Consider the following 57,671-nt stretch of genomic DNA (forward strand, 5'->3'; position numbering starts at 1 on the left):
TGTCATAGTTTAATAACCGGTGCCTTTGCGTGAATGCTAAAAATGTTAAACAATTTATCTTCATGTAAAATATAAAAAGTATTAATGACAAAATACATCACAAATCGTCCATTTTGCGATCTGAGGCAACAGAATAAGTAAAAAAACTTGTCATAGCATGACAAATGACCAGTTTTAGTCATTGAGGGAATGGATGAAAAACGGCGAAATATTCGTAAGGTAAGATAACGGGGTCATAAAAAAAGGTGTGTCCGCCGGACACACCTCTTTTAACATTCACAGTAACAATTACTGACCTTTGATCTCTTTGCGGCCGTGGAACGGAGCACGTTCGCCCAGCGCTTCTTCGATACGGATCAGCTGGTTGTACTTGGCAACACGGTCAGAACGGCTCATGGAACCGGTTTTGATCTGGCCTGCTGCGGTACCGACTGCCAGATCGGCAATCGTGGCATCTTCGGTTTCACCGGAACGGTGAGAAATAACGGCAGTGTAACCGGCGTCTTTTGCCATTTTGATCGCGGCCAGTGTTTCAGTCAGTGAACCGATCTGGTTGAATTTAATCAGAATGGAGTTAACGATACCTTTTTCGATACCTTCTTTCAGGATCTTGGTATTGGTCACGAACAGGTCATCACCGACCAGCTGGATTTTGTCGCCCATGACTTTCGTCTGATACGCGAAACCATCCCAGTCAGATTCGTCCAGACCATCTTCGATAGAGACGATCGGATACTCTTTGGTCAGCTCTTCCAGGTAGTGCGTGAATTCCTGAGAGGTAAAGGTACGGCCTTCGCCTTTCAGTTCATACATACCGGTTTCTTTGTTGTAGAACTCAGATGCTGCACAGTCCATCGCCAGGGTAACATCTTTGCCTAACTCGTAGCCTGCTGCTTTAACAGCTTCTTTGATGTCAGCCAGCGCTTCTGCGTTAGAACCCAGGTTCGGTGCATAACCACCTTCGTCACCCACCGCAGTGTTCATGCCTTTCGCTTTCAGCACTTTTGCCAGGTGATGGAAAATTTCAGAACCCATACGGACAGCTTCTTTCAGAGAAGGCGCGCCGACAGGCTGGATCATGAATTCCTGGATATCCACGTTGTTATCAGCGTGCTCACCACCGTTCAGGATGTTCATCATCGGCAGCGGCATAGAGTATTTGCCCGGTGTGCCGTTCAGTTCTGCGATGTGTGCGTACAGAGGTAAACCTTTTGATGCCGCAGCGGCTTTGGCGTTTGCCAGAGATACCGCCAGAATCGCGTTCGCACCGAAGTTGGATTTATTTTCAGTACCATCGAGGTCGATCATGATCTGGTCAACTTTCGCCTGATCTTTGGCATCCTGACCCAGCAGCGCCTGTGCGATCGGACCATTTACCGCGCCGACAGCCTTCAGAACACCTTTACCCAGGAAACGTGATTTATCACCGTCACGCAGTTCCAGCGCTTCACGGGAACCGGTGGATGCGCCTGACGGAGCCGCCGCCATCCCCACAAAACCGCCTTCCAGGTGTACTTCAGCTTCTACAGTCGGGTTACCGCGGGAGTCGATGATTTCACGGCCGATCACTTTAACGATTTTGGACATTAGGTTTTCCTCAGTACAAGTTAAATTTTCAGATAAGTAACCGGTACTTACGACCGGTCACTCACCTCACATCTTATTTTAGCAGACCTTTCTGGTTATCAGAGGCTGCTTTGACAAAACCTGCAAACAGCGGATGACCATCACGCGGGGTAGAGGTGAACTCCGGATGGAACTGACAGGCCACAAACCACGGATGGTTAGGGTTCTCAATGATTTCCACCAGTTTGTTGTCCACTGAACGGCCCGCAACCAGCAGACCCGCATCTTCAAGACGCTTCAGTAACATGTTGTTCACTTCATAACGATGACGGTGACGTTCAGTAATCGCATCTTTGCCGTACAACCGGCGAACCAGAGAATTGTTCGTCAGGTGGCATAACTGACCGCCGACACGCATTGTACCGCCGAGATCGCTGTCTTCGCTGCGGACTTCAATATTGCCGTCTTCATCGCGCCATTCAGTGATCAGCGCAACGACCGGGTACTTACAATCAGCATCAAATTCCGTGGAGTTCGCATCTGCCATACCGGCCAGGTTACGGGCAAAGTCAATCAGTGCCACCTGCATCCCCAGGCAAATGCCCAGATACGGAATGTTGTTCTCGCGGGCATAGCGGGCGGTCATAATCTTACCTTCCACACCACGGGAACCGAAGCCGCCCGGCACCAGAATCGCATCCAGACCCTGTAACAGCTCTGTACCGCGTGTTTCCACATCCTGAGAATCAATCAGTTTGATGTTCACAGTGACGCGGTTTTTCAGGCCGCCGTGTTTCAGTGCTTCGATAACGGATTTATAGGCATCCGGCAGTTCAACATATTTGCCGACCATCCCGATGGTGACTTCACCTGACGGATTGGCTTCCTCATAAATCACCTGCTCCCATTCGGAGAGATCTGCCTCCGGAGCATTAATGCTGAATCGTTTACAGATATAATCATCTAATCCCTGGGATTTCAAGAGGCCGGGGATTTTATAAATGGAATCGACATCTTTCAGGCTGATAACCGCTTTCTCAGGAACATTACAGAAAAGCGCGATTTTGGCGCGTTCGTTAGCAGGAATAACTCTGTCTGAACGGCAAATCAGCACATCCGGCTGAATACCGATGGATAATAATTCTTTCACTGAGTGCTGAGTCGGCTTGGTTTTTACTTCACCGGCAGCGGCCAGATACGGAACTAAAGTCAAATGCAGATATAAGGTGTGTTCACGGCCGACTTCTGCCGCCATCTGACGGATAGCTTCCAGGAACGGCAGTGATTCGATATCACCGACAGTCCCGCCGACTTCCACCAGCACCACGTCATGACCTTCACCGCCACGGATAATACGGTCTTTGATTTCGTTGGTGATGTGCGGGATAACCTGAATGGTGGCACCGAGATAGTCGCCGCGGCGCTCTTTGCGCAGGACTTCAGAATAAACACGTCCGGTAGTAAAGTTATTACGGCGGGTCATTTTGGTACGGATGAAGCGCTCGTAGTGACCTAAGTCGAGATCAGTTTCAGCGCCGTCGTTGGTGACGAAAACTTCCCCGTGTTGGGTCGGGCTCATGGTTCCCGGATCGACGTTGATGTACGGATCCAGTTTCATCATGGTGACATTGAGTCCACGGGCTTCGAGTATAGCCGCTAAAGAGGCTGCGGCAATGCCTTTACCCAGAGAGGATACGACCCCGCCGGTCACAAAAATATAATTAGTTTTCATGCTGAACCTGAAAGTTTAGGTGTAATAGATGATGGATATAACAGGACGGGAAAATAGTATACCCTAACCTTATTTTGGCGACAAATAATCTCGTCACCTCTTTTCGGTTATCCGTCGCTTCCGGGGCGGTAAAAACCGCCTTTTTACACTAACTAATCAACGTCTTACATTTTATAAAAAACTTTTCATTCTCCGGTAAAATCATTAGCTGAAAGCATTAAGCTTACCCCTCACGGGATTTAACATCCTGCCAACTTTTCTCCATTTCTTCAAGCGTTGCTGATTCCATCGTCAGCCCGCGGGCGGCAATATCGCTCTCCACCTGACGAAAACGGTCCTCAAACTTACGGCAGGCTTTTTGTAACACCATTTCCGGTTTATGTCCCAGATGACGGGAAAAATTAACCACCGCAAACAGTAAATCCCCCAGCTCTTCGGCCACACGCTCATCATTCACCTGCGGCTGATTCACTTCCTCCATCACCTCATCCAGTTCCTCATACACCTTACCGAGCACCGGCGGAAGTGTGTCCCAGTCAAACCCGGCAGACGCACAGCGTTTCTGAATTTTATAGGCACGCATCAGGGCGGGCAGTGTCGCCGGGATATCATCCAGCAGGGAATACTGTGATTTTTCAGCGCGTTCAGCACTTTTTCGCTGCTCCCAGCCGGCAATAGCCGCTTCCGCGCCGATCCCCTGCTCACGGGCAAAAATATGCGGATGACGACGGGTCAGCTTGTCACTGACGGCGGCGGCAATATCCTCAAAGTCAAAACGCCCCTCTTCTTTTGCCATCTGCGCGTAAAACACTACCTGAAATAATAAGTCACCTAACTCACCTTTCAGATCGTCAAAATCTGCCCGCTCAATCGCGTCCAGAACCTCATAGGTCTCTTCCAGGGTATACGGGGCGATAGTGGCATAGGTTTGCGCTTTGTCCCACGGACAGCCGTTTTCCGGGTCGCGTAACTGCGACATGATCGCCAGCAGGCGTTCAACTGATACAGACATGTGATTAATTCCTGAATATGATTTCCGGGAGTGATAAAAAAAGCAGACCGGGGTCTGCTTTTCAGTGTAACCGATTTCCGGCCGTTTTACTGCGTGTGACGTTTGGCCTCAATCACATCCGGCAGCTGGTTCAGTTTTGCCAGCACACGGCTGAGGGTCTGGATATTGTAGATTTCCATATCCATATCGATGGTGGCAATCTGCTGTTTTACATCACTGTGGCTGCGCACCCCGAGAACATTCACTTTCTCATTCGCCAGAATGGTGGTGATATCGCGCAGCAGACCGCTGCGGTCATTTGCCACCACCCGCACCACCAGGGAATAGCCGCTGGAGTAACTCGCACTCCAGACCGCTTCCACCAGACGCTCCGGTGCCTGTTCCTGCAATTCTGCCAGTTGTTCGCAATCCGCGCGGTGGATGGAAATCCCCCGGCCTTTGGTGATAAAGCCGACGATATCATCCCCGGGAATCGGCTGACAGCAGCGGGCAATGTGATGCATCAGGTTACCGACGCCTTCAACCACAATGCGGCCGCTGTTCTGGTGAGCCGGTGCCGGTTTGGCCGGCGGGGCTTTTTCCAGGGTTTTCAGCGCTTCACGATCGGCCTCTTCCGCCGTCGGTTTGTTCAGTTTGCTTTGCAGGAAGTTCGATAACTGGTTGATGCGGATATCACCCACACCAATACCGGCCAGTACTTCATCCAGCGAATGCACGTTATAACGGGCGATCAGCAGTTTTTCCGCCTCTTTCAGGCTGATATCCTGCGCGGCCAGTTCGTTGTCCAGCATCTGCCGTCCGGCAATAATATTTTTATCGCGATCCTGTTTGCGGAACCAGTTATGAATTTTGGCGCGGCCCCGGCTGGTGGTGACATACCCCAGGTTCGGGTTCAGCCAGTCACGGCTCGGGTTCGGCTGCTTCTGGGTGATCACTTCAATCTGATCGCCCATCTGTAACTGGTAACTGAACGGCACAATACGGCCGCCGATTTTTGCGCCGATACAACGGTGACCCACGTCACTGTGGATGTGATAAGCAAAGTCCAGCGGCGTGGAGCCGGCCGGTAAATCCACCACATCCCCTTTCGGGGTAAAGACGTAAACGCGATCATCAAACACCTGACTGCGCACTTCATCCAGCATTTCACCGGAATCAGCCATCTCTTCCTGCCACGCGATCAGTTTACGCAGCCAGGCGATACGGTTCTCGTAACTGCCGGTTTTCCCGCCGCCTGCAGTACCTTCTTTGTATTTCCAGTGTGCGGCAACGCCGAGTTCCGCATCCTCATGCATCTGACGGGTACGGATCTGAATTTCCAGGGTTTTACCCGCCGGCCCCAGCACCACAGTATGAATCGACTGATAGCCGTTCGGTTTCGGATTTGCCACATAGTCATCAAACTCATCCGGCAGATGACGGAAATGGGTGTGAACAATCCCGAGCGCGGCGTAGCAGTCCTGAAGGCGCTCCACCACAATCCGCACGGCGCGGACATCAAACAGCTCATCAAAGGAGAGCGATTTTTTCTGCATCTTGCGCCAGATACTGTAGATATGCTTCGGCCGTCCGTAGATCTCGGCCTGAATGCCCTCTTCTTTCATGTCGTTGCGCAGGGTCGTGACAAAGTTATCAATATACTCTTCGCGGTCAAGACGGCGTTCATGCAGCAGGCTGGCAATACGTTTGTAATCATCCGGGTGCAGATAACGGAAGCAGTAATCCTCCAGCTCCCATTTCAGCTGCCCGATCCCGAGGCGGTTCGCCAGCGGGGCATAAATATTGAAACACTCTTTGGCGGCCAGAACGCGCTCGTCCTCACCGGCATCTTTCACTTCGCGCAGATGGGCTATCCGCTCTGCCAGTTTGATAACCACACAGCGGAAATCTTCCACCATGGAGAGCAGCATGCGGCGGATGTTATCCACCTGCACCGAACTGGTTTCGTCGTTGTGGGTGGCTTTCAGCTGACGGATAGCATCCATATCCATCACACCTTTGACCAGCAGCCAGATAGCGGAACCAAAGGCCCCGCTTATCTCTTCCTCTCCGAGGATCTCCGCTTCGGCCAGCGGAAAAAGCAACGCTGCACGCAGACTGTCGAGATCCATACTGAGGGTGGATAAAATTTCCACCATCTCAATACCGCGCCCGAGCAACAGCGCTGCATCCTGATGTCCATCAACCTTCTGATGACAGTAATGCCAGACCTCTTCCAGTTTTTCACCCGTCACCGGGTTATGCAGCCCGAGGCTGTTAATCCAGTGTGCCGGGTCAAACTCACCGGCCGGTGTTAAATGCGCACTTCTTACCGCAACCATACATTCTCCCTACTGACTGACCGGTGGTGTCTTTGTGAAAAGCACCATCGACTCCAAATGGCCGGTTTGCGGAAACATATCCAGCATGCGGACAGCATTCCGGTGATACCCGGCACCATGCAGAACCTGACTATCCCTTGCGAGTGTTGTGGGATTACAGGAAACATAAACGATGCGCTCAGGGGAAAGCGCAACAATATGCGGCATAATCTCAGCCGCCCCGGCACGTGCCGGATCCAGTAAAACTTTGTTAAACCCGGAAGCCGCCCACGGCTCCCCGGTAATATCCTGCGACAAATCCGCGTGATAAAATGCGGCATTCGCCAGATTATTGAGACGGGCATTCTCCTGTGCCGTGCGGACCAGCGCGTCCACGCCTTCCACCCCGACAACCTCACCGGCGCGTTCCGCCACCGGCAGCGTAAAATTACCCATCCCGCAGAAGAGATCTAACACGCGATCGTGTTTTGTCAGCTCCAACCAGTTCAGTGCCTGTGCCACCATCAGCTCATTCAGGGCACCGTTCACCTGGATAAAATCCTGCGGGCTGAACTGTAATTTTAACCCGGCTGCCGCGTAATGCGGAGGGTACGGCGCACAAACTGCCACAGGCGGTACACCGGCACTGCCCTGCAGATAAAGCGCGGTATTGTGCTCAGCACAAAATGCCGTCAGTGCGGACACATCCGCGTCACTGAGCGGCGCCAGATGACGCAGCACCAGCAGCGGGCCGCTTTCGGTATCCGCCAGTTCCGCATGACCGAGTTCCGGTGCGGCGGCCAGAGACGACAGACAGCGCTGTAAGGGTACCAGCAATGCTTCCAGACGCGGAACCAGCACCGGACACTGTGTGACAGCGACTGTTGATTTGCTCTGCGCCTGACGGAACCCCATGGTCAGCTGTTTTGTTTTCGGGGAATACACCAGCGCCAGCCGTGCTCGGCGGCGGTAGCCGTACTCTTCCCCGCTCAGAACAGGAACCTCTCCGCACGCCTCACCCGTTTCGCGGGTCAGCAGATACGCGAGATACGCCGCTTTGGTTTCCCGCTGCACGGCAACCGGAATATGCTGCTGCTGGCAGCCGCCGCACTGCCCGAAATGACGGCAGGCCGGTTTGCGGCGTGCCGGGTTATCAGACAGGCGTTTCACCACGCTGCCTTTGGCATAATGGCGCTTTTCTTCCGTCAGCCTGACCTGTGCGGACTCACCCGGCATCAGATCCGGGATAAAAACAGTTTTTCCCTGAAGGCGGGCAATGCCCTGCCCGAGAGCATCGAGAGAGTCAGCGGTGACAGTGACAGTCCGGGACTGCCGCGGGGTCTGACGGGGCTGAGAATAAAATTGCGCCATAATGATAAAAAACGTTGTCTGTGAGAGCGGTGATTTTCCCATAAAGCAGCGTATTGACCAACGGATTCTTCGGGTACACTGCAAATAATACGTCATGAACCGGTAAAAAATGCGTGGCGCTGATTATACCATACTGCCGGATAGTGCCTCAGCACTATTTGTTAAAAGGATAAATGATATTTATCGTTACACATCAATGCTGCCGGTTTCATTATTTATAATGTCTGATACTGCACCACCCGCTGAATAATACGCAATATCAGCCGCTGATAAATAATAAATTTACATGAACTTACCGGTGCTGATTTTTTTGGCACAAAAAAAAACCGTTATTTAAAAAATAACGGTTTCAGGCCGGTAACAATAAAAATCTATCCTGATATAACAATGTTATGCATTCAGATCCGGCCACAATCCGCCAAAATGCATTAACTCCCCGCTGACCAGAAAACGGGTGATCATGTCATCCGCCGGCGTGATTCTGTTTGCCAGCCGTTCGCTGAGTAACTGCAGCCGCACCGCCTCATTCAGCAGGCCATGCTGCTCCAGCGCGCGCCGGGCAGCGTTCAGCAGTGTCTCAATTACGGTGGAGACAGTCAGGTCAGCAAACGGTTCACGGGCAATGGCATTAAAGCGGGCGTCCGGCTGCACACCGTAATTAAAGGCGATGGTGTCATCCAGCACCAGCCCGAGGATCCACGCGCAGAATGCGCCCAGCAGCGCCGGGTCCGGAACCGCATCGAATGCTTTGAATTCAATCCGCCCGTGCTCCCCTCCGTTACGTGCCGGATAAATAAAGTCATGCGGATACACCGCCGGGTTGGTCAGGAACCCTTTACAGGCCGGACGGTGACAACTGCGCAGTGCGGTACGGCGGGATAAACCGCCCCATAACTGCCCGTTTTCCAGCGGGCCGTTCAGAGAGAGTGCCACCAGATACGGCGCGAAAAAGGTCAGTTTTTCAACCGCATGCACAACACGGGTATCACTCATTTCCGGCACGGAAATATTGATATCCGGCCCGCAGGTCTGCATCACCAGATCCGCGTGGCGGAAAGCGGCATGCTCCTCACGGAACACTTTTTCCCACGCATTCAGCGGCGGATTAAACTGATAGCGCGGCGAAACCGGATGATAAGCACTGATTGCCAGCCCCAGCCCGCTCGCTTTCAGGCGCTCACTCAGCTGCACTTCAATGGTCTGCAGAGAATCCAGCGCCGCCGTCACCGATTCTGCCGGTGGCGTGCGGATTTCAATCCCTTTGATAACCTGGCCGGTGAGCTGACCTTCCGGCGAAAAACGCTCGTCGCCCTCAACATACCAGTAACCGGCTTTAATACCCGCATCCCCTTTATGCAGCGAGGCGTCATCCATCCCCGGGCGGTTATTCAGTGCAGGTGCCAGCTCTGACAGGGTAATATTATCAAAGGATCGAATACCGGCGGCACTTTTATTCCGGTACTGTGTCAGCCAATATTCAAATTCAATCCCGACCCGATACTCTTTTTGCATACGTGATATAATCCCGGTTAATACTTTTGGTGCAACGGTATAGCTCTGAAATGCATTCAGGCTGCGACAATATAATGTACAGATCCGCTACCGAATACAGTGAATCTATTTCAGCAACACCTGCGGATTAATCGTAGCAACAATTCCGGTAATATTGAACCGGAATTGTCAGGTCATTTGTGCGAAACTGCTGCCATTAATCAGCAGCTTACTGACAAACGGAGAAACGCCGGAATTCTTCGTAAGCGTAATGGTCGGTCATACCGCTGATATAATCCTGAATCAGCCGGGCGCGGTAATAAAATTCCAGGATGCTCTGCTCTTCCGGCGGTTTATCTGCCAGTGCGGCAACGGCTTCCCCGTAGGCCGCCCGCTGCTTGCGTGACAGCTTATGTAACAGCCGCGTTTCGATAAAATAGTGTTTGTGGAAGTTTTCACGGACCAGATCGGCGAAATCCGCCTGCGGCATCATTAACAGTGGCCGGTAAAAATCCAGCAGGCCGTTGATGATCCGGAACCCCTGTAATTCCAGCTCTTCCACTTCGTGATGGGTAAACACATACTTAAACGCGACCCGTTTCAGGGTTTTCAGCAGACGGTGCTCTTCGCTTTTGTCTTCCAGCAGCGCCTGATTGTAAGTGCCCGCAAACACCGCAGGCAGATGATCAATAAAGCGTTGCGCGGTGTACGGCACCAGTTTATTGGTGATATAAACCCGCAGATACATAAAAAACTGATCCTGCGGGCTGCGGTGATGACTGCGGGTAAGCGACTGGTAAGCCAGCTCAACGGTATCACGGAACAGGGCGGAATCCGCTGAGCCTTCCAGAGCCTGCCACTCCTGACGCAGATAGCTCACCAGGGTATCCGGGGTCAGAATACCTTTCTCCACCGCATCATCCAGATCAGCAATGCAATACGAAATATCATCCGCCGCTTCCATAATATAACTGAGCGGGAAACGGCAGAATTCACCGAGCTGTAATTCATCACGCAGCCGCTGAATCAGCGTATTTTCAGACCAGTAATAGCCCGGTTTCTTGGTGAGATAATCAAATTCCGCCGGCACCGGATCCAGCTGCCAGGCGGGACGGGTATATTTCAGCACACTGCCTATCTGGGCAAATGTCAGATTCAGTTTCAGCAGATGGTGTGCCATCCGCATTCCCTGGGCATTGCCTTCAAACTGACACAAATCCCGGCGCAGCTGGCGGCGCAGATGATCTGCCTGCGGCGAACCGGTCAGGCGCAGTGCGGTAATCTGACAATTATCCTCATCTCCGGTCTGCGGCTCACCCAGCAGGTTACTGAACCATTTCTGAATTGCCGCCTCCCCGAAATGCCCGAACGGCGGGTTACCGATGTCATGCATCAGACACGCCATTTCAACCACACTTTCAAACGCATCCATACGCTCATCCAGGCCGTATTCTTCCAGTTTTTGTGATTGTTTCAGCTGACTGAGGATCGTTTTGGCGATATAACGCCCGACCTGCTGCACTTCGAGGGAGTGTGTGAGACGGCTGCGGACGGCGGAATTCTGCTCCAGCGGAAAGACCTGGGTTTTCTGTTGCAGACGACGGACAGCGGCAGAATTGATAATACGGCCGCGATCACTTTCAAATGCCTGATTCACCAGAAACTCTTGTGCGGATCCCTCCGCAGAGGCACCAAACTGGCGGTGAAAATTCAGCTTCTTTTTAAAATCAATAACCGGCACATCGCCTCCGTCTTCTTATCCGCACGGGAAAAGACACCACCCGCCGGGATTCGGTGATAAACTGTTGCTAATCCGTTATTATGCAGTTCAATTTCTATTCAGGGAGTATGACATAATGAAAGTCGGTATCATAGGTGCGATGGAGCAGGAAGTAACCCTGCTGCGTGATCAGATTACCCACATGCAGACCCTCCGCCACGGCGGCTGCGAAATCTATACCGGTCAGATTAACGGTGTTGATGTTGCACTGCTCAAATCCGGTATCGGCAAAGTCGCCGCAGCGATCGGTACCACCCTGCTGCTGGAACTGTGCAGGCCGGATGTGGTGATTAATACCGGTTCTGCCGGTGGCCTCGCGCCGCATCTGAATGTCGGTGATATTGTTGTCTCCTCGGAAGTCCGTTATCACGATGCGGATGTCACTGCCTTCGGTTATGAACCGGGCCAGATGGCACAATGCCCGCCGGCCTTTATTGCCGATGCCGGTCTTATCGCACTGACTGAAAAATGCATTCAGACCCTCGGCCTGAATGCGGTGCGCGGCCTGATTTGCAGCGGTGATGCCTTTATCAACGGCGCAGAGCCGCTGGCGCGTATCCGTGCCACCTTCCCGTCAGTCGTGGCAGTGGAAATGGAATGTGCGGCTGTCGGCCACGTCTGCCATCAGTATCAGGTACCGTTTGTGGTGGTCCGCGCTATCTCTGATGTGGCGGATAAAGCCTCGCATCTCAGTTTTGATGAGTTTCTGCCGCTGGCAGCAAAGCAGTCGTCTCTGATGGTGGCGGAAATCCTCGCCAATATTGATTCGCTGAAATGATAAAACCAACATTGCGCCTCGCCGGACTGCTGCTTCTGCTGGCAGCCTGCGGGGCTCAGGCAGCGGCACAGCGGGTGATCGCCCTCTCCCCGTCACTGGCGGAGATGGCCTATGCCGCCGGTCTGGGGGATAACCTGGTCGGTGTCAGTGCTAACGCGGATTACCCGCCGGAAGCGAAAAACATCGAGCAGGTGTCCAGCTGGCAGGGACTGAACCTTGAGCGCATTATTGCCCTGAAACCGGATCTGATCATGGCCTGGCGCGGCGGCAACCCGCAGCGCCCGCTGAGTCAGCTGGAACATCTCGGGATCAACGTCGAGTATTTTGATCCGCGCAACCTTGATGAGATTGCGGATGATCTGGATCGCCTCGCGCCTTACAGCCCGCAACCGGCACTGGCGGAAAAAGCGGCTGCCGATATGCGCAGCGGGATTGACACCCTGAAAAACCGCTACGGCGATAAACCGGAAAAACGGATTTTTCTCCAGTTCGGTCAGAACCCGATTTTCACCGCGTCCGGCACCACACTGCAAAGTGAAGTGGTGACACTGTGCCGTGGTAAAAACGTGTTTGCCGACAGCCCGGTGCCCTGGCCGCAGGTTAACCGCGAGCAGGTACTGACCCGCAGACCGGACATGATCCTTATCTCCGGGGATAACCGCGAAGTGGAGAATGTAAAGCGCTTCTGGTCTCCGCAGCTTGATGTGCCGGTGATTACAATTAATGCCGACTGGTTCCAGCGCGGTACCCCCCGGCTGTTAAAGGCGGCGGAAGAATTATGTGAGAAAATAAATAACACCTGATATGAATATATTATGTTAGTCATATGCCGCTTATTATGCGGTATATTCTCTTTTTTTATTTTCTTATATTTAATTCAGTTTTCTTTTGTCATTATTACTTATTCTTTCCGCGACTATTCTTATTCCGTAAACCCAAGAAGATTCCGATACCCGTCAGCGCCGGAGCAGGCGACAATGTCACAGACTGAATAAAGAAACGGACTGTAACGATGATTAAATACCTCAAAGGTGATTTACTGAGATCTGACGCTCAGGCGTTAGTAAATGCCGTTAATTGTCAGGGCATTATGGGAAAAGGAATTGCCTATCAGTTCAAACTGGATTATCCGGTAAATGCACGCGCCTATGAAGCCTTATGCAAAGAAAATAAAATAAGTGCCGGTCAGTTATCAGTAACGGATGAACACGGCCGCATAATTATTAACTTCCCGACCCGGAATCAATGGGATTCCCCTTCCGGTTATGAATTTATCGAAAATGGTCTGCGCGAACTGAAAGCCCTGATTAAAAAGCAGGGACTGAAATCCGTGGCTATTCCGGCACTCGGCTGCGGCAGCGGCGGGCTGGAGTGGCGTCAGGTGGATAATCTGATCCAGACACATCTCGGTGAATTAACGGATACCGACATCATAATCTATCCGCCGGTCAAATATATTGATGACAGCATCAGCCCGCATCATGTGCTGGTCTGGTGGATTGATAACTGCCTGCTGATCCCGTCACGCTACAATCTTTATATTGCCCTGTATATTTTGCAGCGCCTGAACGGCATGACACTGTTTACATTCAGCGGCACCATCAGCAGGCTCTATTCCGATGATGTTGATCGCTATGTGAATGATCTGCGTGACCGGATTGCGCATTACGGTCTTGATTTTAATACCGTGATCGATGTGCAGATTAAGCTAAACCGTGAACACCCGGAAAACCCGCTGCCGGTCTTCGATCACTATCTCAACCGGGTCATGGGATCACTTAATCCGCTGACCTACAGCGATCAGTCTCTGCTGCTGGCAATGATGATTGACGGATTATTGCAGGGTAAGGGGATCAAAGAGATCACCACCATTCTGCGTGAGCGCTATCAGGCGCGTGATATTGATTTTGTGTTGTTCCAGGCGAAAAACGGCGGCCTGCTGAAAGACAATATCTTAGGGGATGTCATTCTGACCCGCTGATAAAAAAATCCGGACGTGAAAGCGTCCGGATTTTTGTTTCGTACAACGCATTACGCGCCGAGTGAAAAGAACACCACACGCCCGACCGCTTCACCGGCAAATACACAGATGGCAGCCAGAGCCATCATCAGTGTGCCGTGAGTGACCTGTGCATTTTTCTGACACAGCAGACGACCGGCAAAGAACATCCCCAGCCCGATCAGCACCACACGGATGATATTCAGGTTCAGCAGCCCTTCCGGCATAACACGCGGAGTCATCCCGGCGTAGATTGGCTCACCGATATTGCCGAGCAGTGATAATGCGCCCAGCAGCATCAGCAGCAGTCCGGTCACACCGGCGGCGAGGGAAATCTTCACCACACGCTGAATCAGCACATCCTCACGGGCAAAGCCCAGTGCCGTCACCAGCAGCAGACCTGCGATCATCCCGCCGGTCAGCAGCACCGTACCGAAGAATCCGGCATAGGTAAACAGCCCGCCCCACAGGTTAAACAGGGTATTCGCATACAGTGCGGACATGGCATACATATACACCAGCCCGGCCGCCGCACTTAACAGCAGCAGGAAACCGTTCACCTTCTGTTTTAACAGCAGCAGCGCGACACTGAAGAACAGCAGCGCCATATAAATCGCGGTCGCCCAGACTTCACGGCTCATCCATGAGGTCGAGACGTGCAGCATGGTGTAAAACATATGGAACGGATTCCCCATATGGAACAGGGAGCCGAGTAATCCGACACAGCCCAGCAGGAAAGAAGCAACCAGCGGAACACGCACCCATTTCATCGCAGTGCGGGCATCCGTACAGCCGAACAGACGGAAATAACAAAGTAACGTGATCACCAGACAGCCGACCGAAGCCTGCATAAATAAGGTGAATATAACAAGAGGCAGTTCATGCATGATCATTCTCCTTATCCTTTGGTGCCGACAACCAGGTTCGGCCGGGTAATGGATGAGCTCGGCAGGCCGCCGATATCGGCATTGGTGCCGTATTTTTTGCGCAGTTCGCTGATCAGGCCGAACTCAATGGCGCGCATCGGACAGGAATCCACACACATCGGATTGCCGCCCTGCTCCCGCAGATCCAGACAGGTATCACACTTGGTCATCATGCCGATCGCCGGATCAAACTGCGGTGCTTCATACGGACAGGCCCAGGTACAGTAGCGGCAGCCCACACACTTATCATGATCCACCAGCACCACCCCGTCCTCTTCCCGCTTATGCATCGCGGTTGTCGGGCAATGGCTGACGCACTGCGGATCGTCACAATGGTTGCAGGCAATGGAGAGATGCCAGCGGCGCGGGCGAGGATATTCCCCGGCCTCGATATCATACACCCGGCGGAAATTACGCCCGACCTCGAGATCGTTCTTATCCTTGCACGCCACAACACAGGTTTTGCACCCGATGCAGGCGGCGACATTTATATAAAATCCAACTTGGTTATCCATGTCTGTGCCCCTTATCCGATAATCCGCTGCGGCAGACGCGCATCGTCAGTTAATTGCTCACCGTGCCATTTTTCGATATTACACAGCATCGTGTTCCACCCGGAGGTGCCCAGTCCGGTCGGTACCTGAATGGTCAGGGTGTTATCCGCCCCGGCCATATCAATCCCGGTGGTTTCATCCACATTGGTCCAGCTGCCGTGCGGCAGTGCAACCACCCCCGGTTTCATGGTCTGGGTCACCAGTGCCGGACGCAGAATTTTGCCCTGCGGGCTGGTCACAAGGACGGTTTCGCCCTGTTTAATATCCAGACGTCTGGCATCGGAGGCATTAATGTAGATCGGGCTCGGCCACTGCTCGCGCAGCCACGGCACGTTATCAAGGGTACTGTGTGAACGGCGCAGATAGTGCGGGTTATAAACCTGGAACGGATAATTCCCTTTCTCTTTTTTGCTGAAATCCTTAAAGCTGGCTTCATAACCACTGGCTGACGGGATGTATTCGGCGATCGGCGGTAATTCTGTCCAGCCGCATTCTTTCGCTTTCTCCACCAGGGTTTCGCAGTAGATTTCAAACTTACCGCTCGGCGTCGGGCGCGGATTCGCTGCCGGATCGCGGATAAAGTCCTCATACGCGATATAGCCGTAATTATCATCCGGGGTGCGCTCCACCTGATACTTCCCTTTGGTCAGGAATTCATTCAGGGTGATGCGCCCTTCCTGCGGCGTGCCGGTTACCTGCCACTCATCAATATCCGCCTGAGTGATGGTAAACAGCGGCGATTTGGTGACACCATCCTCAGTAATAATGGTTGCACCGTTGAGTTTATTGAAGAACTGCTGTTTTTCGGAGATCGGGAAGATCTCATCCACATTGACACCCAGGCGTTTACCCAGCTCTTTGGCGATCCACTGGTCGCTTTTCGCTTCATACAGCGGCTGAGTCACATTCACCGCAGCAATGATGACTTCACGGTTACTCGGGTTAAGAATGGTACCCTCGCGCTCCCACTCGGTTGTCACCGGCAGGATCACATCGGAATATTTTGCACAGGTATGCGGGACATACGCTGCGGTTGCGATAAATTCCACGCCGCTGCGGTAAGCCTCGATTCCCTGCATAATGTTGGCGCGGGTTTGTAAGGTGGCGTTAAACGGATGAAAAATCATCTGAATATTGGCATCCACATCCCCGACACCGCGCTGACGGAATTTTTTCTCCAGCAGGGCGCGGTTCAGTTCATTGTGGTTGATTTTCAGACTGACCGGGTTTTTCACTGCCGGTAAGCCGTTCGCCCCGGCCATCACCAGACGGGTACCGTTGTTCCCGGCGGCATAGTGACAGCAGGCACCGGTCATGCGGCCCGGGCGGCCCATATGGCCGGTCATAAACCCGAGTGTTGAGAATGCCTGAACCCATCCCTCACCATTATGAATACGCGCCGGTGCCCAGCCGGTTAACAGCGCCACGCGCTGTGTGCCGCCGATCTGACGCGCCAGTGAGCGGATGTCCGATGCGGAAATACCACAGATATCCGCCGCCCATTCCGGGGTAGTCGGTTTGCCGGTGTAAGTACCAAGCAGATAATCCTTGAAGTTTTTCTTCGGATCCGCCCCTGACGGCATATTGCTCTCATCAAAACCGACGGTGCAGCGGCGCAGGAATTCCCAGTCGATCAGCGGATTTTCCGGGCTGTCCATCTCCAGCAGCGCATGCATGATCCCCAGAGCAAGCGCATGGTCTGTCCCCGGATTGATCGGATACCAGTCCGCATCCATCAGCTCTGCGGTGGCGGTATAGCTCGGGTCGATACTGATAAAACGCGCCCCGGCTTTTTTCGCCTGATAATAGTTATAAGTCGGGCTGCCCGGGCTGGACCACGCCGGGTTCGCACCCCACATCACAATCAGCTGTGAGTTACGCATATCAAAACGATCATTGGTGCCGAAGGTATAGAATCCCTCCAGCAGCCCCAGATGGGCCGGGGTTTCAAACCACGCGCCCCAGGAGGTGGTGCCCCAGTCGCCGGTAAAGCCCCCGGCGGCGGAGAACACACTCTGGAAATCCGTGCCGTTGCCGCCGGTGACCCAGAGAGACTCATTGCCGTATTGTCCGGTGATACGTTTGGTTTCGGAGGCCACAATATCCAGCGCCTCATCCCAGCTGATACGCACCCACTGGTCACGTCCGCGCAGCGTTTTGTCCCCGCCGCCCGGTGCCCAGTTTTTACGTTTCATCGGGTATTTCAGGCGATCGGCCCCGAACACCTGTTTACGCTGGGAACGGCCGCGCAGACACCCGCGCTGCTGCGGGAAATCCGGGGAATCCGCCACCACATCATCGGTTTTTTGTCTGACCACCACACCATCGGCCACCAGTGCTTTGTTAACACAGCGCCCGCCGCAGTTATGCCAGCAGGCGACAGGTTTCCACTGCCCTTTCGCGGCAGAGGCTGCCGCCGGGGTGGTTGGTGCCGGTGCCGGGGTGGCCGCGTGAAGTTGTCTGCTTAACGGCAGTGCCGCCATAGCGGATGCCGCCGACGTCCATTTCAGAAATGAACGGCGGGTTACGCCGGTTTTCTGTCTGTCTGACATTGCTCTTACCTCATCATCAGGTTTTTAAATTATTATTGTAAGTTTATTAATTCATTGATTTTTTTATAATCACTCCGGACAAAGACTTCCAGAAGTGTGCTGAGTTGCCGGTAAAATGCGGTTTCCGCGTGATTATTCAGCTCACGGCAAAACGGCGTGATAAACGCCAGCAGATGTGCCTGCATAAAGTCAGAAGAAACCGCCAGCGGCGCAGTGATGCGCTCACACATCACCTGTTCGTGGTCAAGCGCCTGTGACGCCTGTTCACTCAGCTTCCAGAGAAAATCAAGCTCATAGCCGATGTGATCCGCCGCCTCATACTCCGTTTCCGGCAGATGAAAACCGTTCTGCTGATAAAAGGTTTTCACATTCAGAGTACTTTCCTGAAACAGCAGTTTGTCGCGGGAGACATAAACCGACTCCCACGGCGGTGCAGGCGGCGATTCCGGCCCGATAAACAGGCGCGTGAAATCCCAGTGCAGCGCCTCAAAATCAGATGCCCCCTGTTTAAGCATGCGGGTGTTCAGATCATCCTGCATGGCGTCGAGTGCATTGCGCATGGCGGGCAGTGCGTCATCTGCCGGAAACAGTGACAGCCCCTCATCACGCAGATAAACCAGCAGTTCCTCTGTCGGTTCGTCCGTCAGCAGACGGCGCAGGACGTCATAAGCAAACTGACGCGCATACAGATAATCCGGGTCCCGGTTATCACTGTTCACACATACCTCCGTGGATATCGTCGGGCGAAAATTCAGCGGGCGTGGTGAATTCCACCCGCACTTCTTTAATCAGGGGATTGCCCTGCTCATCGGCTTCCGCAATGTGGGATGTCAGCAGAACAGGCAGTTCAGGGATGTCTGCCAGGCGCATAATCGATTCAGGATTGAATTGTAAAAAACCGTGCAGGAGATCTTCACGGAACGGAATATCCGCCTTACGCAGCGCAGCCGCAACGGCAGCGCAGTCCTCACCGAACACCTTGGCGCTTTTGAAAAAGTAATCACGGGAAGAAAACAGGTAATACGGTTCCGTGCTGAGAAACGCATTGCTCTGATACACCTGGCCGGTGTGTTTGTTTTCCAGCGAGCAGTAATGGACACCAACGGAAAGCTGATTTTCGAGGGCAAACTTCAGCACCCGCAAACAGGCAAGTTCACTGTCTGCCACCGCCAGCCCGCCGGCGTACCAGTAGTTGTAATAGACTTCATAAGGCGGATTTTTCAGGGCAAAGCCCCGTTTCTGATAGGCCGGGCTGTTGGTCAGCGGGAAACAGAATTCCAGCAGATTGATGCCGTCCACGCCGATAGCATCCAGTTTCAGCAGCAAATCATACATCTGCTCCTCACTGCCCGGGATCACCGGCATTTCCACCATCACATCCGGGAAAATCTCCCGCGCCAGCGCTATCCGGCTGAGAACCTTTTCAATTTTCTCAGCCGGATCATCAATTTTGATACTGAAACGTACCTCTTTCAGACCGGCTGCCGCCAGTGCCAGCGCGGTATTGCGATCCAGCGGATCACCGGCGGTATACAGCCGGGTATGAACGCCGGGCAGTTTCGCCTGTACCGCCTCAAAAAAACGGATGCTTTCCTGACGGAACAGCAGCGGCTCACCGCCGGTCAGCGCAATATGGGTAAGCGGATAGCCCTCTTCGGCAATCGCATTCACTTCACCAATAGCATCCCGCATCTCATGCTGAAAACCGTCGTAATTTTCCTGATTCGGATTGAAGCAGAAATAGCAGTCGCGGTGACATTTCAGGGATAAAAACGTGGTGTAACTGCCCTCGCCGGTGCGGCACTGCACACAGGCGGATGACAGCCAGCGGCTGTGGATGCTTTTACCATTATTGGCAAACACCGCGCCCAGTGCTTTCACCTCACGGCGCAGCGCCTCCGTTTCGGCCTGACGCCGGCAGGGTGATTCAAAAGGCAGTCCGTACTGTGCAATGGCCTGCTGTGTCTGTTTTTCAATCGCGGAATAGCGTCTGACATACCGCTGTAATGCCGCATTATGTTGTAAAACCGGGGTCTGTTCTGTCAGCGGGTAAATCATGGCAGATTCCTTAACGTACACGGCCGGAAACGATCCGGCGGGTATCACAGGCTGAGATAAAATAGTCCGGTATATCCCCGCATTTATTTTTCATATTTTCAGACGTGATGAATGTAAACAGGTAATATTTTTATATGTTCAGTGTAAATCAGTGGGATACAGACATATTGCGCGGGATCAAGATGAATTCAATCTTGCGTTATAAATAATAATACATAGCGATGGATATTATCAATCCTGACTGAGCATAATAACCGCCGAAAGACTTAAATATAAAAAGCGTTATAAATCAAATAATAAGTTATCTTTTATTACTGCGTGATCGTGGTGAAAATGAGCATGATATTTAATAAATCATGAATTTAAACCTTATCTGATAATAAGTGTATTCTGACTGAAAAGTGTTAAATCATATTTTTTTGTTTCATTTTATTAATTCATCAATTTATCTGACAAATAATAAGGATATTACCCCGGAATATAGCAACGCTGTCACTGTTTGCGTGTCCGCTTTTTAGCCGGAGATCCCGGTTTTTACTGCAACGCGGAATAAAATCACATTACGTGACCGATTTTCCCTGCACAAGGCCGGATATAAACAATTATCCTCTTTTTCTTTATGGATACAGGCTACAGGTCATCACCCATTTTTCTTCAGCAATACTTATCGGCATAAAAAAACGGGCGCTTTCCGAGCGCCCGTTTTTTTGTTATCTGCGGATACGTCAGATACTGAAAGAAGAACCGCAGCCACAGGTTGTTTTGGCATTCGGGTTGGTCACGATAAACCGTGAGCCTTCCAGCCCTTCGGTATAATCGACACAACCGCCGACCAGGTATTGCAGGCTCATCGGATCAACCACCAGCGCCACGCCTTCTTTCTCGATAGTCATGTCGCCGTCATTGATGGCATCATCAAAGGTGAAGCCATACTGGAAACCGCTGCAACCGCCGCCGGTGATATACACACGCAGACGCAGGTTCGGATTTTCTTCATCCGCGATTAAGATTTTTACTTTTTTAGCTGCCGCATCAGTAAATTGCAGGGGCATTGCTGCATCATCGCTCATTTATTACTCCAGACTGGCCGCGACCAGTAAACACACGCAGAAGCTGACCGCTTCCGGACACTACTGCTGATTATCCACCACCTCCGGCAATCGTTCAAGTTTCGTCACACAGAAAGCACAGTGTCCACACTATTGATAAGGATATAGTTATCATGAGGATAATGCGATAAGTTGGATTCACCGCCGCTCTCCTTTACAATAGCGGCAATTTCCCGCTCACCGACTGACAGGAGTCCTGCATGAGCCGTTCTGAAAATCTCTATACTGAAGCACAACATTTTATCCCGGGTGGCGTGAACTCACCGGTTCGTGCCTTTAACGGTGTCGGCGGTACACCGCTGTTTATCGAGCGCGCCAACGGGGCTTATATTTATGATGTCGATGGCAAAGCCTATATCGATTATGTCGGCTCCTGGGGGCCGATGGTACTGGGGCATAATCACCCGGCCATCCGCACCGCTGTCATCAAAGCGGTGGAAAAAGGGCTGAGCTTCGGCGCACCGACTGCTGACGAAGTGGAAATGGCGAAATTCGTTACCGAACTGGTGCCGTCCATGGATATGGTGCGTATGGTAAACTCCGGTACCGAAGCGACCATGAGTGCGATTCGTCTGGCGCGCGGCTATACCGCCCGCGATAAAATCATCAAATTTGAAGGCTGCTACCACGGGCACGCAGACTGCCTGCTGGTCAAAGCCGGTTCCGGTGCACTGACCATCGGCCAGCCGAACTCACCGGGTGTACCGGCAGACTTTGCCAAACACACACTGACCTGTACCTACAATGATCTGAATTCTGTCCGTGAGGCATTTGAAAAACATCCGCACGATATCGCCTGTATCATTGTCGAACCTGTCGCCGGGAATATGAACTGTATACCGCCGTCAGCGGACTTCCTGCCGGGTCTGCGCGCCCTGTGTGATGAGTTTGGCGCGCTGCTGATTATCGATGAAGTGATGACCGGCTTCCGTGTCGCGCTGGGTGGTGCTCAGGCACATTATGATGTTGAGCCGGATCTGACCTGTCTGGGTAAAATTATCGGCGGCGGAATGCCGGTGGGTGCTTTCGGTGGTCGCGGTGAGATCATGGAAAAACTCGCCCCGACCGGCCCGGTTTATCAGGCAGGAACCCTGTCCGGTAATCCGATCGCGATGGCGGCAGGTCTTGCCTGCTTACATGAAATCGCCCAGCCGGGTGTGCATCAGCGCCTGACCGAACTGACGGATATGCTGGCAGACGGCCTGTGCGAAAAAGCCCGTGAAGCCGGTATTCCGTTTGTGGTTAACCATGTCGGCGGCATGTTCGGCCTGTTCTTTACCGATGCACCGGCGGTCACCTGCTATCAGGATGTGATGAACTGCGATGTTGAGCGCTTTAAGAAGTTCTTCCACCTGATGCTGCAACAGGGCATTTACCTGGCACCATCCGCCTTTGAGGCCGGATTTATGTCTGTTGCGCACAGTGACGAAGATATCCGCAAAACCATTGATGCAGCCGCTTACGCTTTCTCAAAACTGTAATACTGCATAACCCGTCACGCCCGGCATCTGCCCGGGCGTTTTTGTTTATGACTGCCTCAGAATTCCCGCTGCTCTGTCAGCCAGCCGTTAAAGTGCACCGAGCACTCCTCTTTGTCAGCCAGTCCGGAGGCGATAAAGATATTCTTCTTATTCTCTTTATTCACATACGTGATCCGTAAAACCAGGTTATACGCCGGGTTAGCGGAAAACAGTTTCTTATAGGATTCCGGTGAGCTTTTGGATTTGTCTGTCAGGGAATCATAGGTTTCCTGCGCAAGCTGAGAAATCAGCAATTCCCCGGCCGGTTGAGCAGACAGAATTTCTGTTTTGGTTTTGCTTTCATCAATCTGTTTCAGATCAATGTGAAGCGTATGCTCCATCACTATCTGCATTTCCCGGTCAACCGAGCGGCCGGGTTTGCTGCATTCACTGACAACATCCGGTGCGGCAAACAACGGCGTACTGACCAGCGCTAACAGCAACGGTGATAAATATTTCAGTTTCATTCGACAATCAGCTCCGTATCACCACTGTCCACGATTTCTTTTCTGCGGGATTTTATCAGCACAATACAACCGGTGGATGCCGTCCCGGGATTACTGACACTGTCTCCGTGGATCAGGAATCCTGCCCGGCCGCACATATCATTACCGGCATCCGGCGTTAATCTCAGGGTATAGGCACCGGCCGTGCTGTGGGTGAACGGCGCGCCGATGGTGTATGTTCCGCGCGGCAGCGGTCCCTGATTCGCTCTGCACTCATAAGCAGAATCATTTTTGTACCCTTCCGCACCAGCGTATTCCGCATAAAATTTATGTACACCGTCCAGTGAGAATGCCCGTGTTGCAACATCATATTTCCATGCCATTTATGAATATTCCTTATCCGTTAAAAGCAATTATCATGATATAAATTTTACATTTTAAAAATCATAAGAATAATAGCACCAGAAAGATAAATTAACAGTGACATCCGGCTAACCGGGAATCCGGCTTAAAAAGAAATACGTAATACAACAGATAAAAAAAGACGCCTCCGGAGAAAGAGGCGTATAAGATGACGGGCAATGTAATCAAACCTTATAACTGTGAATATTATGCTTTTATAAAAGATTGCACGGTGGTCAGCGCCAGCCGGGTCAGGGCTGAGTAAAACGGGCTGTTTCCGTGTGTATCCAGCCGCTGCGCATAACGCGGCAGCCAGTTCATCAGATGCTGACTGAGCAGTGTGTTCACCGCCGCCCCCCGCATTTCGGAAGCCAGTACCGCCGCCTGGAATAAAATCAGCCCGATATGGTCAGCCGGTTCCGGATACGGGGTATTCAGTTTCAGCCGCTCCTGTTTTAAGAACGCGCTCAGCGCAAGGGTTGAATCCCCCTGCAATAATCCTTCCGCATCCAGATATACCGACCCCCAGGGCGGTGCGGGCAGCGCCCCCGGCCCGGCAAACAGTGACTGCCATGCGGATTTCAGCGTTTCTGTGCCCGATGCCGCCGTACGGCTCAGTTGCAGGCAAAGTGTGTCATCCACCTCACACGGCCACTGCTGTGCAAATCCAGGTAAGGTAAACAGGCGCATGGCAGCCCGGTTACTGTCATCATCCGGCGGGAACAGATAACAAATCCCCAGCACGTTAAATGCAGCCGCATAGTGAGCTGTTCTGCTCATGACATCCCCCGTCAGATGTGAATGTAATAGAACACATAACGCAGCATAAACTCTGCCGCGATGGTCAGCAGGCAGCCGCCGATAAACCCGCCGCAGACCGGTAAACCGCTGTGTGCTTTTTTCCCGGCCCGCACCAGAGAGATACCGCAGAGTGCCACACCAATCACCGCCGCTGCCCAGACACCAATCCGCAGCCCGGCAATACTGTCATACGCCTCAATGGGTGACAGCGGAAAGGTGATTGATTTGTGTGTCAGCTGCGTGCGGGTCAGGTAATGCGCATAAAACGGCTGATACAGCAGACGCCCGATCAGACTTGCCGCCATCACACTCCACAGCAGCCACTGCTGTGATAAGGGCAGTGCGTCAGCAGGCAGTGTAATCCCGGCCCGGTGTCCGGCTTTCCGGATCACCATCACCACCAGCACAAACAGGACGGCACCGAGTGTCAGCGTGGTGCCGTAAAACATCAGATAGGTGTTGATGTCATCCCAGGTCAGAATCGAGGTGTAGCGGTAAATCGATGCCATACAAAAAATATCCGCCAGCCCGGTAGCCATTGCCCCGCCGTATAACAGGAAAGAGAATTTTCCCGTTTTCCACAGCCAGAGAAAACTGACACCGAGCGCACCGACAAACGCAGCCGTGACCACCACTTCACGGCTGAGCCAGGCACTGAACACATTATTAATCGCATTCGGTGCATTGAGCGGCACGCCGAGGTGGGTAATTGATGCAACTGAGCCCGCACCCGCAATGGCGCAGATAATAAAAATCGTCAGCATCATAAAGCGCTTAAAGCTGTCTGCCGGGAGGCGGCGGCTGAGATGCACGGCAAACACCCCGCTCACAACGCACAGCCCCGCCGCCGCATTCATCATGTAAGTGAAAATTAACAGTGACCACTCATTCATTGTTCTTTTCTCTCACTGTTCATGTCATCAAAATTCGCGCCATGGTGCGGATTAATCACCAGATTCGGATGCGTGATGGACGGATCCGGCAGTCCGGTCACATAATCGAGTGAGCCGTATTTCGCCCGCAGTTCCTCAATTGGCCCGAACTGAATCGCCCCGAGCGGACAGGTGCTGACACACACCGGCTGCTCACCGTTCTGCTGAAGATCAATACAGAAATCGCATTTCGACATTTGTTTCGTTTCAGGATCCATCTGCGGTGCGCCATACGGACACGACCACGCACAGGCACCGCAGCCGACACATTTATCGGTATTGACCATGACAATGCCGTCCCCTTCGCGCTTGTGCATTGCGGTTGTCGGGCAATTGCGCACGCAGATTGGATCTTTGCAGTGGTTACAGGAGATGGAAAGTGTATAGGCGAACACGTTATTAATCAGTGCGCCGTTTTTATTGCGGCTGTAGCCGCCGCCGGTCATTTCATACACGCGGCGGAAGCGGCGGCCGACATCAAGATTATTTTTATCCTTGCACGCCACCTGACACGCCTTGCAGCCGGAGCAGCGGGCGGAATCAATATAGAAACCTAACTGTTTGTCACTGACTGCCGGATAAACAATGAATTTGCTCATGCTTTTTCCACCTCAACTAATAGTGTCTGGTGCGCGTTGCCGCGGGCGAGCGCGGTACTGCGTGACGAGGTGAGCACGTTGGCACATCCGCCCTGATCGATGCCGTTGCTGTCCGGCTGCCACCAGGCACCGGCCTGCAATGCCACCACGCCCGGCATAATGCGCTGCGTGATCTTCACCGCGATCATGGTGATCCCGCGGTCGTTATGCACTTTCACTTTTTCGCCGTCACTGATACCGCGATCAGCCGCATCCGCCGGGTTGATCCACAGCTCCTGGCGCTGCACTTCCTGCAGCCACGGATTGGCAAACTGGGTGGAGTTCGCGCGGTTGCGCCCTTTCCAGGTGATCAGCTGTAGCGGGTATTTCGCGGTCAGACTGTCTTCCGGCCCTTCTGTTGCCGGAACATAATGAGACAGCGCCGGGATCTCCGGATTGTGCATGTCATACAGGCGTTTGGAGAAAATCTCGATTTTGCCGGACGGGGTCGGGAACGGGTTGTTTTCCGGATCCTGAATATTCTGCTCAAACGCGACGTTCTGCGTATGCGGACGATGAGTTAATAAATGACGACGTTTGACCAGCAGTTCATCAAAGGTTGGAATGTTATCTTGCGGGCGCTTCTGTGCCGCATCATTGACGAGAAACTCTATCCAGTCGCGATCTGTTTCATGACCTTCGGTGAAAGCATCACGGACACCCAGTTTCTCTGCCACTTCGCACAGCCAGTCATAGTCGGTACGGCGTTCAAATTCCGGCTCAATGGCTTTTTCAGACAGGATCAGATAATCGCCGTAACTCCAGGTGCCGCCGATATTCCAGCGTTCCAGAAAACTGGTTTCCGGCAGCAGCAGATCGGCATATTTCGCACTCGGGGTGAGATAGAGGTCACTGCAGACGATAAATTCGACTTTCGATTCATCCGCCAGCACGCTTGCGGCATGAAGAATATCGGTGTTCTGGTTGGTCATGTAGTTACCCGCCATCGAGAACATCATTTTGATTTCGGTACCGAGTTTGTCTGCATTTTTCAGTCCGTTCTCCGGCGTGACCAGGGTTTTGTCTTCGCACGCCTGCACCCAATTGGTGATGTTGATTTTGGCTTTGACCGGGTTATCAAACAGCGCCGGTCCGGCGATGGTTTTACGCAGTTCCGGATTCAGTGCCATGCCGTAACCCGCTGCCCAGCCGCCGCGCACACCGACATTGCCGGTGATGGTTGCCAGCAGCGTGGCCCCGCGCGCACTGCGCTCACCGCAGATATGGCGCTGCGGCCCCCAGCCCTGCATCAGCACCGCCGGTTTGGTTGTGGCATATTCACGCGCCAGCTGACGGATAGTGTCCGCCGGGACTTTGGTGATTTTCTCCGCCCATTCCGGGGTTTTGGCCATGCCGTCTTTCCGGCCGGTCAGATACGCCACCAGCGATTCATTATCCGCCACACCTTCCGGCATCTGATCTTCACGGAAACCCAGAGTGTATTTATCAATAAACGCCTGATCGTGGAGATTTTCTGTCACGATGACATACATCATCGCATCCATCATGGCGTTGTCGGTGGTCGGCAGCAGCGGGATCCACTGATCCGCCAGCGAAGAGGCGGTATCGGAATAGCGCGGATCAACGACAATAAATTTGGTGCCGTTCTTTTTCATTTTCTGGAAATAGTGGTTACTGTGCCCGAAAATCGTTTCGTTCGGGTTATGTCCCCACAGGATCACCAGCGGCGTATTTTCCAGGGTATCGAGTGTGCTGCCGCTGGCCGCCGTGCCGTAAGTGTAGGGCGTGGCCGCCATGGTGTTGCCGTTACTGACGGAATGATAGTTTTCCAGAAAGCCGCCGGTCAGGTTAAACAGGCGGCGCAGCATATTGGCACCGGAAAAAATCCCGCCGGTCACCCCGGTACTCAGACTGACAAACCGTGATGCCGGGCCGTATTTGTCACTGATGCGCTGCCATTCGGCGGCAATCAGGCTGGTCGCTTCTTCCCAGCTGATGCGTTCAAAACGTCCCTCACCACGCTTACCGACCCGTTTCATCGGGTATTTCAGGCGATCCGGATGATAAATAAATTTCCGGTAGCCGCGGCCGCGCACACAGGCCCGCATGATCGGCATCTCTTCATTGAGTTCCGCATCCGGCCGGGTCGAGATGCGGACAGCTTTTCCGTCTTTGATATGAGCGCGGATATCACATTTCCCGCCGCAGTCAAAGCTGCTGCAGGTCGGTACAATGCGTACGCCGTCACCGGTCTGATGAACCGGAATATGTGCCGGATCGGCCGGTACGGATGCAATACTTTCCGATGCCAGAAACGGAACCGCAGATAATACAGAACTGACCTGTATAAAGCGGCGGCGGCTTATTTCGCCGGGAGCGCCGGATTTTTCATTATCGTGGCCGGATTGATGACTCATAATGGATTTACCCCGGGTGAGAAACAGAGTGCGGTATTTAAAACATCAGGAAATAATAAATATTATTTAATTTTAAATGACCGGAAATAACTTCACGCCACCGGTAATCTCTTAATAACCGGAAATAATGATAATCTGTATAAACAGAATGGCGGCAGCAAAATAGTAATGGATTAATATATTGCCGCCATGCGCAAATCAGACAACGGCATTTGAATTCCAGCCTGTTTCCGGTTACTGTTAACTAAACGTTTTCTATTTGTTACCGTAATAATACAGATGTGGCATCGGCTTCTGTTATTGTCACAAAAACCCTGTTTTGCGGTGGCGGGATCTGATATAACACCCGCCGGTTTTTATTTTCAGTCAGATACGGAGCGCGGCACTCATGAGAAATATTCCGTTAAAAAGCGTGGATAATATCGCGCGGGATGTCATTGCGCTCGGCACTGATTATCTGCCCGATACCCTGCTGGAATACCACGCCCACCGCCGGGCACAGTTTTTGTATCCGGCCACCGGGCTGATTGAAGTCAGTACCGCAGACGGCGAGTGGGTGATCCCGCCCTCCTGCGGGGTGTGGATCCCGGAACAGGTCGCTCATGAAACCCGGATGCTGAATGTCAGTACCCGCAGTCTGTATATCGAACCGGCGGCAAAGCCGCGTCACGCCGTCAGTTGTGAGGTCGTGAGTGTCTCCCCGCTGCTGCGCCAGCTGCTGCTGGAAGCGGTGGATATCCCGGCGGAATATGATATTCAGGGGCGTGACGGTGTGCTGATGCAGCTGATCCTCTGCGAGCTGGCGCGTATGCCCCCGCTGCCGTTTTTCGCCCCGATCCCGCGTGATGAGAAACTCGGCCGTCTGTGCCGTGAATTTATGCGCAAACCGGTTATCACCTCACAGCCGGGAGAGTGGGCGGAACAGCTGCACAAAAGCGAGCGCTCTTTCAGCCGTTTTTTCCGCACCCAGACCGGGATGTCATTTTCAGAATGGCGGCAGCAGGCATGCCTGCTGAACTCGCTGTCTCATATTCTCTCCGGAAAATCGATTACCGAAGTGGCGTATGAGCTGGGTTACAACAGCGCGGGGGCATTCTCGATTATGTTTAAAAAACAGATGGGGCAATCCCCTTCCCATTTTAAAAATGACGATTCGGATATCCGCCATTTTTAACGTGTTTTTTTAACAAATATAATTTGTGTATGATAGCCGGAATATATTTGATTTATTTTCTTGTTTTCTTTTTTTGCGTATTTTGTTTAATTGATCTGAATCAAATTTAAATTTACCTTACTACTACTTTGTGATTATTTACAAAACACGAAAACCCCCAATTAATAATTATTAAACATCAAAGTTCACTTTCATTGATTTCAGGCAATATAAATTCAACCTTTGCTGATATTCTCCTCACGATTTTTTACAAATAAATAAAAAAGAGGATGCGATGAATTTCAGCCGCAGACAGTTCTTTAAGGTTTGTGCCGGCGGTCTCGCCGGAACAACTGCCGCTGCGTTAGGCTTTATGCCGTCAGTAGCAATGTCCAACGTCCGGGAATACAAATTACTCCGTTCAAAAGAGACCCGTAACACCTGTACCTACTGCTCCGTCGGATGCGGATTACTGATTTACAGCATGGGCGATGGTGCCATGAATGCCAAATCAGCGATTTTCCACGTCGAAGGTGACCCGGATCATCCGGTCAACCGCGGGGCGTTATGCCCGAAAGGTGCCGGTCTGCTCGATTATATTCACAGTGAAAGCCGTCTGCGTTATCCGCAGTACCGCGCGCCGGGCTCCGATAAATGGCAGCGCATCAGCTGGGATGACGCGTTTGAGCGTATCGCCCGTCTGATGAAAGCCGACCGTGATGCCAACTTCATTGAGAAAAACAGCGAAGGTACAACGGTAAACCGCTGGCTGACCACCGGGATGCTCTGCGCCTCTGCCGCCAGCAACGAAACCGGGATGCTGACCCAGAAATTTACCCGTTCCCTCGGGATGCTGGCAGTCGATAACCAGGCGCGTGTCTGACACGGACCAACGGTAGCAAGTCTTGCTCCGACATTTGGTCGCGGTGCCATGACCAACCACTGGGTTGATATCAAAAATGCCAACGTCGTTGTGGTGATGGGCGGGAATGCTGCGGAAGCACATCCTGTCGGATTCCGCTGGGCGATGGAAGCGAAGAACAACAATGATGCCACACTGATCGTTATCGATCCGCGCTTTACGCGGACCGCATCTGTGGCCGATCACTACATCCCGATCCGCTCCGGAACCGATATTACGTTCCTTTCCGGCGTGATCCTGTACCTGATGGAAAACGGGAAATTCCACGACGAGTATGTGCGCCATTACACCAATGCGCCGTTACTGGTCCGTGAGGATTATGCTTTCAGCGACGGTTTATTCAGCGGCTATAACGCTGAAAAACGCCGTTACGACAAAACCACCTGGAACTACCAGTTCGGTGAAGACGGCTATGCGCTGCGTGACGACACCCTGCAACATCCGCAGTGTGTATGGAATCTGCTGAAAACGCATGTCAGCCGTTATACCCCGGATATGGTGGAAAAAATTTGCGGTACGTCGCAGGCGGATTTCCTCAAAGTCTGTGAGATTCTGGCCTCCACCAGCCCTGCCAACCGTGCGGCAACCTTCCTGTATGCCCTCGGCTGGACACAGCATACCGTCGGCGCGCAGAACATCCGTACCATGGCAATGATCCAGCTGCTGCTCGGCAACATGGGTGTGGCAGGCGGCGGCGTGAACGCCCTGCGCGGTCACTCCAATATTCAGGGTCTGACAGACCTCGGTCTGCTCTCCACCAGCCTGCCGGGTTATCTGACCCTGCCGTCTGAGAAACAGACCGATATCGACAGCTATCTGAAAGCCAATACGCCGAAAGCCACGCTGCCGGGCCAGGTCAACTACTGGAGCAACTATCCGAAGTTCTTCGTCAGCCTGATGAAATCCTTCTACGGCGATGAAGCAACCAAAGAGAACCAGTGGGGCTATGACTGGCTGCCGAAATGGGATCAGGCTTATGACGTGCTGAAGTATTTCGACATGATGAACAAAGGCGAAATCAACGGCTATATCTGTCAGGGCTTTAACCCGGTCGCGTCCTTCCCGGACAAAAACAAAGTGGTCAGTTGCCTGAGCAAACTGAAATATCTGATAACCGTCGACCCGCTGAGTACCGAAACCGCGGGTTTCTGGCAGAACCACGGCGATATGAATGATGTCGATACCGCATCCATTCAGACCGAAGTGTTCCGTCTGCCGTCCACCTGTTTCGCGGAAGAAGACGGCTCGATTGCCAACTCCGGCCGCTGGTTACAGTGGCACTGGAAAGCGGCGGATGCCCCGGGGGAAGCCCGTACCGATGGCCAGATCCTTGCCGGTATTCTGTGGAAAATGCGCGAGCTGTATCAGCAGGAAGGCGGTCAGGGTGTTGATCAGCTGATGAAGATGTCCTGGGATTATGTGCAGCCGTTCAATCCGGAATCCGACGAAGTCGCCAAAGAGAACAACGGCGTGGCCCTTGACGATCTGTATGATGCCAACGGCAATTTACAGGCGAAAAAAGGCGAACTGCTCAGCTCCTTTGCGCTGCTGCGTGATGACGGTTCAACCGCATCCTCCTGCTGGATCTACACCGGCTGCTGGACGGAACAGGGCAACCAGATGGCGAAACGGGATAACAGTGACCCGTCCGGCATCGGTAACACCCTCGGCTGGGCCTGGGCATGGCCGCTGAACCGCCGTGTGATCTATAACCGCGCTTCTGCTGATCCGCAGGGTAAACCGTGGGATAAGAACCGCATTCTTATCGAATGGAACGGCAAAAAATGGGTCGGTAACGATATCCCGGACTTTAATGCCTCTGCGCCGGAAGCGGGTGCCGGGCCGTTTATCATGCAGCCGGAGGGCTTAGGCCGTCTGTTTGCCATCGATAAAATGGCGGAAGGGCCGTTCCCGGAACACTACGAGCCGTTTGAAACACCGATTGGTACTAACCCGCTGCATCCGGAAGTCGTTTCCAACCCGGCCGCCCGTATCTTTGAGGATGATAAAAAACGTCTCGGAAATCATACGGAGTTCCCGTACGTCGGCACAACCTATCGCCTGACCGAACACTTCCATACCTGGACCAAACATGCGCGGCTCAATGCTATCGCACAGCCGGAACAGTTTGTGGAAATCAGTGAAACTCTGGGCGCAGCCAAAGGGATCCGCAGCGGCGATAAAGTGAGAGTCAGCAGTAAACGCGGCTTTATCCGCGCGGTGGCGGTGGTCACACCGCGCCTTCAGACACTGGTGGTGGACGGTAAGCCGGTCGAAACGGTCGGGCTCCCGATCCACTGGGGTTTTGAAGGTGCCGCCCAAAAAGGCTTTATCACCAACACACTGACGCCGGGAGTCGGTGACGCCAACTCGCAAACGCCTGAGTTTAAAGCGTTCTTAGTCAACATCGAGAAGGCGTAAGGAGGAATTATGTCCATGCAATCTCAAGACATTATCAAACGTTCTGCGACCAACAGCATAACGCCGCCTCCTCAGGCCCGTGACGACAAGTTTGAAGTCGCCAAGCTGATCGATGTGTCCACCTGTATCGGCTGTAAAGCCTGTCAGGTGGCCTGTTCCGAATGGAATGACATCCGGGATGAGGTCGGGTTCTGTACCGGGGTTTATGATAACCCGACCGACCTCAGTGCTAAATCCTGGACTGTCATGCGGTTCAGCGAGACCAAAGAGAACGGCAAACTGGAGTGGCTGATCCGCAAGGACGGCTGCATGCACTGTTCGGACCCTGGCTGTCTGAAAGCCTGTCCGTCTGCCGGTGCGATTATTCAGTACGCCAACGGGATCGTTGATTTTCAGTCAGAACACTGCATCGGCTGCGGCTACTGCATTGCGGGTTGCCCGTTCAATATTCCGCGTCTGAATCCGAAAGATAACCGGGTGTACAAATGCACACTCTGTGTTGACCGGGTCAGCGTGGGCCAGGAGCCTGCCTGTGTGAAAACCTGTCCGACCGGTGCCATCCATTTCGGCACCAAAAAAGACATGCTGGAAGTGGCGGACGAGCGCGTACAGAAGCTGAAAAAACGCGGCTTTGCCAATGCCGGGGTCTACAACCCGGACGGTGTCGGCGGCACACACGTGATGTACGTGCTGCAACATGCGGATAACCCTGAACTTTATCACGGGCTGCCGAAAGATCCGCAGATTGATACACCGATTGATCTCTGGAAAGGGGTACTGAAACCGCTGTCGGCTATCGGGTTTATCGCCACCTTTGCCGGACTGGTATTCCACTATGTGGGGATCGGCCCGAACAAAGAGACGGACGATGAGGAAGAGGAGGAAACTCACCATGAGTAAGAAAAGCAAAATGATCGTCCGCACGAAATTTATTGATCGTGCCTGTCACTGGACAGTGGTGATCTGCTTTTTCCTGGTCTCCTTATCCGGTATTGCGCTGTTCTTCCCGACACTGCAATGGCTGACGGAAACCTTCGGGACACCGGCAATGGGGCGTATTCTGCACCCGTTCTTTGGTGTGCTGATTTTCGTCGTGCTGATGTTTATGTTTTTCCGCTTCATTAAGCACAACATCCCGGACAGAGAAGATCTGCCGTGGATTAAAAATATTATCGAAGTACTGAAAGGCAACGAGCATCATGTGGCGCGTGTCGGTAAATACAACGCCGGACAAAAAATGATGTTCTGGAGCATTATGAGCATGATCTTTGTGCTGCTTGCCACCGGGATCATCATCTGGCGTCCGTACTTTGCGCACTACTTCCCGATGTGGATGATCCGCTGGAGTCTGCTGATCCACGCGGCCGCAGCTATTGTCCTGATCCACGCCATCCTGATCCATATGTATATGGCCTTCTGGGTGAAAGGATCGATCAAAGGCATGGTGGAAGGTAAAGTCAGCCGCCGCTGGGCGAAGAAACATCACCCGCGCTGGTATGAAGAAGTGGAAGCCGAAGAAGCTGCTGAGGAAGCGAAGCAGAAGAAGTAATCGTCACCGGCTTATCACTGTGAACTGCGCCGCAAACGTTCAATACAACGAATGCGGCGCAGTTTTTTTATGGTTTGATTTCCATCTGCAATAAGGCATACCGCACAGTAAAACGGATAAATCAGCAGAATGAATAAGTATCATGTATCAAACAGTGAAGGGGAATTTGCTGCCGGTTCAGATGATGACGTTTTGGAAAACAAGCTTCAGTTGTCTGAAACCAATGATATTAATGATGCCGAATTAGTGCTGCTGGAAACAACATCCGGCACATTATATTGCTGCTATCCACGCAGCATTAAATCTGATTTATGAACCAATGAAATATTGGGTTAATCAGTCACTCAGAAAAAACTAAACAGCCAGTCTGAGGTGAGCATATTTTTCACGTTTTTCTTTCAGAGCCTCAGCCAGTTTCTGTGGCTCCTGTCCGGTTTCAACCGCTGTAGATGTTACAACAGCCCGGATTAACTGTTCACTATCAGGCATTATCAGCGTCTGTTGCGTTTTCTTACTATTTTTCATTTTTCCTCCGGACCTATATCGCATACTTGCTCATAATGCCATTACACCTAATCCACAATGGTCACTAAAAAAACAAAACCCGCCTTGCGGCGGGTTTTCAGTGCTTCTTACAGAACAGGGGATTACTGTTCAAACATCTCTTTCAGCCAGCCGGGGGCTTCTTCATCCTGCTGCTGAGCCGGGGCCTGCTGGCCGCACAGCGCTTGTGCGTCCGTTGTCCAGACCGGTAATGTCCGGGTGATCCCCACGCCGTTGCAGACAAAATTGCCGTCCGCATCCACTGCCATCTCCGCGATATCTTCCGGTGGTGTGAGGTTCAGCGCCAGCGGCGGCTGATTATCCAGATAACGTCCGTAAAGTACCAGGGCACCGGAGCCGCCGTACAGGCCGGACGGGCTGTTGTCATCCAGCCCCATCCAGGAGACGGTGACTTCTTTGCCGTCGATACCGACAAACCAGCTGTCGCGCATGTCGTTAGTGGTCCCGGTTTTCCCGGCCAGATGGTATTTACCGAATTTCGATCCCAGACGGCGGGCTGCGGTACCGCGTTCCACCACCTGCTGCATACCGTACAGCGTCATATACGCCGCCTGCGGCGCCACAGCGCGCTGTGCCTGCGGGAAGCTCTGGTAAATCACCGTGCCGTCTTCCGCGATCACCGAACGCAGTGCGGACAGTGTCGCGCGGTTACCGCCGCTGCCGATGGTCTGGAACAGCTGCGAGACCTGCAATGGTGTCAGGTTTACCGCGCCGAGCAGCATTGCCGGGACTTTCTGGATATTTTTCGCCGGTGCGCCGAGACGGACAAACGTATCGGCTACCGCATCCAGACCGACCGCCATACCGAGGTTAACCGTCGGTACGTTGATAGAGCGCGCCAGCGCATCCACCAGCATCACACGACCGCTGAAGGTTTTGCTGTCGTTACGCGGTGACCAGGTACCGCCGCCGCCCGGCACGTTAATGGTCAGCGGCTGGTCGTCCAGCCAGGTATTCAGACGGTAAGTATCCGGAATACCAAGCGCGGTGAGATAGGTCATCGGTTTTGCCAGCGAGCCGATAGAGCGCTCCGCCGCCATAGCACGGTTAAACCCGGCAAACTGCGGCTGAGAGCCGCCGACCATTGCGCGGACCTCCCCGCTGATGCGGTCAACCACCACCATAGCCCCTTCCAGCGCCGGTTTTTTACGTTCCGCTCGGATGGCTTTCACACCTTCTTCAACGGCATTTTCAGCTGCATCCTGTGAGACCGGGTCCAGCGTGGTGAAGATTTTCACGCCGGACAAATCATCCACTTTATCGCCGAGCTTCTCGCGCAGTTCCTGACGAACCAACTGCATAAAGGCAGGCTGCGGGGTGATCACACCACTTTTCTCTTTTACACCCAGCGGACGTGCGCTCAGGACATCATACATTTCCTGATCGATCACCCCGCCCTGGGTTTGCAGAAGTTTCAGCACCACGTTGCGACGCTCAAGGGCATTTTTCGGGTTACGCCACGGGTTATAGATTGACGCCCCTTTTACCATTCCCACCAGCAGTGCCACCTGGTCGAGGCTCAGTTCATCGACCGGACGGCCGAAATAATAGAGACTCGCCAGCGGGAAGCCGCGGATCTGTTCATCCCCGCTTTGCCCCAGATAGACTTCGTTGAGATACAGTTCCAGAATGCGGTCTTTGTCATAGCGGTAATCCATAATAAGCGCCATATAGGCTTCATTGGCTTTACGCGCCAGTGTCCGTTCATTGGATAAGAACAGGTTTTTTACCAGCTGCTGTGTCAGGGTACTGCCGCCCTGCACCGCGCGTCCCGCCGTCAGGTTTGCCAGAAGGGCACGCCCGATGGAGGTGATGCTGATCCCGTCATGCTCATAGAAATTACGATCCTCGGTCACCAGCAGGGCTTTAACCAGCTCATCCGGGAAGCCGCTGCGGGCCAGGAACAGACGCTGCTCACCATTTGCGGATTGCAGCATGGTGATCAGTTTCGGATCGAGGCGGAAGAAACCGAATTCACGGCCGTTATCCATGTTTTCAATTTTTTCCAGTCCGCTGCTGCTGAAAGTCAGACGGGCGTTAATCTGCCCTTCTTTACTGTCAGGGAAATCAAACGGACGGCGCAGCATCTGAATGGTATTACCGGTCACGGAAAATTCACCGGCGCGGGTGATTTTGGTGACTTTGCGGTACTGCATGCCTTCCAGCAGTTTCACCATTTCATTCAGGCTGTAATCCATGCCCGGCTCAAGGTTGACGGTGCGTCCGTAAACCGCCGCAGGCAGATCCCAGACTTTACCGTCCAGGCGGTCACTGATTTTTCCGGCCAGATAAACACCGTAAAGCCCCAGCAGGATAACCATCACAATGCCGAGTTTGACCAGGAACCAAAACCAGCGCCAGCGCCGTTTAGGCGGTTTGTTTTTGCGCCCTTTTTTACTCATGCGCGCGCTGTCCTCATCATCGTCATAATCATCCGGTTCGTCATCACCAAATTCATCATCGTATTCAATATCATCGTCATAATCCTCATCCCGGCGGCGACGGCGGTCTGAGCGCCCTCTTTTTTTAGCGGCAGGCGCTTTACTGCCCCTGCGGCCGGTGGGTTCACGATCAAAATCAGACATGGTCTCTCCCGTCAGTCTGTCTGCCGCACAATAATGTGCCGGGCGGGACAGGCGGTTATTTCATCAGTTGCTATTGTCGCCGATTCCGGCAACAGACACAGTAAAAATCCGTTAAACAACGACTATCTTTGCATTTACATAAACTTTTTTACACGCTTTGTCGGCTGTGCATTTGCCGGATCGTCCGGCCAGAAATGTTTGGGATAACGTCCTTTCATCTCTTTCTGCACCTCCCGGTAGCTCCCGCCCCAGAAGGCTTTCAGGTCGGCGGTTACCTGTATCGGGCGGTGTGCGGGCGATAACAGGCTGACCGTTACCGGCAGCCGTCCCTGCGCCACCACCGGTGTTTCACGCACACCATACATCTCCTGAATGCGGACTGCCATCACCGGCGGTTTATCTGCGGCATATTCTACAGGTATCCGGGTCCCGGTGGGTACTTCAAAATGACGCGGGAACTGTGCATCCAGCCATTGCTGCTGCGACCAGTCCATGCGCTGACGCAGCGCGCCATATAGATCCAGCTTTGCCAGCTGCTGCTGATTGCGCACTCCGGTCAGGTACGGCGACAGCCACGTCTCAAGCGTGGCGAGCAGTGTATCATTATCTGCGGCAGGCAGTGTCTGTTCCGGGAACAGATCGTGTGCCAGCTGCTGGCGGATAAGTAACTGCTCACAGGCTTCATTGAATGGCAGAACAGACAATCCCTGTTCGCGGATCCAGCTGAGCAGAGCTTCGCGGACAACCTCATCAGACGGTGCTGCCAGTGGTTTTCGCTCAATAATCAGCTGCCCGCAGGTAACCGCCTGCCACGCCTGCCAGCTGCCTTTGTTTTCATCACGGGTCAGACGGTTTTCTGTTTTCAGCAGATGCGGTGCCATCTCTGTCAGCTGTGATAATTCAAACGGCACCGCTTTCAGGATCCGTGCATTAGCCTGCTGCTCATTTTGCAGGATCAGCGGGGCGATAAGCCCGGCTTCATTGCCGAGCGGGCTGCTTTCATCTGTCACCGCACCGGTACCGTTTGCCAGTAAAAATGTGCCGGAGCGCCCGCGCTTCCCGGCGATTCTGTCAGGAAATCCCTGTAATAAGGTGCGGCACAACCAGCCACTGTCCGGATCATGAGACGGTTTTCTGACCGGCTGACCGGCGGCCTGCAACAGCTGATGCGCCAGCTTATCCCACCGGGCGGAGGGATGTGTCAGGTCATGCAGCAGATTGCCGTTACCTTCGCGGGAAGGCTCTTCCAGTGCGGCAATCAGCCGGGCGGCATAGTATATCTGTGCCGGCTCTTCATTAAGGGTATAAAGCCACAATGCAGAGAGGCGCGGCTCTGTGCCGGAAGCGGCCATTGCCGCGCCTTTGGCAGTCAGTCCGCCCTGCGGCAGAAGGCAGCCCATTTCTGTCAGTAATTTTTTCGCCACCTGCACCGCCACGGCTGGCGGGGTATCAAGCCAGGCAAGCGCTGATACCTCACGGCAGCCCCACTGCGCCAGATTCAGCATCAGCCCGGCCAGGTCACTGTGGCAGATTTCCGGTTCACTGTGCGCAGCGGCGCGTTCGGCTTCCGCCTGTCCGCACAGATGCAGACAGATCCCCTGCGCCAGACGCCCGGCACGCCCTGCACGCTGTGTCATCGATGAGCGGCTGATGCGGCTGCGCACCAGCCGGGTCAGCCCGCTGCGCGGATCAAACTGCGCGGTTTTTTCCAGACAGCTGTCCACCACCAGGGTCACACCTTCAATCGTCAGACTGGTTTCGGCAATATTGGTCGCCAGCACGATTTTGCGCATACCGGGCGGCGGTGGTTCAATCGCCTGCTGCTGCTCTTTCAGCGACAGTGCGCCGTACAGCGGGCAGATAAGCGTATCCGCATCGGTTTTACCGGTCAGCTGTTCCTGTAACCGGCAGATTTCCGCCTGTCCCGGCAGAAACACCAGCACAGAGCCATCCTCCTGCTGATACAGCTGCAACACCGCCCGGGCCACCTCACTGATAAAAGGCTGATGCGCACTGAGCGGCTGATACCGTCTCTCCACCGGGAAAGCCCGCCCCTCTGCCGTGATCACTTCCGCCTGCGGCAGCAGGGACAACAGCTGTTCATTATCTAAGGTCGCGGACATCACCAGCAGACGCAAATCATCACGCAGTGAGGACTGCACATCCAGCAGCAGTGCGAGGGCAAGATCGGCCTGTAAATTCCGTTCATGGAATTCATCCAGAATAATGACACTCACTTCGGATAATTCCGGATCCTGCTGTAACATTCTGACCAGAATTCCCTCTGTAACAACCTCAAACCGGGTGGCGGCGCTGACCCGGGTTTCGCCGCGCATCCGGTAACCCACCGTTTCTCCCGGACGTTCGCCGAGCTGTGACGCCAGCCGGTGTGCCACGCTGCGGGCCGCGATACGACGGGGCTCCAGCATGATAATCCGCCCGCTGACAGACGGATCGCTGAGCATCAGCAGCGGCAGAATAGTGGATTTCCCGCTGCCGGTCGGAGCCTGTAACAACACCTGCGGGGCACTGTTCAGTGCCGTACTGAGTGCCGGATAAATGTTACAAACGGGGGAATATGTCACAAAAACCTCATCATTATCTGCTTAACTTTCGACGCGCAACATTGTAGCATTGCCGCCCCCTGAAAAGTGCAGTCACATTGACAGGAGTTACGATGGAATTTCATCCCCCTTTACAGGCGGGCACGCTGGTGCAGCGTTACAAACGGTTTCTTGCGGATATTATCACGCAGGACGGGCGCACCATCACCATTCATTGTGCTAATACCGGCGCAATGACAGGCTGCGCCACACCGGGTGATACCGTCTGGTATTCCGAATCCGCCAATGCGAAGCGCAAGTACCCGCACAGCTGGGAACTGACGCAGACACAGGCCGGGCATCTGATTTGTGTGAATACGATGCAGGCAAACCGGGTGGTGGCAGAGGCGATTGCGCAGAACCGGATCCCGGAACTTACCGGGTATCAGACGCTGGCACAGGAAGTCAGATACGGCAGTGAAAACAGCCGGATTGATTTTTTACTGACCGATCCGCAGAAAAAGCCCTGTTATGTTGAGGTGAAATCCGTCACGCTGCTGGAAAACGGACACGGTTATTTTCCCGATACCGTAACTTTACGTGGACAAAAACACCTGCGTGAGTTACAAGCAATTGCTGAAGCGGGAAATCGTGCTGTTCTGTTTTTTGCTGTACTGCATTCAAGGATTGAGACCGTATCGGACGCAGCACACATTGATAAAAAATATTCATCACTTTTGCGGCAGGCATCACAGTCCGGAATTGACGTTATTTGTTACAGAATGCGGATAACACCGGATGGCATCACTGCCGGGGAAAAAATACCCTTTGCATTCATGGGGTGAATATCAATTTTTTTAATAATAAATAGGATGTTTTGTGAGTTGCGGGGTGAATAAACACGCTGTTCTTCACACCTTACAAAACTAATGAAAGCAAGGGTTGCATTATCCATAATCATCTGCTATCTATAGCGGCCTATTTTTCCCCTCTAAGGGATATTGTCAGACATGCGTGTGTAGGAGAAGCATTATGCAAGAAGGGCAAAAACGTAAAACCTCGTCCCTGAGCATTCTTGCCATTGCCGGCGTGGAGCCGTATCACGAGAAGGCAGGCGAAGAATACATGAACGAAGCCCAGTTGGCCCATTTCAAGCTGATACTTGAAGCATGGCGCAACCAACTCAGGGATGAAGTAAACCGCACTGTCACGCACATGCAGGATGAAGCAGCTAACTTCCCGGATCCGGTTGACCGGGCCGCTCAGGAAGAAGAATTCAGCCTGGAACTGCGCAACCGTGACCGCGAACGCAAACTGATCAAAAAGATCGAAAAAACCCTCAAAAAGGTTGAGGACGACGATTTTGGTTTTTGTGAGTCCTGCGGGGTCGAAATCGGTATCCGCCGTTTAGAGGCGCGTCCGACCGCAGATCTCTGTATCGACTGTAAGACGCTGGCTGAAATCCGCGAAAAGCAGATGGCGGGCTGACAGATTCACCACAGACGGCGCTTTGACAGCGCCGTCCGTTTTTATGCCTCTTCAATGACGGAATATTCTGCCGGCTCAGCGCCCGGTTACACCGGCCGCTTCGCACCATCACCTTCCGGTGCGCTTCATTTCGGCTCTCTGGTGACCGCACTGGGGAGTTATCTTCAGGCCCGTCACCTCGGCGGACGCTGGCTTCTCCGTATTGATGATATCGACCCGCCCCGCGAAGTCCCGGGTGCTGCGGATGCCATTCTGCGTATTCTTGACCATTACGGCCTGCACTGGGACGGCGATGTGCTGTATCAGTCGCGCCGCCATGATGCTTACCGTGAAGTGATTGAACAGCTGAAAGCCACCGGGCTGTGCTATTACTGCACCTGTACACGGCATGATGTCCATGACAGCGGCGGCCATTATCCCGGCACCTGCCGTCAGCGCGGACTGCCGCCGGATAACGCGGCACTGCGGCTTATCAGAACGCATCCGGTGTACCATTTTACCGATGGTCTGCGGGGGGATGTATTTACGGATAACGCCACGGCAGAGGAAGATATCATTATTTTCCGCAAAGATAAGCTGTTTGCCTATAACCTGGTGGTGGTGCTCGATGATGATTATCAGGGCGTGACAGAGGTGGTCAGAGGCGCGGATTTACTGTATCCCACCTCACATCAGCTCTCATTATACCGCCAGCTCGGGCTGCCGGCGCCGCATTATCTGCATTTGCCGTTGATGCTGGGCCCGGCGGCGCGTAAACTCTCCAAGCAAAATCATGCCACCCCGGTACCGCTCAGTGATCCGCGCCCGTTGTTATGGCAGGCGTTACAGGTGCTCCGGCAGCTGCTGCCGGAAACGGATCCGCTGTCGCTTTCCCTGACTGAACTGCTGGCATACAGTGTGCGGAACTGGGATATTACTGCCGTCCCCCGCAATGATGTGGTGACGGACAGGGAATAATTCCGCAATATCCGGGCTAAGGCATTCTCAAAAAACCAAGTGTACGATATTATTAGTCGCTTATTTTTTAGATCATTTAATTGTTATACAGAGGTGTACCATTTTAAACCGAGTCGCAAAGTTCTGTCGCAGTCTGATTTCCCGCGAGAATAAGGCAGATTGCACAGAGGCTGCCAGTGAAAGGCCGGCCCCGAATGCTGACCATACGCCGCAGAATCCGTCACACCGTGAGGCTTCCCCCGCGCGTCCTGCCGCTAAACGCAAGAAACCGGCAAAAAATATGGATAACAGCGGGACAGTCAGCGCAACGGTAATTCCCCGCAACAGTCATTCTATTTCCCGTCAGGACATCAGCGAGAATGCGCTGAAGGTTCTGTACCGCCTGAATAAATCCGGTTTTGACGCTTATCTGGTCGGCGGCGGTGTCCGTGATCTGCTGCTGGAGCGCAAACCCAAAGATTTCGATATCGCTACCAATGCCACGCCGGACGAAGTGAGAAAACTGTTCCGCAACTGCCGCCTGGTCGGGCGCCGTTTCCGTCTGGCTCACATTATGTTCGGCCCGGATATTATCGAAGTCGCAACCTTCCGTGGTCCGCATGACAATAACGAACCGGCTGATGACGGCAAAGCCCGTTCTCAGCAGGGCAAAAACGGCATGCTGCTGCGCGATAATATTTTCGGCACCATTGAAGAAGATGCTGTCCGCCGCGATTTCACCATTAACAGCCTTTATTACAGCGTGGCTGATTTTACCGTCCGTGATTATGTCGGCGGGCTGGCAGATTTACAGCAGCGCATTATCCGTCTGATCGGCGATCCGGAAACCCGTTACCGGGAAGATCCGGTGCGTATGCTGCGCGCCATCCGGTTTGCCGCCAAACTGGATATGACCATCGAACCGAAAACGGCTGCGCCTATCCGCACGCTGAGCACCTTGCTGCGCGATATCCCGCCTGCACGTCTGTTCGAGGAAGTTCTCAAGTTATTACAGGCCGGTGACGGACACCGTACGTTTGAATTATTACGTGAATACGATCTGCTGGATATGCTGTTCCCGCTGGTTGCCGGGCCGCTGAAAGAGAACCCGGACACCCCGCTGTCCCGTATCGTGGATCAGGTACTGAAAAATACCGACTACCGTATTCATAACGATCAGCGCGTCAATCCGGCCTTCCTGTTTGCCGTGATGCTGTGGTATCCGCTGTGCGAACATGCGGAAAAACTGACCCAGGAGAGCGGGCTGGCCTATTACGAAGCCTTCGCGATCGCCATTAATGACATCCTGGATGAACAGTGCCGCGCGATTGCTATTCCGAAACGTCTGACCACCACCATGCGTGATATCTGGCAGTTGCAGTTACGTCTGCCGCGCCGTCAGGGCAAACGCGCGATCCGTCTGATGGAAAATCAGAAATTCCGCGCCGCCTTTGATCTGCTCGAACTGCGTGCGAATGTGGAAGGCCGTCATGAGTTACAGGAACTGGCTCACTGGTGGGCGGATTTTCAGCAGGCGAATGCCCCGCAGCAGCGCTCAATGGTGACAGAACTGGGCAGTGATCCGGTCAAACGCCGTCCGCGCCCGCGCCGCCGTCATCCGCGTGCCCGTCAGGGTAACGGAAACAGCGAATCATGATTCCGGTCTATATTGCGATCGGCAGTAATCTTGCCGATCCGCTTGACCAGGTCAACCGGGCGATTGCCGCGCTGGGTGCTGTCCCGCAAAGCCGCCTGGTGCGCCACTCCGCTTTTTACCGCACCGCGCCGATGGGCCCCGCCGGACAGCCTGATTATCTCAATGCGGCTGTTCTGCTGGAAACTGACCTGACACCGCACCAGCTGCTCGACGCCACCCAGGCCATCGAACTGGCGCACGGCCGTGTCCGTAAGGATGAGCGCTGGGGTCCCCGCACATTAGACTTGGATATCATGCTGTTTGGCGATAGGGTCATCAGTGATGCACGGCTTACCGTACCGCATTACGGCCTGAAAGTACGTGAATTTATGTTGTATCCGCTGGCTGAAATCGCCCCCGGGCTGATTCTGCCGGACGGCGAATCACTTGCGGCGGTTGTTGCCCGCACCCCGGAAAACGGGCTTGGCCTCTGGTCATCATCAGAGCCTGTACGCTGAACTTTCTGCTCAACAGACAGACAAGGAGACACTGATGCGGATTATTGAAACTGCGCTGATCCTGCGCAAAGAGATTGCCCGTCTGCGGACTGACGGCAAACGTGTTGCGTTTATCCCGACCATGGGAAACCTGCATGACGGCCACCTGGCACTGGTAAAAGAAGCCCGTGCACAGGCAGATATTGTCGTGGTGTCTGTCTTTGTCAACCCGCTCCAGTTCCCCCGTGAAGATGATTTGCAGCGCTATCCGCGCACACTGCAGGCAGACTGCGAGAAACTGAGCAAAGCGCAGGTGGATCTGGTGTATGCCCCGGCGGTCAGTGATGTCTATCCGCACGGGTTAGCTCACCAGACTCTGGTGATGGTACCGCCGCTGGTCAGCCAGTGTGATGAACCGCATCAGCGTACCCGTCTGCGCGGTATCGCCACCGTGATGTGCAAGCTGTTCAATCTGGTGCAGCCGGATATCGTTTTCTTCGGCGCCAATGATCATCCGCGCTTCCTGACTATCCGCCATCTGATCCGTGACCTGAATTATGATATCGCACTGGCGACCATTCCGACCGTCCGGGAAAAAACCGGGCTGGCACTCAGCTCCTGCAATACCCTGCTGAATAAAGAGGAAAAAGAGGCGGCACCGCGTCTGTATCAGGTTATGCAGACCCTCGCGGATATGATCCGTGAACGCCCGAGTGCTATTGCCGAAAGTCTGGATAATGCCCGTGACGACTTAAACCGTGCCGGATTCCGCGATATCAGCCTGGAAATCTGTGATGCTGATGACCTGGAAGCGGTGCGCGTCAACAGTGAGAAAGCGGTGATTCTGGCCTCTGCCCGGCTGGGAAATATCCGCCTGATCGACTGCCTGCATGTTAACATGCCGAACCCGGCAGGCAGTGAGACGGCCTCTCCGTCACTGTAAAATAGTCCTCAATCTGCCTGAAAAGCCCGGTTTCCGGCGTGCTGCTGTAATGATGCAGCCGGAACCAGGCCAGAAGCCCGTCATAGCGGGCTTTTGTCAGCTCCTGCTCCGCCTGATAATACTGATCCCGCGCATGTGCCACCTCCGGCTGGCTGTTCTGCCCCGCCGCATACCCCTTTTCCGCCGCCGTTACCTGTAACCGTGCAGCCGCAGCGGCCTGCTCCAGCGCCGCCAGCTGTATACCGCTGCGGCGGAACACCTGATACTGACGCGCCAGGTCACGCCGGCGTGTCTGTACCAGTGCATCCTGCTCATATTGCGCCTGCTGAATCTGAGCAGACACCTTACGCATCCCCGCCAGATCTTTTCCGCCGCTGAACAGCGGAACTGACAGATGGATCCCGGCACTGAGGTTACGGTAACGCTGACCCACGGTATCACTGCTGTCTGACCGGGTATCCGACCAGGCGGCAAAGAGCTGAGCGGACGGCATAAACGCCCCGCGCTGTACCTCTGCCGCCGCTTTTGCCAGCGCAGTTTCCTGCCGTGCCGCCTTGATTTCCGGATGCTCCGCCAACATCTGTTGTTCCTGTGCCGTATAATCGCCGTCATTCAGTTTCGGCAACCGGAAATCCCCCGCTTTCAGTGCCGGAAGATCCTGCATCCGCAACTGCGGCAGGCCGGTAAGATCAGACAATATCAGCAACGCATTCAGGCTTTCCGCTTCGGTTTCCGCAACCTGCGCCTGACGCTGCCGCAGGCGGGTACGGGCAGATTCAACCTCCGTCACCGTTCCTTCCCCGAGCTGCAAAAGGCGCTGTGCGGCGGTCAGCTGCGCGGTATTCAGCGCCAGCCGGAGCCGGTCTGTTTTCTGTATTTCCAGAACACAGGCCAGGTTCAGATACGCAGAAACCAGCCGGTTAATCAGTTCTGCCTGCTGTATCTGTAAGCGGCTCTCTGCGGCTGTGCCGCGTATCTGTGCGCTCCGGTACTGATGGTATGCCGTGTAATCAAACAGCGGCTGCGTCACCACCAGGCTGAGGGAATGACTGCTGTAGCGCCGCTGAGTGGTCACCGGTGTCCGCTGTGTCAGCCGGTTATACGGCGTGTTCTGGTAACTCAGCCCGGCGGACGGCAGCAGGTGTGATTTTCCGGCAGCAACCTCTGCCTGTTCCGCCTCATAAGCCTTAGCCGCAGCACTGAATGACAGATCATTGTTCAGCGCGGACTGACGGAGCTCAGATAACGTCACCGCCTGCACACCGGCGGACAACAGACACAGCAGTGCCGTACAAATGTGTTTTGCAGAATGCATCCGGATCACTCCTCGGTCAGTGCGAAAAAGAGCCGGTCAGTCACAGGCTTAAACAGATAACTGAGCAGTGATCGCTCACCGGTGCGGATAAAAATCTCAGCGGGCATACCGGGTTTGACCACCTGAGCCGCCGCCGTTTCCGGCACCGCAATCTGAATCTGATAGTAAGGCTCCCCGTTTGCCGGATTGATCAGACGATCGGCGGAAATCATTGTCAGTTCGCCACGCAGTTTGGGTGTCAGGTTCTGATTGAATGCAGTAAACAGCAGATCAGCACTCTGACCGGGAGCGACTTTATCTATCCACTGTGGTGATAATTTACCTTCAATAATCAGCGTCTGCTGCGCCGGCACTACCGACATCAGTTTTTCCCCGGCTTGCACCACACCGCCTGCGGTAAACACAGACACATCCATAACAGTGCCGGTCACCGGCGCGGTGATAACATGCTGTTCCAGCCGATCATTCTCAATAACCTGCTGTTTTTTAAGCTCACTGCGCTGAACTGACAGGCGTGATAATTCCTCGCGGATCCCGCTGTGAAAAGCCGCCCGCCGCTGTGTGATCTGCTCTGTCTGCGTGGCTTTTTCTTCCTCTGCACGGCTTATCTGTAACCGGGTGTCATCCGCCTGATTGCGCAGTGCCGCACTTTCCCGGCGGATCTCCTGATAGCGGTGGTGCGCCAGATACCCCTCATCCGCCAGCGATTTAAGATTTTCCGCCTGTGCCGTCAGGCTGTCCGCCTGTTGCGCAGTACTGCGGGCAATATCCCGCAGAGTAATAAGCCGCCGTGTCAGGCCGTCAACCGTGATCTGACGCGCCTGAAGCTCACTCTCCAGTTCAAGACGCCGGTCCGTGAGCAGTGCATTCTGAGCCTGTAATTGTGCCCGGCCATACGCAGACGGTGCATAAAACACATCATCCTCCGCCGGGGCAAATACCGCTTCACCGCGCAGTTCTGCCTCCAGCCGCCGTTGGATCAGTAATGTGCTGTCGAGCTGCTCTGCCAGCGACACCGCCTGAGCCTGAGACTGCACCGGGCGCAGCCGTACCAGTACCTGATCTTTTTCCGCCCGCTGGCCGTTCTGCACATAAATATCAGAAATCACGCCATCCGCCGGAGACTGCACCTGCTTGATATTACCGGCAATCACAACCGTTCCTGATGCGGCAACTCCCTGATCCAGCGGTGCAAATCCCGCCCATAACAGAAAACCGGCAAGGCCCAGGACAACCACGTATTTCCCCGCCCGCTGATACCTGCCGGTATCGGTTTTTACCTCCGGCGCCCCGGACAACCATTTAGTGATCATTATTTTTACCTGCCTGATTATTAAGCGTTTCAATGACCTTCTCCGCCGGGCCAAAAAGCTGCATCCGTCCGCCTGCAAGCAGCAGCAGCTTGTCCGTCACGGACAGCAGCGGTTTATGGTGAGTAATAAGCACAATGGTTTTTCCCTGATTTTTCAGGGTATTCATGGCAGTTAACAGCGCACTGAGCCCGGCCTCATCCAGCGCAGCATTGGGTTCATCGAGAATGATCAGTGCCGGTGAACCGTACAATGCCCGCGCCAGTGCGATCCGCTGCCGCTGACCGCCGGAAAGGCCGGTGCCGTCAGCCCCGGTCAGGGTTTCATAGCCCTGCGGCAGTTGCAGGATCAATTCATGTACCTGTGCCAGTTGCGCCGCACGGATGATATTTTCCGGATCAGCATCCGGGTCAAAACGGGCGATATTATCGGCGATTGTGCCGGGAAAAAGCGCAATTTCCTGGGGAAGATAACCGATATATTTGCCGGACACCGTTTTGTCCTGCTGACAGAGATCTGCTCCGTCCAGCCGGACAGCCCCGCGTGTTGCAGGCCATAACCCGGCGAGCAGTTTTGCCAGTGCCGATTTTCCGGCACCTGACGGGCCGATGATCCCCAGCGCCTCCCCCGGTACGAGGCTGAAATGCAAATTGTGCAGCTGCGGCGTGTCAGCGCCGGGATAACCCGCCTGCATCACGGAGACAGACAAATTACCCTGAGGAACCGGCAGTGCCAGTTTCTGCAGTGGTTGCGGGTGAGCCGCCAGCAACCCCGTAAGCCGCTGATACGCAAGCCTGCTCTCTTTCGCACTTTTCCACACACCGGTAACCTGTTCGACCGGCGACAGTGCACGTCCCAGCAAAATCGACCCGGCAATCATCATGCCGGGTGAAATGGTGTTATCCAGCGCCAGCCAGCCGCCCAGCCCCAGCATCAGGGATTGCAGGATCAGGCGCACAGTTTTGGTGGTTGTCATGATTTTTGCTGAATAATCAATGGCCTGCGTCTGTTCCTTCAAACTATCGCAATGCCGGTTCAGCCAGCGCTGACGCAGATACTGCTGCATTCCCATCGCGTCAGCCGTCTCCGGATGAGCAAAATGGCTGCCCTGCATGCCCTGTGCGGCGGAGGAACTGCGGTTTGCGGCGGTCAGCGGCGGCCCGGACAGCCGTTCATTGAGCAATGCAAGCGCAATCAGCACGGCGGCACCGCCGCAGGCAAACAATCCCAGCCACGGATTAAACAGCGCGATTACCAGCAGATAAAGCGGGAACCAGGGCAGATCGAGAAAGGCAAAAATACCGTTGCCTGTCATAAAGCGGCGCAGGATCATCAGATCGGTCTGTGCCTGTAACGGCAGATGCCCCGGCGTGCGGTGCAGTTTTGCCTGAAATGCGGCATCGTAAACCCGGCTGTTCAGCGCCAGATCGAACTGGTTACTCATGCGGATCACCAGCATATTGCGCAGATAATCGAGGCCGCCGGTCAGCGCCAGTAATCCGGCCATTATCAGCGTCAGCATCAGCAGCGTCATTTCATTGCCGGAAGGCAGAACGCGGTCGTACACCTGCAGCATATACACAGACGGCACCAGCATCAGCAGATTAATCAGCGCACTGAACACTGCCAGTGAGGTAAACAGGGACTTACGGGCGGCAATAAATGCCGTAATATCATTTCTGGTTTTCCCGGAAAGCATACACAGGGACTCCGCCCGGCATATCTGCCGGGATTGATAGTATTAATCACAGGGTAAAAAAGAGAGAAAATTACTCTTTCAGAAGACGTGCGCCATTGTCATGCCAGATTTCCGCACAGTAACGGCCGGGGGCTTCAGCGGAAAAGAAATAACGGGTAGTGCCGTCTGCGCTGAGAAACGCAATGCCGTCCGGCGCCGGACGCCAGGCCGTTATCTGCGGCTGTGCCGTGAAATGCAGCTGAAACCCGTCTGCTGCGCTGTCGGGAACCGTAGTGAGTTCGACCGGCAGCGTCTGCCCGTCCTCCGTAAACTGCCAGTGACCCTGAAGATCTTCCGGCGCGGGAATTTTCTGGCTGATTGCCGCACTCTGCCCTGATAACAGCAACAAAAACAATAATGACCGGGAAATTTGCATAGTGAATTCCTGAATGCTGCGGACGCCGCACCGGCCGCGCCCGCCTGCTGCGTTAAACGATAAAGTCAGTGTGAACATTCACCATACCGGTGATATCCACTTTAAAATCAGGCTGACACTGATTTCCGCTGATATTAATCAGCAGTTCAGTCAGGTTCAGCCCGTCATCATAGCGGAGCACCGTTTCCCCGGCCGCACCGGTAAATTCATCGGTGAAATAAAGGAATTTGTCCCCGGCGCTGTTCTGATTAAGCCCCTGCAGGTCGATTCTGTCCAGGCCGGTTGAAAAATCACGGATATGATCCGGACGGTCATACAGAGAATCCGTCACCGCCGAGAACACGAAAATATCGTTCCCGGTACCGCCCCACAACTGATCCTGCCCGGCCCCGCCGTACAACACATCATCCCCGCCGTTCCCCATCAGGATGTTGTCTGCATCATTGCCGATAATCACATCATTTCCGCGCCCGCCAAACGCATTTTCAATCACCACACCGTGAGCGATCGACACATTCCCTGTCAGACCGCCGACATCCGAAAAATCCCCTTCACGCAGGGATATTTTCTGATCCTGCTTATAACGGGAGAAATTCAGGGTGTCATTACCGCCGCCGTCCCAGACGGTAAAAATAAGCTTATCTGTGGCATTTTTGGCAGAGTAATAATCACGGCCGGCATTGGAATCAAACCCGTATACCGTGTCATCCGTGCGGATGTTATAATTTGCGCCATACAGTTTCTGAATCGCGGTAATATCATCCAGCAGCGGTGCGGAAGCATAGTACCCTTTGTGATCCGCACCGGTGATTTTCTCACTCCAGTAACTCATCACGCTGTACTGACGGGTATCCTCGGCATAATCCGCATCTTTATAGGAAGGACGCCCCTGATCGGCGTTATAATTACCCGGATGATTTAACCCGAGGGTATGACCGATTTCATGGGTAAACGTCAGACGCCCGTAATTTCCGGTTTTCGGTGTCACATTGAGTGCCCCCGGGTCTGAGCCGTACCAGGACTGACCGGAAACATCAAAGCCCCGCGAATCGGTGTACGGATCGCCAAAGTCATCTTTGGTGTGCGGCAGCCAGGCGTATCCCTGTGTATATTTATCATTAATATAACCAAAGGTGATATTGGTGTAGATATCTCCCCGGCCTGCATCCACTTCAGTAAAAGTAATGTTTGCCACGTCAGCCCATGACTGCAGTGATAACCGGGCCTGATCTTTCTGATAGTCATTAAAACCGTGTAACCCGGTGTTTCCTGCCGCGTTATAATACATCCCTTCCCATGTCGGGAATGAATAAGTGATTTCCGCCGGTTGCCCGAGCACTCCTGCGCCATTCCAGCCGGTATTGGTTCTGACAATCTGACTGCCCGCATCAAAGGCATCATATGAAATTTTATTATTAATCCAGCGTCCGTTACCCCGTCCCGGGCTGCTTAATATATCATCGACCAACGACCATCCGTCTTCCCTGCCGTATGCAGCGATACCCATAAAAATATCTCCGAATGTAATAATGAAACAGAATGAAATTTATCCTTAAACATCAGTACACAGCCGGTTTTTACCAGCCCGCACACGATAAACACATTAATTTAATTAATCTATGTGGCGGGAGATAAATACATACTAATCCTGTGATTTAACTTTGGCAGTGGCGGGAACGGGAGAAGGTCTGTATAAATCGGAGATAAACCGAGGAAAAGTAATTACATAGCGCAGGGAAATAATAAGGGCAGATACAAAAAGCCCGGCAACGATGTGCCGGGCGGATTATCAGAAAGCAGGATCAGGTTCTCAGTCCGCGCCCTTTCTCAATCAGGCGCCAGGTGAGCAGATAAAATACCGCAATAAACAGGCTCAGCACCCCGAGAGTGGTGGTCAGAGAGACATCACTGATACCGAGAAAACCATAACGGAAGCCGCTGATCATATAAACAATCGGGTTCAGTTTGGACACCGCCTGCCAGAATGCAGGTAACAGCGTCAGGGAGTAAAACACCCCGCCCAGATAGGTCAGCGGTGTCAGGACAAACGTCGGGATAATACTGATATCATCAAAGCTTTTCGCAAACAGCGCGTTAAGCAGCCCCGCCAGCGAGAACAGAATGGAAGTCATCAGCAGCGTGGTAATGATCATAAACCAGGAGTGGATCTGTAACGGCACAAAGAACAGAGATACTAATGTGACCAGGATCCCGACCAGCACACCGCGCGCCACACCACCACCGACAAACCCGGCGATAATAACGTGAGTCGGCACCGGTGCCACCAGCAGTTCCTCAATACTTTTCTGGAATTTTGCACCGAAAAAAGAAGAGGATACGTTGGCATAGGAGTTCGTAATCACTGACATCATAATCAGGCCGGGCACGATAAACTGCATGTAACCGACACCGCCCATTTCACCAATCCGGTTACCGATAAGATTACCGAAAATAATAAAATAGAGCGACATGGTGATCACCGGCGGGATCAGCGTCTGGATCCAAATCCGCATAAAACGGGTGATTTCTTTGCGCCAGATTGTTTTCAGCGCCACCCAGTACAGCGACATCATTTTGCAGCCTCCAAATCATGATTCACCAGATGCACAAATAATTCCTCCAGCCGGTTTGCTTTGTTGCGCATACTTAATACATCAATGCCCTGCGCATTCAGCTGGGCAAAAACACCGTTCAGTCCCTGTTCACGACGGACATCCACCTCCAGCGTTGAGGTATCAGTCAGCCGGAACGTATAGCCCTCAAGCTGCGGCAGCGGATTTTTCGAGCCCAGATCGAGGATAAAGGTTTCCGATTCCAGCTTACCGAGCAGTGCTTTCATGCTGGTGTTTTCCACCAGCTCACCGTGCTGGATAATCCCGATATTGCGGCACAGCATTTCTGCTTCCTCGAGATAGTGCGTGGTGAGAATGATCGTGGTGCCCTGCGCATTCAGGGTTTTGAGGAATCCCCACATGGAGCGGCGCAGTTCAATATCCACCCCGGCGGTCGGTTCGTCGAGGATCAGCAGTTTCGGCTGGTGCATCAGTGCGCGGGCAATCATCAGGCGGCGCTTCATCCCGCCGGACAGACGCATCGCGCGCTCATCACGTTTCTCCCACAAATCCAGCTGCGTCAGATAGGTTTTCGCCCGCTCCTGCGCCAGTTTGTGCGGCACCCCGTAATAACCGGCCTGCTGCAGGACAATCTGCAGCACGGTTTCAAACGGGTTAAAGTTAAACTCCTGCGGTACCAGGCCGAGCTGACGTTTGGCTAAAACCAGGTCGGTATCGATGTCATAACCGAACACGGAGACTTTCCCGCCGGTTTTATTCACCAGCGAACTGATGATCCCGATGGTGGTGGATTTTCCCGCGCCGTTCGGACCCAGCAGGGCGTAGAAATCGCCGGCACTGACCTTGAGGTCAATTCCCCGTAAAGCCTGCACGCCGCCCGCATACTGCTTGGTTAATTGTGATATTTCCAGTGCATAGGTCATAACAGAAAAATACCTTTTTAATTTATAAATTTGGGTGCAATATAAACCGCAATAATACCTGCGAACCGAAATCGGTTCTTGACAATTCGTCTTCTTTGCTGAAATTATTTAATAACAATTTATTAAAATTTAAATTTTTTATACAAAAGATTCTAGCGAAAGGATCTGCAACAGGCTATCCGTCATGATGAAAAAAATCGAAGAACTGTTTGCTCATAACAAGCAGTGGTCCGAATCTGTAAATGAAAAAGATCCGGAGTTTTTCAAAGAGTTAGCACAGGCTCAAAAGCCCCGTTTTCTCTGGATCGGCTGCTCTGACAGCCGTGTTCCTGCCGAAAAACTGATCGACGCCGCACCGGGCGATCTGTTTGTACACCGTAATGTGGCCAACCTCGTCATCCATACCGATCTGAACTGCCTGTCAGTTATCCAGTATGCAGTGGATGTACTCCAGGTTGAACATATTATCGTCTGCGGTCACTACAACTGCGGCGGTATTCAGGCCGCGATTGAAGGCACCGAGCTGGGGCTTATCAATAACTGGTTACTGCATATCCGTGATATCTGGTATCAGCACAGCTCCCTGCTGGGCGAACTCGCACCGCAGGACCGTATCAACCGTCTGTGTGAACTGAACGTGGTGGAACAGGTGTATAACCTGGGTCACTCCACCATTATGCAGGCAGCGTGGAAACGCGGTCAGCGTGTGATGATCCACGGCTGGATCTACGGGATTAACAACGGCCTGCTGCATGATCTGGATATCAGCTCTGACAGCCGCGAGAAAATGGAACTGGTCTACCGCCAGGCCGTGGCCAAACTCTCGAATATGCCGTCGTCCTGATCTTACCGCTGAACAGTATCTCCGGGTACTGTTCAGCCTTACGTATCATTACCATACCGCCCGTAATATCTTGCGCTTCTTATACTGATTTTATATAAGTACCTGTTCACTCCGCTTTGTTCATATTAAAGGATTTTTTATGAATACAATGATCGTCAGAGAAACCGGCATTTATTTTATCAAAGAACAGATTTATTCAAAAGGCGGGCTGCCGACCCTCGCAAATACAATCGGTCCCTCCGCGAAACAGATATACCGGATGGTACTTCAGCTTAAAATAGAGCAGGATGTTTTTTACGATAATAAAAAAGTAAATCATAATGATCTCAGTACATGGCAGCAACTCAGGGTACTGTTTGATAATGATATTATCTCACAACGTGATAAAAAAAACGGGAAAGTTATTGTCGGGTTAGAATATGCCGGATTTGATACTTACGTGACGCCTTTCGCGGGATTTGAAGATACTCTGCCACAAGCGCTGACAAGTGACTATCTGTACAATAAGGACCTGCTTCCTGCTCCGTTCATTTATGGCAAAGATCCTATTCCGTCCGTCAGATTATATAACAATCCTCATGTTCAGTTTTTTATGGATCAGGGCGGACGGGGCATCCCGACAGCACTGGGAAAATTTGATAAAAACAACCGCAATCTCGGTATCATAAAAAATGAAACTGAGTTTACTCAAATATTAAATATGATTAAGGCTGGTTATGAGAAAAAATGATCTGCTGATGATCCTTTCATTCAGTTTAATTAATTTAATGGCAGGCTATTCTTTATCATCATTTGCCATGAATATCTATTTTCCGGCGGATGCCACCGTCATTTATACTGATATTTCCGCTATCTTTGCTACAAAAGCAATTATTGCCGCAGGTTTTTTCTGTATCAGTCTGATTTCATTTTTAATTATTTTTATCCGCAGGAGAGAGATCACCGCTCTGTCTGCTATATTAATGACTGTTATTAATGTCATTACATTTATACTGGTCACATTCTGCTACGGTAACATTTACTTTGGTCATGTCTTTCCGGCAGGAATAACGAATATTCCTTTTTCAGCCTTTAGTTATTATCCGTTACTGCTGTTAACAGCGCTGATTTCCGCGATTATCCTGTTCATCATACAGAAACGGGCAACACGCTGAAATAAGATATAAAAACGGCACCCGCTGGTGCCGTTTTTATATTCACAACCGGACAGATTACGCTTCCAGCAGTGTCACATGGCCGATATACGGCAGGTGGCGATAGCTCTGGGCGTAGTCGATGCCGTAGCCGACCACAAATTTATCTTCAATTGCGTAACCGACCCAGTCAACCGGCACATCCACTTCACGGCGGGACGGTTTATCCAGCAGGGTGCAGATAGCCACAGAGTTCGGGCCGCGCAGAGACAGAATGTCGCGCACACGGTGTAAGGTATTGCCGGAGTCAATGATATCTTCCACGATCAGCACATCTTTGCCGCGGATATCTTCGTCCAGGTCTTTGACAATTTTCACATCACGGGTGGACGAAGTGCCGCTGCCGTAACTGGATACCGTCATAAAATCGACTTCATGCGGAACATCAATTTTACGGCACAGGTCGGCCATAAAAATAAAGGATCCTTTCAGTAACCCGACTAAGACCAGCTCTTTGTTGCTGTGACGATAGTGTGCGGAAATTTCGCTGCCGAGATCGGCAACACGCTGCTGAATCTCAGCTTCGGAGATCATTGTATCTAAGGTGTGTTTCTTCATGATTTTTTTGTCGTCAACGGTACGCTGTTTCAGTGGTTCGGCATTAAACCCGGTTTAATACCGGTCAGAAAGCGCGTTAGTTTAGCATACCACGGACAGATAAACAGTATCCGCGCCATGACTGACGCGGATTGTCACCGGTTAATGTTATATTCAGGCCGTGACCGTAAAGCCGGTCATCATACCGGTATCTTCATGCTCCAGCAGGTGACAGTGCGCCATAAACGGATGCGCATTGGTGGCCGGATGGTCAAATTTCACCAGTACTTCGCTGACATTGCCTTCGATCCGCACCATATCTTTCCAGCCCTGCCGGTGTGCTGCCGGTGTGCGTCCGCCTTCGCTGAGAATACGGAAACGGGTGCCGTGGATATGGAACGGGTGCAGCATCATGTCGCCGACACCGGAGATAATCCAGCGCTCCGCCTGCCCCTGTTTCACATCAAAGGCGCTTTCGGTCATGGAGAACGGGATACCGTTGATGCTGTTGGCATTCATCAGATCAACCTCACCGGCGCCGCAGTGACCGCCGCCATTGTGCATACCACTGCTCATGCCTTTCATTCCGCCCATATGTCCGCCGCTCATATGACTGCCCATACCACCGTGCATGCCCATCCCGGCCATCGCCTGCGGGCCGTATTTGTCGGTCAGCATCATCATACCCTGCATATCGAGGCGCATATCCATCATCAGACGGAACTCACGTACCGGCAGACGGGAGGTATCGATCAGCGCAGGCATGGCTGCCAGTACATCCGGCAGTTTACCGCGTGCGGCATCAAGTGCCGGACGGACGGACAGCACCGGCAGCGGAGCATCAAACGGTGCCAGGGTCATTCCCATCTGACGTACCGGTAAGGTGACAATATCAAACATTTTTCCGTCCGATGTGTCCACCAGCACTTCAAACCGTTCTCCCGGCAGCATCGGCAACTCCTGCACTTTTACCGGTTCGGCGAGCAGGCCGCCGTCACTGCCGACCACATACAACGGACGCCCGTCACCGGCTGCCATCCGCAGACTGCGGGCATTACAGCCGTTGAGCAGACGCAGCCGCAACCAGCCGCGCGGAGCCATATGCTGCGGGTAAACCGCACCGTTGGTCAGCATGGTGTCACCAAACCAGCCGACTGCCGCTGACATCACATCCAGCTGATAATCAATTTCGCCATCTGCCGTCAGACGCTTATCCTGCAATACCACCGGGATATCATCGGTGCCCCACTCGCCCGGCAGACCGGTTGAAGCAGTATTGT

The 57,671-nt window shown here is 53.2% G+C and carries 48 protein-coding genes and 1 pseudogene (1 of these 49 only partly in view); 18 read left to right on the forward strand and 31 right to left on the reverse strand.

Annotated features, from left to right (window positions below):
- Window positions 1-288 precede the first annotated feature (288 nt).
- From eno to dgt, 7 genes are all read right to left on the reverse strand, one after another.
- Complete coding sequence (gene eno, locus U868_RS0114905) at window positions 289-1,587, reverse strand: phosphopyruvate hydratase (protein WP_004235956.1); 1,299 nt, start codon at window positions 1,585-1,587, stop codon at window positions 289-291.
- Between the two features lie 73 nt (window positions 1,588-1,660).
- Window positions 1,661-3,298, reverse strand: coding sequence for a glutamine hydrolyzing CTP synthase (gene pyrG, locus U868_RS0114910; protein WP_025153990.1), 1,638 nt, complete (start codon window positions 3,296-3,298; stop codon window positions 1,661-1,663).
- Between the two features lie 223 nt (window positions 3,299-3,521).
- Window positions 3,522-4,310, reverse strand: coding sequence for a nucleoside triphosphate pyrophosphohydrolase (gene mazG / locus U868_RS0114915; RefSeq protein WP_029991221.1), 789 nt, complete (start codon window positions 4,308-4,310; stop codon window positions 3,522-3,524).
- An 86-nt stretch (window positions 4,311-4,396) separates the two neighbouring features.
- Window positions 4,397-6,631, reverse strand: coding sequence for a GTP diphosphokinase (gene relA / locus U868_RS0114920; protein ID WP_025153992.1), 2,235 nt, complete (start codon window positions 6,629-6,631; stop codon window positions 4,397-4,399).
- Window positions 6,632-6,640: 9 nt separating this feature from the next.
- Window positions 6,641-8,023: a 23S rRNA (uracil(1939)-C(5))-methyltransferase RlmD gene (gene rlmD / locus U868_RS0114925; RefSeq protein ID WP_080694373.1), complete on the reverse strand. Its 1,383-nt coding sequence runs from the start codon at window positions 8,021-8,023 to the stop codon at window positions 6,641-6,643.
- A gap of 348 nt (window positions 8,024-8,371) precedes the next feature.
- A complete protein-coding gene (locus tag U868_RS0114935) occupies window positions 8,372-9,493 on the reverse strand; it encodes a glutamate-cysteine ligase family protein (protein ID WP_025153994.1) in 1,122 nt (373 codons plus the stop codon).
- Window positions 9,494-9,701: 208 nt separating this feature from the next.
- Entirely contained in the window at window positions 9,702-11,213 is a 1,512-nt protein-coding gene (gene dgt, locus U868_RS0114940) for a dGTPase (protein WP_025153995.1), read from the reverse strand.
- A 115-nt stretch (window positions 11,214-11,328) separates the two neighbouring features.
- Between dgt and mtnN the strand changes: the two genes are divergently transcribed.
- The 3 genes from mtnN to U868_RS0114955 all read left to right on the forward strand — a co-directional run bounded on the left by mtnN (window position 11,329) and on the right by U868_RS0114955 (window position 14,011).
- Window positions 11,329-12,030: a 5'-methylthioadenosine/S-adenosylhomocysteine nucleosidase gene (mtnN, locus tag U868_RS0114945; protein ID WP_025153996.1), complete on the forward strand. Its 702-nt coding sequence runs from the start codon at window positions 11,329-11,331 to the stop codon at window positions 12,028-12,030.
- Entirely contained in the window at window positions 12,027-12,833 is an 807-nt protein-coding gene (btuF, locus tag U868_RS0114950) for a vitamin B12 ABC transporter substrate-binding protein BtuF (RefSeq protein WP_025153997.1), read from the forward strand. Before mtnN ends, btuF begins: the two co-directional genes overlap by 4 nt.
- A gap of 209 nt (window positions 12,834-13,042) precedes the next feature.
- On the forward strand, window positions 13,043-14,011 hold the full coding sequence (locus tag U868_RS0114955) for a macro domain-containing protein (RefSeq protein WP_025153998.1): 969 nt from the start codon (window positions 13,043-13,045) through the stop codon (window positions 14,009-14,011).
- Window positions 14,012-14,061: 50 nt separating this feature from the next.
- On the opposite strand, the gene U868_RS0114960 is transcribed toward U868_RS0114955, so the two are convergent.
- The 6 genes from U868_RS0114960 to erpA form a co-directional block, all read right to left on the reverse strand.
- A complete protein-coding gene (locus U868_RS0114960) occupies window positions 14,062-14,916 on the reverse strand; it encodes a dimethyl sulfoxide reductase anchor subunit family protein (protein ID WP_025153999.1) in 855 nt (284 codons plus the stop codon).
- A gap of 11 nt (window positions 14,917-14,927) precedes the next feature.
- Window positions 14,928-15,470 carry a DMSO/selenate family reductase complex B subunit gene (locus U868_RS0114965; protein WP_004235968.1) on the reverse strand — a complete coding sequence of 181 codons (543 nt, stop codon included), beginning with the start codon at window positions 15,468-15,470 and terminating at the stop codon, window positions 14,928-14,930.
- An 11-nt stretch (window positions 15,471-15,481) separates the two neighbouring features.
- Window positions 15,482-18,061: a molybdopterin-dependent oxidoreductase gene (locus U868_RS0114970; protein ID WP_025154000.1), complete on the reverse strand. Its 2,580-nt coding sequence runs from the start codon at window positions 18,059-18,061 to the stop codon at window positions 15,482-15,484.
- Window positions 18,062-18,093: 32 nt separating this feature from the next.
- Complete coding sequence (locus U868_RS0114975; RefSeq protein ID WP_025154001.1) at window positions 18,094-18,780, reverse strand: TorD/DmsD family molecular chaperone; 687 nt, start codon at window positions 18,778-18,780, stop codon at window positions 18,094-18,096.
- Window positions 18,770-20,119, reverse strand: coding sequence for a radical SAM protein (locus U868_RS0114980; protein ID WP_025154002.1), 1,350 nt, complete (start codon window positions 20,117-20,119; stop codon window positions 18,770-18,772). The genes U868_RS0114975 and U868_RS0114980 overlap by 11 nt, the downstream gene beginning before the upstream one ends.
- Before the next feature lie 725 nt (window positions 20,120-20,844).
- Window positions 20,845-21,189, reverse strand: a complete 345-nt coding sequence (gene erpA, locus U868_RS0114985) for an iron-sulfur cluster insertion protein ErpA (RefSeq protein WP_025154003.1) — start codon at window positions 21,187-21,189, stop codon at window positions 20,845-20,847.
- Between the two features lie 239 nt (window positions 21,190-21,428).
- Here erpA and hemL point away from each other — a divergent pair, with 239 nt between their 5' ends.
- Window positions 21,429-22,709, forward strand: coding sequence for a glutamate-1-semialdehyde 2,1-aminomutase (hemL, locus tag U868_RS0114990; RefSeq protein WP_025154004.1), 1,281 nt, complete (start codon window positions 21,429-21,431; stop codon window positions 22,707-22,709).
- A gap of 56 nt (window positions 22,710-22,765) precedes the next feature.
- Here hemL and U868_RS25995 read toward each other — a convergent pair whose 3' ends face one another.
- The 6 genes from U868_RS25995 to U868_RS0115020 form a co-directional block, all read right to left on the reverse strand.
- Entirely contained in the window at window positions 22,766-23,215 is a 450-nt protein-coding gene (locus U868_RS25995) for a hypothetical protein (protein WP_240182726.1), read from the reverse strand.
- Complete coding sequence (locus tag U868_RS0115000) at window positions 23,212-23,577, reverse strand: tlde1 domain-containing protein (RefSeq protein WP_025154006.1); 366 nt, start codon at window positions 23,575-23,577, stop codon at window positions 23,212-23,214. Before U868_RS0115000 ends, U868_RS25995 begins: the two co-directional genes overlap by 4 nt.
- A 226-nt stretch (window positions 23,578-23,803) precedes the next feature.
- Entirely contained in the window at window positions 23,804-24,376 is a 573-nt protein-coding gene (gene dmsD / locus U868_RS0115005; RefSeq protein ID WP_025154007.1) for a Tat proofreading chaperone DmsD, read from the reverse strand.
- Between the two features lie 11 nt (window positions 24,377-24,387).
- Entirely contained in the window at window positions 24,388-25,290 is a 903-nt protein-coding gene (locus tag U868_RS0115010) for a dimethyl sulfoxide reductase anchor subunit family protein (RefSeq protein ID WP_025154008.1), read from the reverse strand.
- Entirely contained in the window at window positions 25,287-25,928 is a 642-nt protein-coding gene (locus U868_RS0115015; RefSeq protein ID WP_025154009.1) for a DMSO/selenate family reductase complex B subunit, read from the reverse strand. The genes U868_RS0115010 and U868_RS0115015 overlap by 4 nt, the downstream gene beginning before the upstream one ends.
- Window positions 25,925-28,345: a DMSO/selenate family reductase complex A subunit gene (locus tag U868_RS0115020; RefSeq protein ID WP_025154010.1), complete on the reverse strand. Its 2,421-nt coding sequence runs from the start codon at window positions 28,343-28,345 to the stop codon at window positions 25,925-25,927. Before U868_RS0115020 ends, U868_RS0115015 begins: the two co-directional genes overlap by 4 nt.
- Before the next feature lie 388 nt (window positions 28,346-28,733).
- Here U868_RS0115020 and U868_RS0115030 point away from each other — a divergent pair, with 388 nt between their 5' ends.
- The 5 genes and pseudogenes from U868_RS0115030 to U868_RS25080 all read left to right on the forward strand — a co-directional run.
- On the forward strand, window positions 28,734-29,519 hold the full coding sequence (locus tag U868_RS0115030; protein ID WP_025154011.1) for an AraC family transcriptional regulator: 786 nt from the start codon (window positions 28,734-28,736) through the stop codon (window positions 29,517-29,519).
- A gap of 274 nt (window positions 29,520-29,793) precedes the next feature.
- Window positions 29,794-32,841 carry a formate dehydrogenase-N subunit alpha gene (gene fdnG, locus U868_RS0115040; RefSeq protein WP_162817242.1) on the forward strand — a complete coding sequence of 1,016 codons (3,048 nt, stop codon included), beginning with the start codon at window positions 29,794-29,796 and terminating at the stop codon, window positions 32,839-32,841.
- Window positions 32,842-32,850: 9 nt separating this feature from the next.
- The gene (fdxH, locus tag U868_RS0115045) at window positions 32,851-33,741 is read left to right on the forward strand and encodes a formate dehydrogenase subunit beta (RefSeq protein WP_004235986.1); all 891 of its coding nucleotides are present in this window, start codon (window positions 32,851-32,853) and stop codon (window positions 33,739-33,741) included.
- On the forward strand, window positions 33,734-34,390 hold the full coding sequence (fdnI, locus tag U868_RS0115050) for a formate dehydrogenase-N subunit gamma (RefSeq protein WP_025154013.1): 657 nt from the start codon (window positions 33,734-33,736) through the stop codon (window positions 34,388-34,390). Before fdxH ends, fdnI begins: the two co-directional genes overlap by 8 nt.
- 129 nt (window positions 34,391-34,519) lie before the next feature.
- A pseudogene (locus U868_RS25080) lies at window positions 34,520-34,648 on the forward strand (cell filamentation protein Fic); the annotation flags it as partial.
- 96 nt (window positions 34,649-34,744) lie between these two features.
- Here the strand turns inward: U868_RS25080 and U868_RS25725 are convergent.
- The 3 genes from U868_RS25725 to hrpB all read right to left on the reverse strand — a co-directional run bounded on the left by U868_RS25725 (window position 34,745) and on the right by hrpB (window position 40,124).
- Window positions 34,745-34,915, reverse strand: coding sequence for a hypothetical protein (locus tag U868_RS25725; RefSeq protein WP_200650390.1), 171 nt, complete (start codon window positions 34,913-34,915; stop codon window positions 34,745-34,747).
- 122 nt (window positions 34,916-35,037) lie between these two features.
- The gene (gene mrcB, locus U868_RS0115065) at window positions 35,038-37,539 is read right to left on the reverse strand and encodes a bifunctional glycosyl transferase/transpeptidase (RefSeq protein WP_025154015.1); all 2,502 of its coding nucleotides are present in this window, start codon (window positions 37,537-37,539) and stop codon (window positions 35,038-35,040) included.
- 134 nt (window positions 37,540-37,673) lie between these two features.
- Entirely contained in the window at window positions 37,674-40,124 is a 2,451-nt protein-coding gene (hrpB, locus tag U868_RS0115070) for an ATP-dependent helicase HrpB (protein ID WP_025154016.1), read from the reverse strand.
- A gap of 92 nt (window positions 40,125-40,216) precedes the next feature.
- Here hrpB and sfsA point away from each other — a divergent pair, with 92 nt between their 5' ends.
- The 6 genes from sfsA (at window position 40,217) to panC (ending at window position 45,582) form a co-directional block, all read left to right on the forward strand.
- A complete protein-coding gene (gene sfsA, locus U868_RS0115075) occupies window positions 40,217-40,927 on the forward strand; it encodes a DNA/RNA nuclease SfsA (protein ID WP_025154017.1) in 711 nt (236 codons plus the stop codon).
- A 187-nt stretch (window positions 40,928-41,114) separates the two neighbouring features.
- A complete protein-coding gene (gene dksA / locus U868_RS0115080) occupies window positions 41,115-41,570 on the forward strand; it encodes an RNA polymerase-binding protein DksA (RefSeq protein WP_004238923.1) in 456 nt (151 codons plus the stop codon).
- Window positions 41,571-41,624: 54 nt separating this feature from the next.
- On the forward strand, window positions 41,625-42,527 hold the full coding sequence (gene gluQRS / locus U868_RS0115085) for a tRNA glutamyl-Q(34) synthetase GluQRS (protein ID WP_025154018.1): 903 nt from the start codon (window positions 41,625-41,627) through the stop codon (window positions 42,525-42,527).
- 100 nt (window positions 42,528-42,627) lie between these two features.
- Window positions 42,628-44,163, forward strand: a complete 1,536-nt coding sequence (gene pcnB / locus U868_RS0115090) for a polynucleotide adenylyltransferase PcnB (protein WP_392495934.1) — start codon at window positions 42,628-42,630, stop codon at window positions 44,161-44,163.
- Window positions 44,160-44,660 carry a 2-amino-4-hydroxy-6-hydroxymethyldihydropteridine diphosphokinase gene (gene folK, locus U868_RS0115095; protein WP_025154020.1) on the forward strand — a complete coding sequence of 167 codons (501 nt, stop codon included), beginning with the start codon at window positions 44,160-44,162 and terminating at the stop codon, window positions 44,658-44,660. The genes pcnB and folK overlap by 4 nt, the downstream gene beginning before the upstream one ends.
- Before the next feature lie 34 nt (window positions 44,661-44,694).
- Window positions 44,695-45,582, forward strand: coding sequence for a pantoate--beta-alanine ligase (gene panC, locus U868_RS0115100; protein ID WP_025154021.1), 888 nt, complete (start codon window positions 44,695-44,697; stop codon window positions 45,580-45,582).
- On the opposite strand, the gene U868_RS0115105 is transcribed toward panC, so the two are convergent.
- From U868_RS0115105 to U868_RS0115135, 7 genes are all read right to left on the reverse strand, one after another.
- Window positions 45,533-46,897 (reverse strand): TolC family protein, encoded by a 1,365-nt coding sequence (locus U868_RS0115105; RefSeq protein ID WP_025154022.1) that lies wholly within the window; start codon window positions 46,895-46,897, stop codon window positions 45,533-45,535. The two genes, panC and U868_RS0115105, sit on opposite strands and share 50 nt — an antisense overlap.
- 5 nt (window positions 46,898-46,902) lie before the next feature.
- A complete protein-coding gene (locus U868_RS0115110) occupies window positions 46,903-48,210 on the reverse strand; it encodes an HlyD family type I secretion periplasmic adaptor subunit (protein WP_025154023.1) in 1,308 nt (435 codons plus the stop codon).
- On the reverse strand, window positions 48,200-49,906 hold the full coding sequence (locus tag U868_RS0115115) for a type I secretion system permease/ATPase (protein ID WP_025154024.1): 1,707 nt from the start codon (window positions 49,904-49,906) through the stop codon (window positions 48,200-48,202). The genes U868_RS0115110 and U868_RS0115115 overlap by 11 nt, the downstream gene beginning before the upstream one ends.
- 70 nt (window positions 49,907-49,976) lie before the next feature.
- Window positions 49,977-50,321: an AprI/Inh family metalloprotease inhibitor gene (locus tag U868_RS23690; RefSeq protein ID WP_080694375.1), complete on the reverse strand. Its 345-nt coding sequence runs from the start codon at window positions 50,319-50,321 to the stop codon at window positions 49,977-49,979.
- A gap of 52 nt (window positions 50,322-50,373) precedes the next feature.
- Window positions 50,374-51,828, reverse strand: coding sequence for a serralysin family metalloprotease (locus U868_RS0115125; protein ID WP_025154026.1), 1,455 nt, complete (start codon window positions 51,826-51,828; stop codon window positions 50,374-50,376).
- A 295-nt stretch (window positions 51,829-52,123) separates the two neighbouring features.
- Complete coding sequence (locus U868_RS0115130; protein WP_025154027.1) at window positions 52,124-52,894, reverse strand: ABC transporter permease; 771 nt, start codon at window positions 52,892-52,894, stop codon at window positions 52,124-52,126.
- Complete coding sequence (locus tag U868_RS0115135; RefSeq protein ID WP_004238932.1) at window positions 52,891-53,817, reverse strand: ABC transporter ATP-binding protein; 927 nt, start codon at window positions 53,815-53,817, stop codon at window positions 52,891-52,893. Before U868_RS0115135 ends, U868_RS0115130 begins: the two co-directional genes overlap by 4 nt.
- Window positions 53,818-54,001: 184 nt before the next feature.
- Here U868_RS0115135 and can point away from each other — a divergent pair, with 184 nt between their 5' ends.
- From can to U868_RS0115150, 3 genes are all read left to right on the forward strand, one after another.
- Entirely contained in the window at window positions 54,002-54,661 is a 660-nt protein-coding gene (gene can, locus U868_RS0115140) for a carbonate dehydratase (protein WP_025154028.1), read from the forward strand.
- A gap of 139 nt (window positions 54,662-54,800) precedes the next feature.
- Window positions 54,801-55,391 (forward strand): hypothetical protein, encoded by a 591-nt coding sequence (locus tag U868_RS0115145; protein ID WP_025154029.1) that lies wholly within the window; start codon window positions 54,801-54,803, stop codon window positions 55,389-55,391.
- Window positions 55,378-55,815 (forward strand): hypothetical protein, encoded by a 438-nt coding sequence (locus U868_RS0115150; RefSeq protein WP_025154030.1) that lies wholly within the window; start codon window positions 55,378-55,380, stop codon window positions 55,813-55,815. Before U868_RS0115145 ends, U868_RS0115150 begins: the two co-directional genes overlap by 14 nt.
- 57 nt (window positions 55,816-55,872) lie before the next feature.
- On the opposite strand, the gene hpt is transcribed toward U868_RS0115150, so the two are convergent.
- Together hpt and cueO are read right to left on the reverse strand one after the other, a co-directional pair.
- Entirely contained in the window at window positions 55,873-56,412 is a 540-nt protein-coding gene (hpt, locus tag U868_RS0115155) for a hypoxanthine phosphoribosyltransferase (protein WP_025154031.1), read from the reverse strand.
- Window positions 56,413-56,565: 153 nt separating this feature from the next.
- Window positions 56,566-57,671: the 3' portion of a multicopper oxidase CueO gene (gene cueO, locus U868_RS0115160; RefSeq protein WP_025154032.1), read on the reverse strand. Its footprint extends 499 nt past the window's final position; only the last 1,106 of its 1,605 coding nucleotides appear in the window; its start codon lies off the right edge, out of view — the gene reads right to left on this strand; the stop codon is at window positions 56,566-56,568.

Origin of the sequence: Morganella morganii H1r, from assembly GCF_000633515.1 — a bacterium.
Classification (GTDB): domain Bacteria; phylum Pseudomonadota; class Gammaproteobacteria; order Enterobacterales; family Enterobacteriaceae; genus Morganella; species Morganella morganii_B.

Coding starts and splice junctions, on each gene's coding strand:
- mtnN (WP_025153996.1), top strand. CDS start 11,329: ATGAAAGTCGGTATCATAGGTGCGATGGAGCAGGAAGTAACCCTGCTG.
- rlmD (WP_080694373.1), bottom strand. CDS start 8,023: ATGGGAAAATCACCGCTCTCACAGACAACGTTTTTTATCATTATGGCG.
- hemL (WP_025154004.1), top strand. CDS start 21,429: ATGAGCCGTTCTGAAAATCTCTATACTGAAGCACAACATTTTATCCCG.
- btuF (WP_025153997.1), top strand. CDS start 12,027: ATGATAAAACCAACATTGCGCCTCGCCGGACTGCTGCTTCTGCTGGCA.
- hpt (WP_025154031.1), bottom strand. CDS start 56,412: ATGAAGAAACACACCTTAGATACAATGATCTCCGAAGCTGAGATTCAG.
- panC (WP_025154021.1), top strand. CDS start 44,695: ATGCGGATTATTGAAACTGCGCTGATCCTGCGCAAAGAGATTGCCCGT.
- U868_RS0114935 (WP_025153994.1), bottom strand. CDS start 9,493: ATGCAAAAAGAGTATCGGGTCGGGATTGAATTTGAATATTGGCTGACA.
- pyrG (WP_025153990.1), bottom strand. CDS start 3,298: ATGAAAACTAATTATATTTTTGTGACCGGCGGGGTCGTATCCTCTCTG.
- U868_RS0115130 (WP_025154027.1), bottom strand. CDS start 52,894: ATGATGTCGCTGTACTGGGTGGCGCTGAAAACAATCTGGCGCAAAGAA.
- eno (WP_004235956.1), bottom strand. CDS start 1,587: ATGTCCAAAATCGTTAAAGTGATCGGCCGTGAAATCATCGACTCCCGC.
- mrcB (WP_025154015.1), bottom strand. CDS start 37,539: ATGTCTGATTTTGATCGTGAACCCACCGGCCGCAGGGGCAGTAAAGCG.
- dksA (WP_004238923.1), top strand. CDS start 41,115: ATGCAAGAAGGGCAAAAACGTAAAACCTCGTCCCTGAGCATTCTTGCC.
- gluQRS (WP_025154018.1), top strand. CDS start 41,625: ATGACGGAATATTCTGCCGGCTCAGCGCCCGGTTACACCGGCCGCTTC.
- U868_RS0115020 (WP_025154010.1), bottom strand. CDS start 28,345: ATGAGTCATCAATCCGGCCACGATAATGAAAAATCCGGCGCTCCCGGC.
- U868_RS0115030 (WP_025154011.1), top strand. CDS start 28,734: ATGAGAAATATTCCGTTAAAAAGCGTGGATAATATCGCGCGGGATGTC.
- fdxH (WP_004235986.1), top strand. CDS start 32,851: ATGTCCATGCAATCTCAAGACATTATCAAACGTTCTGCGACCAACAGC.
- dmsD (WP_025154007.1), bottom strand. CDS start 24,376: ATGAGCAGAACAGCTCACTATGCGGCTGCATTTAACGTGCTGGGGATT.
- relA (WP_025153992.1), bottom strand. CDS start 6,631: ATGGTTGCGGTAAGAAGTGCGCATTTAACACCGGCCGGTGAGTTTGAC.
- U868_RS0115115 (WP_025154024.1), bottom strand. CDS start 49,906: ATGCTTTCCGGGAAAACCAGAAATGATATTACGGCATTTATTGCCGCC.
- U868_RS0115000 (WP_025154006.1), bottom strand. CDS start 23,577: ATGGCATGGAAATATGATGTTGCAACACGGGCATTCTCACTGGACGGT.
- U868_RS0115150 (WP_025154030.1), top strand. CDS start 55,378: ATGAGAAAAAATGATCTGCTGATGATCCTTTCATTCAGTTTAATTAAT.
- U868_RS23690 (WP_080694375.1), bottom strand. CDS start 50,321: ATGCAAATTTCCCGGTCATTATTGTTTTTGTTGCTGTTATCAGGGCAG.
- U868_RS0115010 (WP_025154008.1), bottom strand. CDS start 25,290: ATGAATGAGTGGTCACTGTTAATTTTCACTTACATGATGAATGCGGCG.
- mazG (WP_029991221.1), bottom strand. CDS start 4,310: ATGTCTGTATCAGTTGAACGCCTGCTGGCGATCATGTCGCAGTTACGC.
- U868_RS0114960 (WP_025153999.1), bottom strand. CDS start 14,916: ATGCATGAACTGCCTCTTGTTATATTCACCTTATTTATGCAGGCTTCG.
- U868_RS0115145 (WP_025154029.1), top strand. CDS start 54,801: ATGAATACAATGATCGTCAGAGAAACCGGCATTTATTTTATCAAAGAA.
- U868_RS0115135 (WP_004238932.1), bottom strand. CDS start 53,817: ATGACCTATGCACTGGAAATATCACAATTAACCAAGCAGTATGCGGGC.
- can (WP_025154028.1), top strand. CDS start 54,002: ATGATGAAAAAAATCGAAGAACTGTTTGCTCATAACAAGCAGTGGTCC.
- U868_RS0114965 (WP_004235968.1), bottom strand. CDS start 15,470: ATGGATAACCAAGTTGGATTTTATATAAATGTCGCCGCCTGCATCGGG.
- fdnI (WP_025154013.1), top strand. CDS start 33,734: ATGAGTAAGAAAAGCAAAATGATCGTCCGCACGAAATTTATTGATCGT.
- U868_RS0115015 (WP_025154009.1), bottom strand. CDS start 25,928: ATGAGCAAATTCATTGTTTATCCGGCAGTCAGTGACAAACAGTTAGGT.
- U868_RS0114955 (WP_025153998.1), top strand. CDS start 13,043: ATGATTAAATACCTCAAAGGTGATTTACTGAGATCTGACGCTCAGGCG.
- U868_RS0114970 (WP_025154000.1), bottom strand. CDS start 18,061: ATGTCAGACAGACAGAAAACCGGCGTAACCCGCCGTTCATTTCTGAAA.
- U868_RS25725 (WP_200650390.1), bottom strand. CDS start 34,915: ATGAAAAATAGTAAGAAAACGCAACAGACGCTGATAATGCCTGATAGT.
- folK (WP_025154020.1), top strand. CDS start 44,160: ATGATTCCGGTCTATATTGCGATCGGCAGTAATCTTGCCGATCCGCTT.
- U868_RS0115125 (WP_025154026.1), bottom strand. CDS start 51,828: ATGGGTATCGCTGCATACGGCAGGGAAGACGGATGGTCGTTGGTCGAT.
- U868_RS0115105 (WP_025154022.1), bottom strand. CDS start 46,897: ATGCATTCTGCAAAACACATTTGTACGGCACTGCTGTGTCTGTTGTCC.
- sfsA (WP_025154017.1), top strand. CDS start 40,217: ATGGAATTTCATCCCCCTTTACAGGCGGGCACGCTGGTGCAGCGTTAC.
- erpA (WP_025154003.1), bottom strand. CDS start 21,189: ATGAGCGATGATGCAGCAATGCCCCTGCAATTTACTGATGCGGCAGCT.
- U868_RS25995 (WP_240182726.1), bottom strand. CDS start 23,215: ATGAAACTGAAATATTTATCACCGTTGCTGTTAGCGCTGGTCAGTACG.
- U868_RS0115110 (WP_025154023.1), bottom strand. CDS start 48,210: ATGATCACTAAATGGTTGTCCGGGGCGCCGGAGGTAAAAACCGATACC.
- U868_RS0114980 (WP_025154002.1), bottom strand. CDS start 20,119: ATGATTTACCCGCTGACAGAACAGACCCCGGTTTTACAACATAATGCG.